The organism is Escherichia sp. MOD1-EC5990, from assembly GCF_002965285.1.
Taxonomy (GTDB): Bacteria; Pseudomonadota; Gammaproteobacteria; order Enterobacterales; family Enterobacteriaceae; genus Escherichia; species Escherichia coli_F.
The window spans coordinates 57,672-115,342 of record NZ_PTRV01000009.1 but is presented as its reverse complement, the minus strand read 5'-3'; the positions used below and the strand labels follow the sequence as shown (position 1 = coordinate 115,342).

General features: G+C 53.1%; 53 protein-coding genes (2 of these 53 cut by a window edge). 34 read left to right on the top strand and 19 right to left on the bottom strand.

The window, feature by feature from the left end; genetic code table 11:
* The 4 genes from adiC to pmrB all read left to right on the top strand — a co-directional run.
* On the top strand, positions 1–722 hold the 3' portion of the coding sequence (adiC, locus tag BEB42_RS12865) for an arginine/agmatine antiporter (protein WP_000093154.1). 616 nt of this gene lie to the left of the window's left edge; the window shows 722 of its 1,338 coding nt (coding positions 617–1,338); the start codon falls outside the window, past its left edge; its stop codon occupies positions 720–722.
* Positions 723–825: 103 nt separating this feature from the next.
* Positions 826–2,469 carry a phosphoethanolamine transferase EptA gene (gene eptA / locus BEB42_RS12860; protein ID WP_088541536.1) on the top strand — a complete coding sequence of 548 codons (1,644 nt, stop codon included), beginning with the start codon at positions 826–828 and terminating at the stop codon, positions 2,467–2,469.
* On the top strand, positions 2,466–3,134 hold the full coding sequence (gene basR / locus BEB42_RS12855; RefSeq protein ID WP_103253816.1) for a two-component system response regulator BasR: 669 nt from the start codon (positions 2,466–2,468) through the stop codon (positions 3,132–3,134). Before eptA ends, basR begins: the two co-directional genes overlap by 4 nt.
* A complete protein-coding gene (pmrB, locus tag BEB42_RS12850) occupies positions 3,135–4,235 on the top strand; it encodes a two-component system sensor histidine kinase PmrB (protein WP_001052127.1) in 1,101 nt (366 codons plus the stop codon).
* On the opposite strand, the gene pmrR is transcribed toward pmrB, so the two are convergent.
* The 4 genes from pmrR to crfC form a co-directional block, all read right to left on the bottom strand.
* Positions 4,211–4,300 carry an LpxT activity modulator PmrR gene (gene pmrR / locus BEB42_RS12845; protein WP_000797657.1) on the bottom strand — a complete coding sequence of 30 codons (90 nt, stop codon included), beginning with the start codon at positions 4,298–4,300 and terminating at the stop codon, positions 4,211–4,213. The two genes, pmrB and pmrR, sit on opposite strands and share 25 nt — an antisense overlap.
* Before the next feature lie 111 nt (positions 4,301–4,411).
* Entirely contained in the window at positions 4,412–5,914 is a 1,503-nt protein-coding gene (proP, locus tag BEB42_RS12840) for a glycine betaine/L-proline transporter ProP (RefSeq protein ID WP_001355090.1), read from the bottom strand.
* A 263-nt stretch (positions 5,915–6,177) separates the two neighbouring features.
* Positions 6,178–7,056, bottom strand: coding sequence for a diguanylate cyclase regulator RdcB family protein (locus BEB42_RS12835; RefSeq protein ID WP_105267413.1), 879 nt, complete (start codon positions 7,054–7,056; stop codon positions 6,178–6,180).
* Positions 7,053–9,281, bottom strand: a complete 2,229-nt coding sequence (crfC, locus tag BEB42_RS12830; RefSeq protein ID WP_105267412.1) for a clamp-binding protein CrfC — start codon at positions 9,279–9,281, stop codon at positions 7,053–7,055. Before crfC ends, BEB42_RS12835 begins: the two co-directional genes overlap by 4 nt.
* 401 nt (positions 9,282–9,682) lie before the next feature.
* Here crfC and BEB42_RS12820 point away from each other — a divergent pair, with 401 nt between their 5' ends.
* The 16 genes from BEB42_RS12820 (at position 9,683) to phnP (ending at position 21,734) form a co-directional block, all read left to right on the top strand.
* Positions 9,683–10,018 carry a zinc ribbon domain-containing protein YjdM gene (locus BEB42_RS12820; RefSeq protein ID WP_001300891.1) on the top strand — a complete coding sequence of 112 codons (336 nt, stop codon included), beginning with the start codon at positions 9,683–9,685 and terminating at the stop codon, positions 10,016–10,018.
* 239 nt (positions 10,019–10,257) lie between these two features.
* Complete coding sequence (yjdN, locus tag BEB42_RS12815; protein WP_001131334.1) at positions 10,258–10,701, top strand: VOC family metalloprotein YjdN; 444 nt, start codon at positions 10,258–10,260, stop codon at positions 10,699–10,701.
* Between the two features lie 132 nt (positions 10,702–10,833).
* On the top strand, positions 10,834–11,622 hold the full coding sequence (gene phnC, locus BEB42_RS12810; RefSeq protein WP_001193400.1) for a phosphonate ABC transporter ATP-binding protein: 789 nt from the start codon (positions 10,834–10,836) through the stop codon (positions 11,620–11,622).
* A 24-nt stretch (positions 11,623–11,646) separates the two neighbouring features.
* On the top strand, positions 11,647–12,663 hold the full coding sequence (gene phnD, locus BEB42_RS12805; RefSeq protein WP_000991995.1) for a phosphonate ABC transporter substrate-binding protein: 1,017 nt from the start codon (positions 11,647–11,649) through the stop codon (positions 12,661–12,663).
* Between the two features lie 125 nt (positions 12,664–12,788).
* The gene (gene phnE / locus BEB42_RS12800; RefSeq protein WP_001193492.1) at positions 12,789–13,568 is read left to right on the top strand and encodes a phosphonate ABC transporter, permease protein PhnE; all 780 of its coding nucleotides are present in this window, start codon (positions 12,789–12,791) and stop codon (positions 13,566–13,568) included.
* A gap of 20 nt (positions 13,569–13,588) precedes the next feature.
* Entirely contained in the window at positions 13,589–14,314 is a 726-nt protein-coding gene (gene phnF, locus BEB42_RS12795; protein ID WP_001353524.1) for a phosphonate metabolism transcriptional regulator PhnF, read from the top strand.
* Entirely contained in the window at positions 14,315–14,767 is a 453-nt protein-coding gene (gene phnG, locus BEB42_RS12790) for a phosphonate C-P lyase system protein PhnG (RefSeq protein WP_000542765.1), read from the top strand. It begins immediately after the preceding gene.
* Positions 14,764–15,348 carry a phosphonate C-P lyase system protein PhnH gene (gene phnH / locus BEB42_RS12785; RefSeq protein WP_000171621.1) on the top strand — a complete coding sequence of 195 codons (585 nt, stop codon included), beginning with the start codon at positions 14,764–14,766 and terminating at the stop codon, positions 15,346–15,348. Before phnG ends, phnH begins: the two co-directional genes overlap by 4 nt.
* Positions 15,348–16,412 (top strand): alpha-D-ribose 1-methylphosphonate 5-triphosphate synthase subunit PhnI, encoded by a 1,065-nt coding sequence (phnI, locus tag BEB42_RS12780; protein WP_001353525.1) that lies wholly within the window; start codon positions 15,348–15,350, stop codon positions 16,410–16,412. The genes phnH and phnI overlap by 1 nt, the downstream gene beginning before the upstream one ends.
* On the top strand, positions 16,405–17,250 hold the full coding sequence (gene phnJ / locus BEB42_RS12775; RefSeq protein ID WP_000002289.1) for an alpha-D-ribose 1-methylphosphonate 5-phosphate C-P-lyase PhnJ: 846 nt from the start codon (positions 16,405–16,407) through the stop codon (positions 17,248–17,250). Before phnI ends, phnJ begins: the two co-directional genes overlap by 8 nt.
* Positions 17,247–18,005 carry a phosphonate C-P lyase system protein PhnK gene (gene phnK, locus BEB42_RS12770; RefSeq protein ID WP_001075518.1) on the top strand — a complete coding sequence of 253 codons (759 nt, stop codon included), beginning with the start codon at positions 17,247–17,249 and terminating at the stop codon, positions 18,003–18,005. Before phnJ ends, phnK begins: the two co-directional genes overlap by 4 nt.
* 177 nt (positions 18,006–18,182) lie before the next feature.
* The gene (gene phnL, locus BEB42_RS12765; RefSeq protein WP_000611388.1) at positions 18,183–18,863 is read left to right on the top strand and encodes a phosphonate C-P lyase system protein PhnL; all 681 of its coding nucleotides are present in this window, start codon (positions 18,183–18,185) and stop codon (positions 18,861–18,863) included.
* Positions 18,860–19,996 carry an alpha-D-ribose 1-methylphosphonate 5-triphosphate diphosphatase gene (phnM, locus tag BEB42_RS12760; protein WP_000586288.1) on the top strand — a complete coding sequence of 379 codons (1,137 nt, stop codon included), beginning with the start codon at positions 18,860–18,862 and terminating at the stop codon, positions 19,994–19,996. The genes phnL and phnM overlap by 4 nt, the downstream gene beginning before the upstream one ends.
* Positions 19,996–20,553: a ribose 1,5-bisphosphokinase gene (phnN, locus tag BEB42_RS12755; RefSeq protein WP_000145985.1), complete on the top strand. Its 558-nt coding sequence runs from the start codon at positions 19,996–19,998 to the stop codon at positions 20,551–20,553. Before phnM ends, phnN begins: the two co-directional genes overlap by 1 nt.
* Positions 20,540–20,974 carry an aminoalkylphosphonate N-acetyltransferase gene (gene phnO, locus BEB42_RS12750; protein WP_001110490.1) on the top strand — a complete coding sequence of 145 codons (435 nt, stop codon included), beginning with the start codon at positions 20,540–20,542 and terminating at the stop codon, positions 20,972–20,974. The genes phnN and phnO overlap by 14 nt, the downstream gene beginning before the upstream one ends.
* Position 20,975: 1 nt before the next feature.
* Positions 20,976–21,734, top strand: a complete 759-nt coding sequence (gene phnP, locus BEB42_RS12745; protein WP_000059913.1) for a phosphonate metabolism protein PhnP — start codon at positions 20,976–20,978, stop codon at positions 21,732–21,734.
* 34 nt (positions 21,735–21,768) lie between these two features.
* Here the strand turns inward: phnP and yjdP are convergent, their stop codons facing one another.
* Positions 21,769–22,098, bottom strand: a complete 330-nt coding sequence (gene yjdP / locus BEB42_RS12740; protein ID WP_105267411.1) for a DDRRRQL repeat protein YjdP — start codon at positions 22,096–22,098, stop codon at positions 21,769–21,771.
* Between the two features lie 68 nt (positions 22,099–22,166).
* Positions 22,167–22,484, bottom strand: coding sequence for an RpiB/LacA/LacB family sugar-phosphate isomerase (locus BEB42_RS12735; protein WP_001183292.1), 318 nt, complete (start codon positions 22,482–22,484; stop codon positions 22,167–22,169).
* Between the two features lie 252 nt (positions 22,485–22,736).
* On the opposite strand from BEB42_RS12735, the gene yjcS reads away from it, so the two are divergent.
* The 7 genes from yjcS (at position 22,737) to yjcO (ending at position 32,898) form a co-directional block, all read left to right on the top strand.
* A complete protein-coding gene (yjcS, locus tag BEB42_RS12730) occupies positions 22,737–24,722 on the top strand; it encodes an alkyl sulfatase YjcS (protein ID WP_074500774.1) in 1,986 nt (661 codons plus the stop codon).
* Between the two features lie 208 nt (positions 24,723–24,930).
* Positions 24,931–25,206, top strand: coding sequence for a YtcA family lipoprotein (locus BEB42_RS12725; protein ID WP_001353528.1), 276 nt, complete (start codon positions 24,931–24,933; stop codon positions 25,204–25,206).
* Positions 25,207–25,224: 18 nt separating this feature from the next.
* On the top strand, positions 25,225–26,256 hold the full coding sequence (gene mdtN, locus BEB42_RS12720; protein ID WP_000446358.1) for a multidrug efflux transporter periplasmic adaptor subunit MdtN: 1,032 nt from the start codon (positions 25,225–25,227) through the stop codon (positions 26,254–26,256).
* Complete coding sequence (gene mdtO / locus BEB42_RS12715) at positions 26,256–28,307, top strand: multidrug efflux transporter permease subunit MdtO (RefSeq protein WP_001275161.1); 2,052 nt, start codon at positions 26,256–26,258, stop codon at positions 28,305–28,307. Before mdtN ends, mdtO begins: the two co-directional genes overlap by 1 nt.
* Positions 28,304–29,770, top strand: coding sequence for a multidrug efflux transporter outer membrane subunit MdtP (mdtP, locus tag BEB42_RS12710; RefSeq protein WP_000610587.1), 1,467 nt, complete (start codon positions 28,304–28,306; stop codon positions 29,768–29,770). The genes mdtO and mdtP overlap by 4 nt, the downstream gene beginning before the upstream one ends.
* Positions 29,771–29,967: 197 nt before the next feature.
* Positions 29,968–32,115, top strand: coding sequence for a formate dehydrogenase subunit alpha (fdhF, locus tag BEB42_RS12705; RefSeq protein ID WP_001300547.1), 2,148 nt, complete (start codon positions 29,968–29,970; stop codon positions 32,113–32,115).
* Between the two features lie 93 nt (positions 32,116–32,208).
* Positions 32,209–32,898 (top strand): Sel1 family TPR-like repeat protein YjcO, encoded by a 690-nt coding sequence (gene yjcO, locus BEB42_RS12700; RefSeq protein ID WP_000719893.1) that lies wholly within the window; start codon positions 32,209–32,211, stop codon positions 32,896–32,898.
* 78 nt (positions 32,899–32,976) lie between these two features.
* On the opposite strand, the gene gltP is transcribed toward yjcO, so the two are convergent.
* The 8 genes from gltP to nrfA form a co-directional block, all read right to left on the bottom strand.
* Positions 32,977–34,290: a glutamate/aspartate:proton symporter GltP gene (gene gltP / locus BEB42_RS12695; protein WP_000789589.1), complete on the bottom strand. Its 1,314-nt coding sequence runs from the start codon at positions 34,288–34,290 to the stop codon at positions 32,977–32,979.
* A gap of 340 nt (positions 34,291–34,630) precedes the next feature.
* Entirely contained in the window at positions 34,631–35,227 is a 597-nt protein-coding gene (gene nrfG / locus BEB42_RS12685; RefSeq protein ID WP_000812995.1) for a heme lyase NrfEFG subunit NrfG, read from the bottom strand.
* The gene (gene nrfF, locus BEB42_RS12680) at positions 35,224–35,607 is read right to left on the bottom strand and encodes a heme lyase NrfEFG subunit NrfF (RefSeq protein ID WP_001032528.1); all 384 of its coding nucleotides are present in this window, start codon (positions 35,605–35,607) and stop codon (positions 35,224–35,226) included. Before nrfF ends, nrfG begins: the two co-directional genes overlap by 4 nt.
* Positions 35,600–37,318 carry a heme lyase CcmF/NrfE family subunit gene (locus BEB42_RS12675; RefSeq protein WP_071986698.1) on the bottom strand — a complete coding sequence of 573 codons (1,719 nt, stop codon included), beginning with the start codon at positions 37,316–37,318 and terminating at the stop codon, positions 35,600–35,602. The genes nrfF and BEB42_RS12675 overlap by 8 nt, the downstream gene beginning before the upstream one ends.
* Before the next feature lie 19 nt (positions 37,319–37,337).
* The gene (gene nrfD / locus BEB42_RS12670) at positions 37,338–38,294 is read right to left on the bottom strand and encodes a cytochrome c nitrite reductase subunit NrfD (RefSeq protein WP_000195167.1); all 957 of its coding nucleotides are present in this window, start codon (positions 38,292–38,294) and stop codon (positions 37,338–37,340) included.
* Complete coding sequence (gene nrfC / locus BEB42_RS12665; protein ID WP_000220281.1) at positions 38,291–38,962, bottom strand: cytochrome c nitrite reductase Fe-S protein; 672 nt, start codon at positions 38,960–38,962, stop codon at positions 38,291–38,293. Before nrfC ends, nrfD begins: the two co-directional genes overlap by 4 nt.
* Complete coding sequence (gene nrfB, locus BEB42_RS12660; RefSeq protein ID WP_001353532.1) at positions 38,959–39,525, bottom strand: cytochrome c nitrite reductase pentaheme subunit; 567 nt, start codon at positions 39,523–39,525, stop codon at positions 38,959–38,961. The genes nrfC and nrfB overlap by 4 nt, the downstream gene beginning before the upstream one ends.
* Before the next feature lie 44 nt (positions 39,526–39,569).
* Complete coding sequence (nrfA, locus tag BEB42_RS12655; RefSeq protein WP_001353533.1) at positions 39,570–41,006, bottom strand: ammonia-forming nitrite reductase cytochrome c552 subunit; 1,437 nt, start codon at positions 41,004–41,006, stop codon at positions 39,570–39,572.
* Between the two features lie 392 nt (positions 41,007–41,398).
* Here nrfA and acs point away from each other — a divergent pair, with 392 nt between their 5' ends.
* From acs to BEB42_RS12630, 4 genes are all read left to right on the top strand, one after another.
* Entirely contained in the window at positions 41,399–43,357 is a 1,959-nt protein-coding gene (gene acs / locus BEB42_RS12645) for an acetate--CoA ligase (RefSeq protein WP_000078214.1), read from the top strand.
* A gap of 212 nt (positions 43,358–43,569) precedes the next feature.
* Entirely contained in the window at positions 43,570–43,884 is a 315-nt protein-coding gene (locus tag BEB42_RS12640) for a DUF485 domain-containing protein (RefSeq protein WP_001014565.1), read from the top strand.
* Positions 43,881–45,530, top strand: coding sequence for a cation/acetate symporter ActP (gene actP / locus BEB42_RS12635; RefSeq protein WP_000832548.1), 1,650 nt, complete (start codon positions 43,881–43,883; stop codon positions 45,528–45,530). The genes BEB42_RS12640 and actP overlap by 4 nt, the downstream gene beginning before the upstream one ends.
* Positions 45,531–45,707: 177 nt before the next feature.
* Positions 45,708–47,000 carry a pentapeptide repeat-containing protein gene (locus BEB42_RS12630; protein ID WP_001270073.1) on the top strand — a complete coding sequence of 431 codons (1,293 nt, stop codon included), beginning with the start codon at positions 45,708–45,710 and terminating at the stop codon, positions 46,998–47,000.
* Positions 47,001–47,167: 167 nt separating this feature from the next.
* On the opposite strand, the gene BEB42_RS12625 is transcribed toward BEB42_RS12630, so the two are convergent.
* From BEB42_RS12625 to soxR, 3 genes are all read right to left on the bottom strand, one after another.
* The gene (locus BEB42_RS12625; protein ID WP_000402186.1) at positions 47,168–48,817 is read right to left on the bottom strand and encodes a Na+/H+ antiporter; all 1,650 of its coding nucleotides are present in this window, start codon (positions 48,815–48,817) and stop codon (positions 47,168–47,170) included.
* 151 nt (positions 48,818–48,968) lie between these two features.
* Positions 48,969–50,318, bottom strand: coding sequence for a guanine/hypoxanthine transporter GhxP (gene ghxP, locus BEB42_RS12620; RefSeq protein WP_000106871.1), 1,350 nt, complete (start codon positions 50,316–50,318; stop codon positions 48,969–48,971).
* Positions 50,319–50,863: 545 nt separating this feature from the next.
* Positions 50,864–51,328: a redox-sensitive transcriptional activator SoxR gene (soxR, locus tag BEB42_RS12600; RefSeq protein ID WP_000412424.1), complete on the bottom strand. Its 465-nt coding sequence runs from the start codon at positions 51,326–51,328 to the stop codon at positions 50,864–50,866.
* A gap of 85 nt (positions 51,329–51,413) precedes the next feature.
* On the opposite strand from soxR, the gene soxS reads away from it, so the two are divergent.
* On the top strand, positions 51,414–51,737 hold the full coding sequence (gene soxS, locus BEB42_RS12595) for a superoxide response transcriptional regulator SoxS (RefSeq protein WP_000019358.1): 324 nt from the start codon (positions 51,414–51,416) through the stop codon (positions 51,735–51,737).
* Positions 51,738–51,739: 2 nt separating this feature from the next.
* Here soxS and pdeC read toward each other — a convergent pair whose 3' ends face one another.
* Positions 51,740–53,326, bottom strand: a complete 1,587-nt coding sequence (gene pdeC, locus BEB42_RS12590; RefSeq protein WP_032304297.1) for a c-di-GMP phosphodiesterase PdeC — start codon at positions 53,324–53,326, stop codon at positions 51,740–51,742.
* A gap of 429 nt (positions 53,327–53,755) precedes the next feature.
* Here pdeC and BEB42_RS12580 point away from each other — a divergent pair, with 429 nt between their 5' ends.
* Positions 53,756–54,037: a YjcB family protein gene (locus BEB42_RS12580; RefSeq protein WP_001353535.1), complete on the top strand. Its 282-nt coding sequence runs from the start codon at positions 53,756–53,758 to the stop codon at positions 54,035–54,037.
* A gap of 99 nt (positions 54,038–54,136) precedes the next feature.
* Here the strand turns inward: BEB42_RS12580 and ssb1 are convergent, their stop codons facing one another.
* Entirely contained in the window at positions 54,137–54,673 is a 537-nt protein-coding gene (ssb1, locus tag BEB42_RS12575; protein ID WP_000168305.1) for a single-stranded DNA-binding protein SSB1, read from the bottom strand.
* 254 nt (positions 54,674–54,927) lie between these two features.
* On the opposite strand from ssb1, the gene uvrA reads away from it, so the two are divergent.
* Positions 54,928–57,671: the 5' portion of an excinuclease ABC subunit UvrA gene (uvrA, locus tag BEB42_RS12570; protein WP_000357740.1), read on the top strand. Its footprint extends 79 nt past the window's final position; 2,744 of the gene's 2,823 nt are visible here — the first part of the coding sequence; it begins with the start codon at positions 54,928–54,930; the stop codon falls past the right edge of the window.

Below are 57,671 nucleotides of genomic sequence, written 5' to 3'. Positions count from 1 at the left end.
GTGTGGAAAGTGCCTCCGTTGCCGCAGGTGTGGTGAAAAACCCGAAACGCAACGTCCCTATCGCCACCATTGGTGGGGTATTGATTGCCGCCGTTTGCTATGTACTTTCTACCACCGCGATTATGGGGATGATCCCTAATGCCGCACTGCGCGTTTCTGCTTCGCCATTCGGTGATGCCGCACGGATGGCGCTGGGTGACACCGCCGGGGCCATTGTTTCTTTCTGCGCAGCTGCGGGTTGCTTAGGTTCACTGGGCGGCTGGACATTGCTGGCGGGTCAAACGGCGAAAGCCGCTGCCGATGACGGGCTGTTCCCACCGATTTTTGCTCGTGTAAACAAAGCGGGTACGCCAGTGGCGGGGCTGATTATCGTCGGAATTTTGATGACCATCTTCCAGCTCAGCAGCATTTCGCCAAACGCGACCAAAGAATTCGGTCTGGTTTCTTCCGTGTCGGTCATCTTTACACTGGTGCCATATCTTTACACCTGTGCGGCGTTACTGCTGCTCGGCCACGGCCACTTTGGTAAAGCACGCCCGGCATATCTGGCTGTTACTACCATTGCCTTCCTCTACTGCATCTGGGCCGTAGTAGGGTCCGGCGCGAAAGAGGTTATGTGGTCATTTGTCACCCTGATGGTCATCACCGCCATGTATGCGCTGAATTACAACCGGCTGCATAAAAACCCGTATCCCTTAGATGCACCAATAAGCAAAGATTAATTCCCCTTAATCCAGCAAACATAAAAGCCAACCTTAAGAACTTAAGGTTGGCTTAATTTTGCTTTGCGAGCATATGCGCACTTTGTTCGATGGAAACACCGTGATGTTGAAGCGCCTACTAAAAAGACCCTCTTTGAATTTACTCGCCTGGCTATTGTTGGCCGCTTTTTATATCTCTATCTGCCTGAATATTGCCTTTTTTAAACAGGTGTTGCAGGCGCTGCCGCTGGACTCGCTGCATAACGTACTGGTTTTCTTGTCGATGCCGGTCGTCGCTTTCAGCGTGATTAATATTGTCCTGACACTAAGCTCTTTCTTATGGCTTAATCGACCGCTGGCCTGCCTGTTTATTCTGGTTGGCGCGGCTGCACAATATTTCATAATGACTTACGGCATCGTCATCGACCGCTCGATGATTGCCAATATTATTGATACCACCCCAGCAGAAAGTTATGCGCTGATGACACCGCAAATGTTATTAACGCTGGGACTCAGCGGCGTACTTGCTGCGCTAATTGCCTGCTGGATTAAAATCAAACCGGCCACCTCGCGCCTGCGCAGTGTTCTTTTCCGTGGAGCCAATATTCTGGTTTCTGTGCTCCTGATTCTGCTGGTCGCCGCACTGTTTTATAAAGACTACGCCTCGCTGTTTCGCAACAACAAAGAGCTGGTGAAGTCCTTAAGCCCCTCTAACAGCATTGTTGCCAGCTGGTCATGGTACTCCCATCAGCGACTGGCAAATCTGCCGCTGGTGCGAATTGGTGAAGACGCGCACCGCAACCCGTTAATGCAGAACGAGAAACGTAAAAATTTGACCATTTTGATTGTCGGCGAAACCTCGCGGGCGGAGAACTTCTCCCTCAACGGATACCCGCGTGAAACGAACCCGCGGCTGGCGAAAGATAACGTGGTCTATTTCCCCAATACTGCGTCTTGCGGCACGGCAACGGCAGTTTCAGTACCATGCATGTTCTCGGATATGCCGCGTGAGCATTACAAAGAAGAACTGGCACAACATCAGGAAGGCGTGCTGGATATCATTCAGCGGGCGGGCATAAACGTGCTGTGGAATGACAACGATGGTGGCTGCAAAGGTGCCTGCGATCGCGTGCCTCACCAGAACGTCACTGCGCTGAACCTGCCTGGTCAGTGTATCAACGGCGAATGTTATGACGAAGTGCTTTTCCACGGGCTGGAAGAGTACATCAATAACCTGCAAGGTGATGGCGTAATTGTCTTACACACCATCGGCAGTCACGGCCCGACCTATTACAATCGCTATCCGCCACAGTTCAGGAAATTTACCCCTACCTGCGACACCAACGAGATCCAGACCTGTACCCAAGAGCAACTGGTAAACACTTACGACAATACGCTGGTCTACGTCGACTATATTGTTGATAAAGCAATTAATCTACTGAAAGAACATCAGGATAAATTTACCACCAGCCTGGTTTATCTTTCTGACCACGGTGAATCGTTAGGTGAAAATGGCATCTATCTGCACGGTCTGCCTTATGCCATCGCCCCGGATAGCCAAAAACAGGTGCCGATGCTGCTGTGGCTGTCTGAGGATTATCAAAAACGGTATCAGGTTGACCAAAGTTGCCTACAGAAACAGGCGCAAACGCAACACTATTCACAAGACAATTTATTCTCCACGCTATTGGGATTAACTGGCGTTGAGACGAAGTATTACCAGGCTGCGGATGATATTCTGCAAACTTGCAGGAGAGTGAGTGAATGAAAATTCTGATTGTTGAAGACGATACGCTGTTATTGCAGGGATTGATTCTGGCGGCGCAAACCGAAGGCTACGCGTGCGATGGCGTGACAACCGCGCGGATGGCGGAACAAAGCCTTGAGACCGGTCATTACAGCCTGGTGGTACTGGATTTAGGGTTACCCGACGAAGATGGGCTGCATTTTCTCGCCCGAATCCGGCAGAAAAAATACACCCTGCCGGTGTTAATTCTCACCGCCCGCGATACCCTTACCGACAAAATCGCCGGGCTGGATGTCGGTGCCGATGACTACCTGGTAAAGCCTTTTGCGCTGGAAGAGTTACATGCCCGTATCCGCGCCCTGCTACGACGCCATAATAATCAGGGCGAAAGTGAGTTGATTGTTGGCAATCTGACGCTGAATATGGGGCGCCGTCAGGTATGGATGGGCAGTGAAGAGTTGATTCTGACGCCCAAAGAATATGCTCTGCTATCACGGTTAATGCTTAAAGCAGGCAGTCCGGTGCATCGGGAAATTCTCTACAACGACATCTATAACTGGGACAACGAACCCTCGACCAACACTCTTGAAGTGCATATCCACAATCTGCGCGACAAAGTGGGCAAAGCCCGTATCCGCACCGTGCGCGGCTTTGGCTATATGCTGGTCGCGAATGAGGAAAACTAATTGAATCTGATGCGTTTTCTGCGCCGACCAATATCGCTGCGCCAACGGCTGATATTGACCATTGGGGCCATTTTGTTGGTGTTTGAGTTGATCAGCGTCTTCTGGCTATGGCATGAAAGTACCGAGCAGATTCAGCTGTTTGAGCAGGCGTTACGCGACAATCGCAATAACGATCGCCACATCATGCGTGAGATCCGCGAGGCGGTCGCCAGCCTGATTGTCCCTGGCGTCTTTATGGTCAGCCTGACGCTATTTATCTGCTATCAGGCGGTACGCCGCATCACCCGCCCGCTGGCGGAGCTGCAAAAAGAGCTGGAAGCGCGCACCGCCGACAACTTAACGCCCATTGCCATTCACAGCGCCACCCTCGAAATCGAAGCGGTGGTTTCAGCGTTAAACGATCTGGTCAGTCGCCTGACCAACACGCTGGATAACGAAAGGTTGTTTACCGCTGACGTCGCGCACGAACTGCGAACGCCACTGGCGGGGGTGCGTTTGCATCTGGAACTGCTGGCGAAAACGCATCACATTGATGTAGCACCGTTAGTGGCACGACTTGATCAGATGATGGAGAGTGTCTCCCAGCTACTGCAACTGGCGCGTGCCGGACAGTCATTTTCTTCCGGTAATTATCAACATGTAAAACTGCTGGAAGATGTCATTCTCCCCTCGTATGACGAACTCAGTACCATGCTCGACCAGCGCCAGCAAACCCTGCTATTGCCAGAGAGCGCCGCCGACATCACCGTTCAGGGTGATGCAACCCTGCTGCGGATGTTATTGCGAAACCTGGTAGAAAACGCCCATCGTTACAGCCCGCAAGGCAGCAACATTATGATTAAGCTGCAAGAAGATGGCGGAGCGGTCATGGCCGTTGAAGATGAAGGACCGGGTATTGATGAGAGTAAATGCGGGGAGTTGAGTAAAGCGTTTGTACGTATGGACAGCCGTTATGGCGGGATTGGTCTGGGGTTAAGTATTGTCAGCCGCATTACACAGTTGCATCACGGGCAGTTTTTCCTGCAAAACCGGCAAGAGACTTCTGGCACACGGGCCTGGATACGGCTGAAAAAAGATCAGTACGTGGCAAACCAGATATAAAGAAAGCTGCTGACCACCAGCACGCTGAACACGGTAGTTAAACTTTCATAAACACGGTTTTTCATTGCACTCTCCTCCGTTAACCTGGAGGAGAGTATGCGCGTCAGAGATTAAGTGAACCTTAAGAGTTCAATTGGCCTGATAAGACAGCGTCACATCAGGCCATCCGTTTCAGCTTATTCATCAATTCGCGGATGTTGCTGCACCAGGCGGGTACGTTTCTCCTGCAAATCGGCAATCTCGTGGTCAATATCATCGATTTTCTGCTCGATATTATCGTAATGCTCGACGAGAATTTCCTTCGCTTCCTGTATATCTGACGCCGCCGGTGTCGCACCTTTCAACGGACGATTCGCCGTCTCTTTCATGGTTACGCCGGTGATTAAACCAACCACCGCCACTACCATCAGGTAATAGGCAGGCATCATCAGATTCTGCGAGCTTTCGACCAGCCAGGCCGCCAACGTTGGCGTCAGACCGGCAACCAGCACCGAAATATTAAATGCCGCCGCCAGCGCGCTGTAACGGATATGCGTCGGGAACATCGCTGGCAAGGTAGAAGCCATAACGCCCGTAAAGCAGTTAAGGATCACCGCCAGCATCAGTAACCCGGCAAAAATCAGGCCGATGACGTTACTGTTAATCAGAATAAACGCCGGGATCGCCAACACAAACAGTGCAACACTACCAAGTAGCACAAACGGACGACGGCCAAAACGGTCACTCAGCAAGCCCATCACCGGCTGGACAAACAGCATACCGATCATAATGGCGATAATAATCAGCACCCCGTGGTCTTCGGAGTAATGCAGGTTATGCGACAAATAACTCGGCATATAGGTCAGCAACATGTAGTAAGTCACGTTGGTGGCAATTACCAGACCAATACATGTCAACAGGCTGCGCCAGTATTTAGTGGCAATCTCTTTAAACGAGACTTTCGGGCCATCCTGCAAACCTTCGCGGTCGCCCTGTTCCAGTTTATCAACATGCTGCTGGAACGCCGGAGTTTCTTCCAGCGCATGGCGCAGGTAAAGCCCGATAATCCCTAACGGCAGAGCAATAAAGAACGGAATACGCCAGCCCCAGTCGAGGAAGTTCGCTTCGCCGACAATGGTCGAAATTAACACCACCACGCCCGCACCCAGCACAAACCCGGCAATAGAACCGAAGTCCAGCCAGCTGCCCATAAAGCCACGTTTACGGTCAGGGGAGTATTCCGCAACAAATATCGACGCCCCGGTATATTCACCGCCGACCGAGAAACCTTGTGCCATCTTACAGATCAACAGCAGAATCGGTGCCCAAATACCAATCGTGTCGTAGGACGGTATTAAGCCAATACAGAACGTACTGATCGACATAATCACAATAGTGATAGCGAGGATCTTCTGGCGACCATATTTATCGCCCAACATACCAAAGAAGAGTCCGCCAAGCGGTCGAATCAGAAAGGGAACGGAGAAAGTGGCAAGTGCAGCAACCATCTGCACGCTGGGGTCAGCCCCCGGGAAAAAAACTTTACCTAATGCGTAAGCAACAAAACCATAAACACCAAAATCGAACCATTCCATTGCATTACCCAGTGATGCTGCGGTAATGGCTTTACGCAGTTTACCGTCATCAATAATAGTGACATCACGAAGGGTAATCGGTTTTACTTTTTTCCTTTTCAGCATAGCTTTCCTCGCAGAGTTGGCCCATTTCCGCAAACGCCAGAAAAATCAGCGCGACGGCCGCAAAAGGGGAGCGGGAATTGCAGGATGCAATCTCTGTAACAAGCGTAGCGGGTTTGCTTACACCCTCCGGTTAAGGAATGTACAATCAAACCAGTTGACGCCTGAATTGGGCAGTTAATGACCTTTTTACCCTACCAGTGTTTAAATTTGTGATCAACTTCACACATGGATTTCGTTTAGGACTCATTGATGTAACTGATTATTTACGCCAAATTTACAGAGAAGATTTCCTCGCCCATTGCCCCCACCAAACGCTGCGCTGAACAGAGTCGTGGCATCCCCAGCGCGACAGTTTGCCAGCGTTGGGTCACTGACCAGCAAACGGGTTGTTTATCTGCCGTGGTCCACTTTCCCAGCCAACTTAAAAAATCAGCATGCTCCCCTCCCGTCGGAACGGTCGAAGAGGCAAACCACTGATGGTAATAGTGACGCGTGGTCGGTGCCGCATTGATACTCTCTGCCAGATGTTGTGTCGTTTTCTCGCGCAAATCACCCAGCAACAACGCCACCGCTTGCGGGCTTCCCAGACGGCAGGCATCGCCAAATGCTCCCCAGCGCAACTCCTCCAGAACGATAAAACAGCGCCCAGGCAACGACCAGGCGTTATACGCCCCAGCACGCCAGCGGGTAAAAATTTGCTCACTCTGATCACCGGCCTGTACCAGTAATCCTCGTTGCGTTAACGCCTTTTCCTTCCAGCGACAACGGGCTGAAAACAACTCATACAAGGCGGCAATTTGCTGCGGAAGCTCCGGGAAAGCAGAGTGCTGGCGGTGATCCATTTTTTGCAACAGCGCCAAATGTTGCTCGATCTGCGTCAGCGCCAGATGACCGGGATCCAGCATCGACGCCAGTTTTTCCACCAATGTCAGACGCAGGCTAAGCGGCGCATTTAATATGCCGCCGTTCGTCCATGACTGAAGCTGCACGCGCGCAAGAAGTTCCTGCATCAGTCGTTCACGAAACTGCTGCTGATGGGCTTGTGGATGGCGGGCATCATCGCCCTGCGCCAGATCCACTAAAAAGCGGGAATGAATCGACTCCAGCACGCGACCGGGGCCGTCCAGTAACGTCTTGGTCAATATCGTTCTGCCGTGAAAAGTGTTTGAATATCATCGCGTAACAGCTGAGCGTCGGTGTAAATCCAGCCATGAGTCATCACAATCTGCTGCAATTGCTGCTGCATCAGCCTGACCACCGATTCATTTTGTTGACGCAGAGCCAGACTTTCGCGTAAACGCGTCTGTAATTCCGTCAAACATGAAGCGAACTCAGCGAAAAAAGTATTCATGCCTGCCGTAACAGATTCATCGACCTGCTCTGCCAGAACTTTAGCCATTTGTTGGCAATAAAGATCGACTTCTGCGCTTAATGCTCGTTGCAACGCACTGTAATCAACCGTCTCTATCGGGGATTTCTCATTTCCCCGTCCCCAGTCGGGCTGATTCAACCAGCGCGAAAAAGTCTCACGCACAACGCCTAAACGCGTACTCTGCTCGTCCGTTGCTGCATGGCGGGAGATGACTTCACTGAACAACTGGCGAGTGTTGAAGTGGGGAACTGCGCCGTGAAAAACAGGAAAATGAAACCCAGGACGAAACCCAGACTCGCTCAATTCCATTTTGACTTGTTGCTCAATGGGCCGAATAGCATCGGTTAACACCCGGCAAAGAGTGGATTCAAGCTCGGCAAAACGCAGCGTAAAGTCGCGACTGATGGTGTTCTGCGCCGTCTGTAACAGTGTCTCACAGCAGGTACGAATCTCGCTTAATGACCCCGAATCATCCTGAAACAACGCGGCTAACTGGGCATTCACCGCATCTTGCTGTTGACGCAGAAAGAGGTTGGCGGAGGTCAGGGCCAGCTCGATTTCATGTTTAATCTCGCCGCTCACCTGAGCCTGATTGAGTTGAAATAGCTGCAAACTTTCTTCGATCTGGTGGATATTTTGCCGCAATTGTTCACAAGCGACGTTTAACCCGTGCGCACGAAAATCCAGGTATTCCCGCGCCTGCTGCGCGTAATTCAACAGTTTATGCGCGGCAGATCGCAGAGCATACAACGAGGCGTTAGCGTAAGCGGCATGAAGCAACGCCTGAATTGGCTGGGCGAACAGCGAATCTTCCCACAACTGATCGGCAGCATGACGAATATGTTCGAGGTCCGCCAGGTCGGCATGACGCCAGCGCCTGCCGAGCGCGGCATGGGCAAAATCCTCCACCCAGCGTTGTTGCTCTGGCGCGGGTAACTTACCGTTGTTGGCTAACTCATTACGCGCCCGATTCGCCAGGTAGCCCCACATCGACGACACTGGAAATATCTGCTGTGGCGTAATACAGCCTTTCATCAGCGTCCCGGAAATCAGTGCCCGCACCTGGTCGGCGTCGTCACTGTTACGATCCTGTTGATCGAACTTATTGACCAGCACATACAGCGGCACCGATTGCCCCACCGCCAAAATCGCCTCACGGACCTCTTCATCGGAGATCGATTTCAGTTGCGTATAATCCAGCACCGCCAGTACCGCCGAGGCGCGAGCCAGCTGCTGGTTAAGCATTTTTTGCAGATGCGGTTGCCCGGCTTCATTTGGCCCAGGGGTATCCAGTAACGTCAACTGACCGGGATAACTCTCCAGCCCCGCCAGATGGACAAACTCCACTTCAATCACGGGAATATGCTCAATGGCGGCGTAAGCAGAAAAAGGAAAATCGACGTCCAGCGCCTTCGCCAGTCGCACCAAATCATTCAAACTTTTCAGACAATGAAAAATAGGCTGGGCACCCAGATAATATTTTTCGAAAGCGACGCCATTTTCGATCCGCTGCATAAGCGCACGCATATCTTTATCTATTTCCAGCACATCGGTCAGATGCTTAATATCGCAGTCACGCAGGCGCTGTTGTAATTGTTGAATTAAACCATCGATTGGCGCGACATGTGAAAAATGCAGTACCGGTTCTTTTTGCCCGGGCGTATGACGAATAAGCGTCGGCAGCGCAGTCATTGGACGATTGCGATTAGGCAAAACCTCTGTACCAACAATGGCATTAATGGTGGTTGATTTCCCTGCTTTCATGGTGCCGACAATTGCCAGCACCATTTCCAGTCGAGAAATTTTACGCAACTCATTATTCAGCATCGCGTGACGCTCGATGATATTAGGCTGACTCCAGGGTAAAGTCAGCTGTGGCGCATCGTCTCCGGGTATAGAGAGAGGCATTTTTTCCAGTAACTGCAACTGTTGACGAGAAAGCTGTAACAGGCGTTCAGCCTCCTGACTTAACTCATACAGGGTCTGTGTGTACATAGAAAATTTTTCCTTAAAGCAAATTTTATTACTTTTATTTAGCCAGATTGTTTTTGAGTTCTGTTTTCGGCTTTTATAATTACTGCAAGAAATAATTTTATATTTAGAGTGTTGTTTTTTATTAGAATAAATAACGTCTTCCGATACGTTTAAAACGTCAGAAAGATAAAAATATCATTTGAATTAAAAAAAGAACAAGTAGAGCATTAACCTTATCTTAAATAATAAATGGAGGCAAAAAGATTATTTTCTTTTTGCGTTTCCTTTCAAATGAAAACGATCGTCGTCTAAAATCAGCAGTACCCCCGACAAACTCAGGGATTTTGTGTATAATTGCGGCCTTTTTCGGCAATCTGCCGTTTTTTGGCGCTTTTGCCCTGCTGACTTTTGAGGAAATCCACATGTCATTACCACACTGCCCAAAATGCAACTCCGAATACACCTACGAAGATAACGGCATGTACATCTGCCCGGAATGTGCCTACGAATGGAACGACGCAGAACCTGCACAGGAAAGCGATGAACTGATCGTTAAAGATGCTAACGGCAATCTGCTGGCTGACGGCGACAGCGTTACCATCATTAAAGATCTGAAGGTGAAAGGTAGCTCTTCGATGCTGAAGATCGGTACCAAAGTGAAAAACATTCGCCTGGTTGAAGGCGACCACAACATCGATTGCAAAATCGACGGTTTTGGTCCGATGAAACTGAAATCTGAGTTTGTGAAAAAGAACTGATTGTATTGCTCAATGTAATATTGGCCCATGATCGGTAGGCCGGATAAGGCGCTCGCGCCGCATCCGGCTACGGTGCCGACTGCCTGATGCGACGCTCGCGCGTCTTATCAGGCCTACAAATTCTCGCACCATCCGGCAACGGTGCCTAATGCGACGCTTACCGAGTCTTATCAGCCCCCGCTCATCTGTATAATTTTCGAACTACACTTAACTGGCTTCTCTTAACTGAGGTCACCATCATGCCGTTAAGTCCCTACCTCTCTTTTGCCGGTAACTGTTCCGACGCGATTGCCTATTATCAACGTACGTTGGGCGCGGAACTGCTCTATAAAATCAGCTTCGGCGAAATGCCGAAATCAGCGCAGGACAGCGCCGAGAACTGCCCTTCCGGTATGCAATTTCCCGATACCGCTATCGCCCATGCTAACGTGCGTATTGCCGGAAGCGATATCATGATGAGCGATGCCATACCGTCAGGAAAAGCCAGCTACTCCGGCTTTACGCTGGTGCTCGATTCGCAACAGGTCGAAGAAGGAAAACGCTGGTTTGACAACCTTGCCGCTAACGGAAAAATCGAAATGGCCTGGCAGGAAACTTTCTGGGCGCATGGCTTCGGCAAAGTCACCGATAAATTTGGCGTACCGTGGATGATTAATGTCGTCAAACAACAACCAACGCACTAACCCGCCGGGAGGCCCGCCCTCCCGCACTGTCATCGAATTCCCGTTAACTCTTCATCTGTTAGTCACTTTTAGTTAACAAAATCGTCACGATAATCCGCCACGATGGAGCCACTTTTTTAGGGAGGCTGCATCATGCAAACGATTATCCGTGTCGAGAAGCTCGCCAAAACCTTCAATCAGCATCAGGCGCTGCATGCGGTTGATCTGAACATTCATCACGGTGAAATGGTAGCTCTGCTTGGGCCGTCCGGTTCCGGCAAATCCACCCTTTTACGTCATTTAAGCGGTTTGATTACCGGCGATAAATCTGCCGGTAGCCATATCGAGCTGCTGGGCCGCACAGTCCAGCGCGAAGGCCGCCTGGCCCGCGATATCCGCAAAAGCCGCGCCAACACCGGCTACATCTTCCAACAATTCAACCTGGTGAATCGCCTGAGCGTACTGGAGAACGTGCTGATTGGCGCGCTCGGCAGCACGCCATTCTGGCGCACCTGTTTTAGCTACTTCACCCACGAGCAGAAACAGCGCGCGTTACAGGCGCTGACCCGCGTTGGCATGGTGCACTTTGCCCATCAGCGCGTTTCCACCCTCTCCGGCGGACAGCAGCAGCGTGTGGCGATTGCCCGTGCGCTGATGCAGCAGGCGAAGGTGATTCTGGCGGACGAACCGATCGCCTCGCTGGACCCGGAATCGGCCCGCATCGTGATGGATACCCTGCGCGACATCAACCAGAACGACGGCATCACCGTGGTGGTGACGCTGCATCAGGTGGATTACGCCCTGCGCTATTGCGAACGCATCGTCGCCCTGCGCCAGGGGCACGTCTTCTACGACGGCAGCAGCCAACAGTTTGACAACGAACGTTTTGACCATCTCTACCGCAGCATCAACCGCGTCGAAGAAAACGCGAAAGCTGCCTGACATCCCCATCATTGAGGAAAACGAATGAACGCTAAGATAATTGCCTCGCTGGCCTTCACCAGCATGTTCAGCCTCAGCACCCTGTTAAGCCCGGCGCACGCCGAAGAGCAGGAAAAGGCGCTGAATTTCGGCATTATTTCAACGGAATCACAGCAAAACCTGAAACCGCAATGGACGCCGTTCTTACAGGATATGGAGAAGAAGCTGGGCGTAAAGGTCAACGCCTTCTTTGCCCCGGACTACGCGGGCATTATCCAGGGGATGCGCTTCAATAAAGTGGATATCGCCTGGTACGGCAACCTGTCGGCAATGGAAGCAGTGGATCGCGCCAACGGTCAGGTCTTCGCCCAGACGGTCGCGGCGGATGGATCGCCGGGTTACTGGAGCGTGTTGATCGTCAACAAAGACAGTCCGATCAACAACCTGAACGATCTGCTGGCGAAGCGTAAAGATCTCACCTTTGGCAATGGCGATCCTAACTCCACCTCTGGCTTCCTCGTCCCCGGCTACTACGTCTTCGCCAAAAACAATATCTCCGCCAGCGACTTCAAGCGCACCGTCAACGCCGGGCATGAAACCAACGCGCTGGCCGTCGCCAACAAGCAGGTGGATGTGGCGACCAACAACACCGAGAACCTCGACAAGCTGAAAACCTCCGCACCGGAGAAGCTCAAAGAACTGAAGGTGATCTGGAAATCGCCGCTGATCCCAGGCGATCCGATCGTCTGGCGCAAAAATCTTTCCGAAACCACCAAAGACAAGATCTACGACTTCTTTATGAACTACGGCAAAACGCCGGAAGAGAAAGCGGTGCTGGAGCGCCTGGGCTGGGCCCCGTTCCGCGCCTCCAGCGACCTGCAACTGGTGCCGATTCGCCAGCTCGCGCTGTTTAAAGAGATGCAGGGCGTGAAAGGCAATAAAGGGCTGAATGAGCAGGACAAGCTGGCAAAAACCAGCGCCATTCAGGCGCAACTGGATGACCTGGACCGCCTGAACAACGCGTTAAGCGCGATGAGTTCGGTGAGTAAAGCGGTGCAGTAATGTGCTCGATCGGTCCCCTCTCCCTTGAGGGAGAGGGTTAGGGTGAGGGGGAAATGCGCACGCTGGTGCCCTCACCCCGGCCCTCTCCCACAGGGAGAGGGAGAAAACATTAAACGGAGCCAAACATGCAAACCATCACCATTGCCCCACCCAAGCGCAGCTGGTTCTCGATCTTCAGCTGGGCCGTTGTTCTCGCTGTACTGGTCGTCTCGTGGCAGGGCGCGGAAATGGCCCCGCTCACGCTGATCAAAGACGGCGGCAACATGGCAACATTCGCCGCCGACTTCTTCCCGCCCGATTTCAGCCAGTGGCAGGATTACCTCACCGAAATGGCCGTCACGCTGCAAATCGCCGTCTGGGGCACTGCGCTGGCAGTCGTTCTCTCCATCCCCTTCGGCCTGATGAGCGCCGAAAACCTGGTGCCGTGGTGGGTGTACCAGCCCGTGCGCCGTCTGATGGACGCCTGCCGCGCCATTAACGAAATGGTCTTCGCCATGCTGTTCGTGGTCGCCGTCGGTCTCGGGCCGTTCGCTGGCGTGCTGGCGCTGTTTATTCACACCACCGGCGTGCTTTCCAAACTGCTTTCCGAAGCGGTGGAAGCGATTGAACCCGGCCCGGTGGAAGGTATTCGCGCCACTGGTGCCAACAAGCTCGAAGAGATCCTCTACGGCGTGCTGCCGCAGGTGATGCCGCTGCTGATCTCCTACTCCCTCTATCGCTTCGAATCCAACGTCCGTTCGGCCACCGTTGTTGGCATGGTCGGCGCTGGCGGGATCGGCGTCACGCTGTGGGAAGCGATTCGCGGTTTCCAGTTCCAGCAAACCTGCGCCCTGATGGTGCTGATTATCGTCACGGTCAGCCTGCTGGATTTCCTCTCTCAACGGTTGCGTAAGCACTTTATCTGATAAGCGAGGCATTGATATCTATGCACTTGTCTACACATCCGACCAGCTACCCAACACGCTATCAGGAGATAGCCGCAAAACTTGAGCAGGAGCTTCGTCAACACTACCGCTGCGGCGACTATCTTCCCGCCGAGCAGCAACTGGCAGCGCGCTTTGAGGTGAATCGCCACACCCTGCGCCGTGCCATCGACCAACTGGTGGAAAAAGGCTGGGTACAGCGCCGTCAGGGCATCGGCGTACTGGTGCTGATGCGCCCGTTCGATTACCCGCTCAACGCCCAGGCGCGTTTTAGCCAGAACCTGCTGGACCAGGGCAGCCATCCCACCAGCGAAAAACTGCTGTCGGTGCTGCGCCCCGCGTCCGGCCACGTCGCTGACGCGCTGGGGATCGCCGAGGGCGAGAACGTTATCCACCTGCGCACCCTGCGCCGGGTCAACGGCGTCGCGCTCTGTTTAATCGACCACTACTTTGCGGACCTCACCCTCTGGCCGACGCTGCAACGTTTCGACAGCGGCTCGCTGCACGATTTTCTGCGTGAGCAAACGGGGATTGCGCTGCGCCGCAGCCAGACGCGGATCAGCGCCCGCCGCGCCCAGGCCAAAGAGTGCCAGCGTCTTGAAATTCCGAATATGTCGCCGCTGCTGTGCGTGCGCACCCTTAACCACCGTGACGGTGAAAGCAGCCCGGCGGAGTACTCCGTCAGCCTGACGCGCGCCGACATGATTGAATTCACCATGGAGCACTGAATGCACGCAGATACCGCGACCCGCCAGCACTGGATGTCCGTGCTGGCGCACAGCCAACCGGCTGAACTGGCAGCCCGCCTGAAGGCGCTGAACATCACCGCCGACTATGAGGTGATCCGCGCCGCTGAAACCGGCCTGGTACAGATTCAGGCGCGAATGGGTGGCACCGGCGAACGCTTTTTTGCCGGCGATGCCACGCTCACCCGCGCCGCCGTACGCCTGACTGACGGCACGCTCGGCTACAGCTGGGTGCTGGGGCGCGACAAACAGCACGCCGAACGCTGCGCGCTGATTGACGCGCTGATGCAGCAATCTCGCCACTTTCAAAACTTATCAGAAACCCTTATTGCCCCGCTGGACGCTGACCGTATGGCACGCATTGCCGCACGCCAGGCCGAAGTGAACGCCAGTCGGGTCGACTTCTTTACGATGGTTCGCGGAGACAACGCATGACCCTGGAAACCGCTTTTATGCTTCCCGTGCAGGATGCCCAGCACAGTTTTCGTCGCCTGTTAAAGGCCATGAGCGAGCCGGGCGTGATTGTCGCCCTGCATCAGCTCAAACGCGGCTGGCAGCCGCTGAATATCGCCACCACCAGCGTGCTGCTCACGCTGGCCGATAACGACACGCCGGTGTGGCTTTCCGCGCCATTAAGTAACGATATCGTCAGCCAGAGCCTGCGTTTTCATACCAACGCCCCGCTGGTCAATCAGCCGGAACAGGCGACCTTCGCAGTGACGGATGAGGCGATTACCAGCGAGCAGCTCAACGCCCTTTCCACCGGCACCGCCGTTGCGCCGGAAGCCGGTGCGACGTTGATTTTACAGGTCACCAGCCTGAGCGGCGGACGCATGCTGCGCCTCACCGGCGCGGGTATTGCCGAAGAACGGATGATCGCCCCGCAACTGCCGGAGTGCATTCTGCACGAACTCACCGAGCGCCCGCACCCGTTCCCGCTCGGCATCGACCTGATCCTGACCTGCGGCGAGCGCCTGCTGGCTATTCCGCGAACCACTCTTGTGGAGGTGTGCTGATGTACGTTGCCGTGAAAGGGGGCGAGAAGGCGATCGACGCCGCCCACGCCCTGCAAGAGAGCCGACGCCGGGGCGATACCGATTTGCCTGAACTGAGCGTCGCCCAGATTGAACAGCAGCTTAATCTCGCGGTGGATCGCGTGATGACCGAAGGCGGCATTGCCGACCGCGAACTGGCCGCACTGGCGCTGAAACAGGCCAGTGGCGATAACGTTGAAGCAATTTTCCTGCTGCGCGCCTACCGCACGACGCTGGCAAAACTGGCGGTAAGCGAGCCGCTCGACACCACCGAGATGCGTCTCGAACGCCGTATCTCCGCCGTTTATAAAGACATTCCTGGCGGCCAGTTGCTTGGCCCGACCTACGACTACACCCATCGCCTGCTGGATTTCACCCTGCTGGCGAATGGCGAAGCGCCGACGCTGACCACCGCCGACAGCGAGCAAGCCCCATCGCCGCACGTTTTCAGCCTGCTGGCGCGTCAGGGGCTGGCGAAGTTTGAAGAGGATAGCGGCACACAGCCGGATGACATCACCCGCACGCCGCCGGTTTACCCCTGCTCACGCTCCTCCCGCCTGCAGCAGCTCATGCGCGGAGACGAAGGCTATTTGCTGGCGCTGGCCTACTCCACCCAGCGTGGTTACGGACGCAATCACCCGTTCGCAGGCGAAATCCGCAGTGGCTATATCGACGTCTCTATTGTGCCGGAAGAGCTGGGATTTGCGGTGAACATCGGCGAACTGCTGATGACCGAGTGTGAAATGGTCAACGGTTTTATCGACCCGCCGGATGAGCCGCCGCACTTCACGCGCGGCTACGGGCTGGTGTTCGGCATGAGCGAGCGCAAAGCGATGGCAATGGCGCTGGTTGACCGCGCTCTACAAGCCCCGGAGTACGGCGAGCACGCGACAGGCCCGGCGCAGGATGAAGAGTTCGTGCTGGCGCATGCCGACAACGTCGAAGCCGCAGGCTTTGTCTCGCACCTCAAACTCCCGCACTACGTCGATTTCCAGGCCGAGCTGGAGCTACTCAAACGTCTGCAACAGGAGCAGAACCATGGCTAATCTGAGCGGCTACAACTTTGCCTACCTCGACGAGCAGACCAAACGCATGATCCGCCGCGCCATCTTAAAAGCGGTGGCGATCCCCGGCTATCAGGTGCCGTTTGGCGGGCGCGAGATGCCGATGCCGTACGGCTGGGGAACCGGCGGCATACAGCTTACTGCCAGCGTGATTGGTGAAAGCGACGTGTTGAAGGTGATTGACCAGGGCGCGGATGACACCACCAACGCGGTGTCGATTCGCAACTTCTTTAAGCGCGTGACCGGGGTAAACACCACTGAACGTACGGATGATGCGACGCTTATCCAGACGCGCCACCGCATCCCCGAAACGCCACTGACCGAAGATCAGATCATTATCTTCCAGGTGCCGATCCCGGAACCGCTGCGCTTTATCGAGCCGCGCGAAACGGAGACCCGCACCATGCACGCGCTGGAGGAGTACGGCGTGATGCAGGTGAAGCTGTATGAAGATATCGCCCGCTTCGGTCATATCGCCACCACCTACGCCTATCCGGTGAAGGTGAACGGGCGCTACGTCATGGACCCATCGCCGATCCCGAAATTCGATAACCCGAAAATGGACATGATGCCCGCCCTGCAGCTGTTCGGCGCAGGGCGCGAGAAGCGCATCTATGCGGTGCCGCCGTTTACCCGCGTGGAAAGTCTCGATTTCGACGATCACCCGTTCACCGTTCAGCAGTGGAATGAGCCATGCGCCATCTGCGGATCGACCCACAGCTATCTCGACGAAGTGGTGCTGGATGACGCCGGAAACCGCATGTTTGTCTGCTCCGATACCGATTATTGCCGCCAACAGAGCGAGGCGAAAAGCCAATGAATCAACCGTTACTTTCGGTCAATAACCTGACCCACCTCTACGCACCGGGCAAAGGCTTCAGCGACGTTTCTTTTGATTTATGGCCGGGGGAAGTGCTGGGCATCGTCGGGGAATCCGGCTCCGGGAAGACCACGCTGCTGAAATCAATCTCCGCGCGCCTGACGCCGCAGCAGGGGGAGATTCACTATGAAAACCGTTCCCTCTATGGCATGAGCGAGGCCGACCGCCGTCGCCTGCTGCGCACCGAATGGGGCGTGGTGCATCAGCATCCGCTCGACGGCCTGCGCCGTCAGGTGTCAGCAGGCGGCAATATCGGCGAACGGCTGATGGCGACCGGGGCGCGTCATTACGGCGATATTCGCGCCACCGCGCAGAAGTGGCTGGAAGAGGTGGAGATTCCCGCCAACCGTATCGACGATCTGCCGACCACTTTTTCCGGCGGCATGCAGCAGCGTTTGCAGATTGCCCGCAACCTGGTGACGCATCCGAAGCTGGTGTTTATGGACGAGCCAACCGGCGGGCTGGATGTGTCAGTGCAGGCACGCCTGCTCGACCTGCTGCGCGGTCTGGTGGTGGAGCTGAACCTGGCGGTGGTGATTGTCACCCATGATTTGGGCGTCGCCCGCCTGCTGGCGGACCGTTTGCTGGTGATGAAACAGGGTCAGGTGGTGGAGAGTGGGTTAACCGACCGCGTACTCGACGACCCACATCATCCGTATACCCAGTTGCTGGTGTCATCGGTTTTGCAGAATTGAGTTGCAACACTTTGCGCACTGATCCCCTCACCCCGGCCCTCTCCCGGAGGGAGAGGGAGAAAACCGGCGCAATATTCAACACCGTGCACAAGCGGTCCCCTCGCCCCTTTGGGGAGAGGGTTAGGGTGAGGGGCAATGTGCGCACCGCTCCCAAACATGCGAACCACGAGGCGAAAAATGATTAACGTACAAAACATCAGTAAAACCTTCATCCTGCACCAACAAAACGGCGTGCGTCTGCCTGTATTACAACGCGCCTCGCTCACCGTCAACGCAGGCGAATGCGTGGTGCTCCACGGTCACTCCGGCAGCGGCAAATCAACTCTGCTACGCTCGCTGTACGCCAACTATCTGCCCGACGAAGGGCAAATCCAGATCAAACACGGTGACGAATGGGTAGACCTGGTCACCGCGCCAACGCGCAAAGTGGTGGAAATCCGCAAAACCACTGTCGGCTGGGTAAGCCAGTTTCTGCGCGTCATCCCGCGTATTTCGGCACTGGAAGTGGTGATGCAGCCGCTGCTCGATACCGGCGTTCCGCGTGAAGCCTGCGCCGCTAAAGCCGCCCGATTACTGACGCGCCTGAACGTGCCTGAACGCCTGTGGCACCTGGCACCATCGACCTTCTCCGGCGGCGAACAGCAGCGCGTCAACATCGCCCGTGGCTTTATCGTCGACTATCCGATTCTGCTGCTGGATGAACCCACCGCCTCGCTGGACGCTAAAAACAGCGCCGCCGTAGTGGAACTGATCCGCGAAGCCAAAGCCCGTGGCGCAGCCATCGTCGGCATCTTCCATGACGAAGCCGTACGCAATGACGTCGCCGACCGCCTGCACCCAATGGGAGCCTCTGCATGATTATCAATAACGTCAAACTGGTGCTGGAAAACGAAGTGGTGCACGGTTCACTGGAAGTACAGGACGGTGAAATCCGCGCCTTTGCCGAAAGCCAGAGCCGCCTGCCAGAGGCGATGGACGGCGAAGGCGGCTGGCTGCTGCCGGGGCTGATTGAGCTGCATACCGACAACCTCGATAAATTCTTCACTCCGCGCCCAAAAGTGGACTGGCCTGCCCACTCGGCGATGAGCAGCCACGACGCGCTGATGGTGGCGAGCGGCATCACCACCGTGCTGGATGCCGTGGCGATTGGCGACGTGCGCGACGGCGGCGATCGGCTGGAGAATCTGGAGAAGATGATCAACGCCATCGAAGAGACGCAGAAACGCGGGGTCAACCGCGCCGAGCACCGTCTGCACCTGCGTTGCGAACTGCCGCATCACACCACGCTGCCGCTGTTTGAAAAACTGGTGCAGCGCGAACCGGTGACGCTGGTATCGCTGATGGACCACTCGCCGGGCCAGCGCCAGTTCGCCAATCGCGAGAAGTATCGCGAATATTACCAGGGCAAATACTCGCTCACCGATGCGCAGATGCAGCAGTACGAAGAGGAACAGCTGGCGCTTGCCGCACGCTGGTCGCAGCCGAATCGCGAAACCATCGCCGCAATATGCCGCGCGCGACAAATTGCCCTCGCCAGCCACGATGACGCCACGCGCGCGCACGTTGCCGAATCCCACCAGCTTGGCAGCGTAATCGCCGAATTTCCCACCACGTTCGAAGCGGCGGAAGCTTCGCGCAAGCATGGCATGAATGTATTGATGGGCGCGCCGAATATTGTGCGCGGCGGTTCGCACTCCGGCAACGTGGCGGCCAGTGAACTGGCACAGCTTGGTCTGCTGGATATCCTCTCTTCCGACTACTACCCCGCCAGCCTGCTCGATGCGGCATTTCGCGTCGCCGATGACGAGAGCAACCGCTTTACTCTGTCGCAGGCGGTGAAGCTGGTGACCAAAAATCCGGCGCAGGCGCTTAATCTTCAGGATCGCGGGGTGATTGGCGAGGGCAAACGCGCCGACCTGGTGCTGGCGCATCGCAAGGGCAACCACATTCATATCGATCACGTCTGGCGTCAGGGTAAAAGGGTGTTCTGATGACGGGAAAACTGATTTGGTTAATGGGGGCCTCTGGCTCCGGAAAAGACAGTCTGTTGACGGAACTCCGCCAGCGGGAACAAACTCAGCTACTGGTAGCGCATCGCTACATCACGCGCGCCGCCAGCGCCGGAAGTGAAAACCATATCGCCCTGAGCGAGCAGGAGTTTTTTACCCGCGCGGGGCAGAACCTTCTGGCCTTAAGCTGGCACGCCAACGGCCTGTATTATGGCATCGGCGTCGAGATTGACCTCTGGCTGCACGCTGGATTTGACGTGGTGGTCAACGGCTCACGCGCCCATCTACCGCAGGCGCGGGCGCGCTATCAATCGGCGCTGCTGCCCGTTTGTTTACAGGTTTCGCCAGAGATCCTGCGCCAGCGCCTGGAAAACCGTGGCCGTGAAAACGCCAGTGAAATTAACGCCCGCCTGGCGCGTGCGGCCCGCTATACTCCACAGGATTGCCATACGCTCAACAATGACGGCAGCCTGCGCCAGTCGGTCGACACGCTGCTGACGCTGATTCATCAGAAGGAGAAACACCATGCCTGCTTGTGAGCTTCGTCCGGCCACGCAGTACGACACCGACGCGGTTTACGCGCTGATTTGTGAGCTAAAACAGGCGGAGTTTGACCACCACGCGTTTCGCGTGGGGTTTAACGCCAATCTGCGCGACCCGAACATGCGCTACCATCTGGCGCTGCTGGATGGCGAAGTTGTCGGCATGATCGGCCTGCATTTGCAGTTTCATCTGCATCATGTCAACTGGATCGGCGAAATTCAGGAACTGGTGGTGATGCCGCAGGCGCGCGGTCTGAACGTCGGCAGTAAATTACTGGCATGGGCCGAAGAAGAAGCCCGCCAGGCCGGGGCCGAAATGACCGAGCTTTCCACCAACGTCAAGCGCCACGACGCGCACCGTTTCTATCTGCGCGAAGGCTACGAGCAGAGCCACTTCCGCTTCACCAAGGCGCTGTAACATGAGCCTGACCCTCACACTTACTGGCACTGGCGGCGCACAGGGTGTTCCCGCATGGGGCTGTGAGTGCGCGGCCTGCGCCAGAGCGCGGCGCTCACCGCAGTATCGCCGCCAGCCATGCAGCGGCGTCGTGAAGTTTAACGACGCGATCACCCTGATCGACGCCGGGCTGCACGATCTCGCCGATCGCTGGTCGCCCGGATCGTTCCAGCAGTTTTTGCTGACGCACTACCATATGGATCACGTGCAGGGGCTGTTTCCGCTGCGCTGGGGCGTGGGCGATTCGATCCCGGTCTACGGCCCGCCGGATGAACAGGGCTGCGACGATCTGTTTAAACATCCGGGCCTGCTTGATTTCAGCCACACGGTGGAGCCATTTGTGATGTTTGATTTGCAGGGATTACAGGTCACGCCGCTGCCGCTCAACCATTCGAAACTCACTTTCGGCTATCTACTGGAAACGGCACATAGCCGGGTGGCGTGGCTGTCTGACACCGCAGGCCTGCCGGAAAAAACGGTGAAATTTTTACGCAATAATCAGCCACAGGTAATGGTGATTGATTGCAGCCACCCACCGCGCGCGAATTCGCCACGCAATCACTGTGATTTAAACACCGTGCTGGCGCTGAATGAAGTTATCCGCTCGCCGCGCGTGGTTCTGACACATATCAGCCATCAGCTTGATGTGTGGCTGATGGAGAACGTACTGCCGTCAGGGTTTGAGGCGGGGTTTGATGGGATGGAGATTGGGGTGGAGTGATGGGTGAGGGGCGATGCCTGCTCTAAACTCAACATCACCGCCCATACTCATCTTCCATTCTCCGCTCTTCATCTTCTAGCTGCCGACGCTCCTGATCCAGCTGGCGCTGGCGATCGTCCAGCTGCCTGCGGCGATCTTCAAACTGGCGGCAGCGATCGTCATATTGTCTGCGCCGATCGTCGTTCACTTCACGCTGCCAGCCGTCGTCGCGCGAATCTTCATAGTCTCGCCCACGGTCAGGGTTATAAGCATCGTTAATCGCCTGCTGAATATTGCCAATGGTGTCGTCGATAATATCGGCCTGGGCCGGAACGGTGGACAGCGTGAGCAGGGTGAATAAAAGAAATAGCGGAAAACGTTTCATTAGCCAACCTCAAAAAGAAACTCTATCCACATTAGTCATTACTCATCCATGCAAGTAGTGGATGAATCTCAATTTTTCCGCTGCTCTATTGCCGTAATCGCCTCCACGCGTTGTTGATGACGACCGCCTTCGTACTGCGCGCCCAGCCACACATCCACAATCATTTTTGCCAGTTCGAGGCCAACCACTCGTGAACCAAAAGCCAGTGCAACTTCACTGGCGTAATGCGGATAATCAGTGCGCTCTGACGACCTGGTTTCTTTATCAATCCCCTCACTCATTGACCATGAATAAAAGGCTGGCACAGCAACGCAGAATCCTGCGGTGCCAGCGACATGACCGCCCATTGCTCCGGTACGTTTTTTAATAAGAAACACCGGTTGCATTGATTAATTGTGCTCAGTATTTGCCGAAGTACAATATATATAATAAATATATAAAACACCTCATATTATTTACAGAAATAATAAATTCGCGTACTTTTCCCTCTTCAGCACAAATGCCTAATAAAATGGCTCGTTCCGCTCACACTTCCACTTATTAAAGTCGCAAATTCCCAATTATGATAACGCCAGCTTTAAATGACGTATTTTGCATGGATTACATATTTACGACATAAATGATAAATGGAGATTTATATGAATAACTCTCGGTTATTCCGTTTGAGCAGGATTGTTATTGCGTTAACTGCCGCCAGCGGCATGATGGTAAATACCGCTCACGCAACAGATGAAGCGAAAGCCGCGACTCAATATACCCAGCAGGTTAATCAGCATTACGCAAAATCATTACCGTTTAGCGATCGTCAGGACTTTGACGATGCCCAGCGCGGATTTATCGCCCCGCTGCTGGATGAAGGTATTCTGCGCGATGCGAATGGCAAAGTTTACTACCGCGCGGATGATTACAAATTTGATATTAATGCCGCTGCGCCGGAAACCGTAAACCCCAGCCTGTGGCGTCAGTCGCAGATCAACGGCATTTCTGGCCTGTTCAAAGTCACCGATAAAATGTATCAGGTACGCGGCCAGGATATCTCTAACATTACATTCGTTGAGGGCGAGAAAGGCATTATTGTTATCGACCCACTGGTAACGCCGCCTGCCGCAAAAGCCGCACTTGACCTTTACTTCCAGCATCGTCCGCAAAAACCGATTGTTGCTGTGATTTACACCCACAGCCACGCCGATCATTATGGCGGTGTGAAAGGCATTATCTCTGAAGCGGATGTTAAATCTGGCAAAGTGCAGGTGATCGCTCCGGCAGGCTTTATGGACGAAGCCATCAGCGAAAACGTGCTGGCGGGTAACATCATGAGCCGCCGTGCGCTCTACTCTTACGGTCTGTTACTGCCGCACAACGCGCAAGGCAACGTTGGCAACGGCCTGGGCGTGACGCTGGCAACGGGCGACCCGAGCATTATTGCGCCAACCAAAACGATTGTCAGAACTGGCGAGAAGATGGTTATCGACGGTCTGGAGTTTGACTTCCTGATGACTCCGGGTAGCGAAGCGCCAGCCGAAATGCACTTCTATATTCCGGCCCTGAAAGCCCTGTGTACCGCCGAAAACGCCACGCATACCCTGCACAACTTCTACACCCTGCGCGGCGCGAAAACCCGCGATACCAGCAAGTGGACAGAGTATCTGAACGAAACGCTGGATATGTGGGGTAACGACGCGGAAGTACTGTTTATGCCGCACACCTGGCCGGTCTGGGGCAATAAGCATATCAATGATTATATTGGTAAATATCGCGATACTATCAAATACATTCACGACCAGACCCTGCACCTGGCGAACCAGGGTTACACCATGAATGAAATCGGCGACATGATTAAGCTGCCACCTGCGCTTGCCAATAACTGGGCCAGCCGCGGCTATTACGGTTCTGTTAGCCACAACGCCCGTGCAGTATATAACTTCTATCTCGGCTATTATGACGGCAATCCAGCTAACCTACATCCGTACGGTCAGGTGGAGATGGGCAAACGTTACGTGAAAGCGCTGGGCGGTTCCGCCCGTGTCATCAACCTGGCGCAAGAAGCGAACAAGCAAGGGGATTACCGCTGGTCAGCAGAGTTGCTGAAACAGGTGATTGCCGCCAATCCGGGTGACCAGGTGGCGAAGAATCTGCAAGCAAATAACTTTGAACAGTTGGGTTATCAGGCCGAGTCCGCCACCTGGCGCGGTTTCTACCTGACCGGCGCAAAAGAGCTGCGCGAAGGGGTGCATAAGTTCAGCCACGGCACCACTGGTTCTCCGGACACCCTTCGCGGGATGTCGGTCGAAATGCTGTTCGACTTTATGGCCGTTCGTCTCGACAGCGAAAAAGCCGCGGGCAAAAACATCAGCCTGAACTTCAATATGAGTAACGGCGATAACCTCAACCTGACGCTGAACGATAGCGTGCTTAACTATCGTAAAACGCTACAACCTGAAGCCAACGCCTCTTTCTATATCAGCCGTGAAGATCTGCACGCCGTGCTGACCGGACAAGCCAAAATGGCGGATCTGGTAAAAGCGAAGAAAGCCAAAATTATTGGCAATGGCGCGAAACTGGAAGAAATTATCGCCTGTCTGGATAATTTCGATTTGTGGGTGAATATCGTAACCCCAAATTAATGCCACTCACTTTTGGGGGCGCTTAAGCCCCCAAAAGCATTTATTTTAAAAATACATACAACAAATTAATACATAAAATATATAAGTTATGAATGCGGTGGCTGAATAAAGCTATTTTTATTCATCGAGAAAATAGCCATACTGACGCCTTCAATGGATATTGATATTCACTACAGATATTGTTCGCAGCAGACAGGATGTATTTAATATGCCAACAGTTCTCTCTCGCATGGCGATGAAACTCAAAAAAACAGCCTGGATAATTCCCGTCTTCATGGTTTCGGGATGCTCATTATCTCCGGCAATCCCGGTGATCGGCGCTTATTATCCCAGCTGGTTTTTCTGCGCCATTGCCAGCCTTATTTTGACGCTCATCACGAGGCGAATTATTCAGCGGGCAAATATCAATCTGGCATTTGTCGGAATTATTTATACCGCCCTTTTTGCTCTCTACGCCATGCTGTTCTGGCTGGCATTTTTCTAATCTATTTGAGACGCGCTCATGGAAAGTACGCCGAAAAAAGCTCCTCGCAGTAAATTCCCTGCTCTGTTAGTGGTTGCGTTGGCGCTGGTTGCCCTTGTTTTCGTTATCTGGCGCGTAGACAGTGCGCCATCAACTAATGACGCCTACGCGTCAGCAGATACCATTGATGTGGTGCCGGAAGTCAGCGGTCGCATTGTAGAACTGGCGGTCACCGACAACCAGGCGGTGAAACAGGGCGATTTGCTGTTCCGCATCGACCCGCGCCCGTACGAAGCCAATCTGGCGAAAGCAGAAGCCTCCCTCGCGGCGCTGGATAAGCAAATTATGCTCACCCAGCGTAGCGTTGACGCACAACAGTTTGGTGCCGACTCGGTTAATGCCACGGTAGAAAAAGCCCGTGCCGCCGCGAAACAGGCCAGTGATACATTACGCCGCACCGAGCCATTACTGAAAGAAGGTTTCGTCTCAGCGGAAGACGTTGACCGTGCAAGAACGGCGCAGCGCGCCGCAGAAGCCGATCTTAACGCCGTATTGTTGCAGGCGCAGTCAGCCGCCAGCGCCGTCAGCGGCGTGGATGCGCTGGTGGCGCAACGTGCGGCAGTGGAAGCGGATATTGCGTTGACGAAACTGCATCTGGAAATGGCGACCGTTCGCGCGCCGTTTGATGGCCGGGTCATTTCCCTCAAAACCTCCGTCGGGCAATTTGCTTCTGCCATGCGCCCTATTTTCACCCTAATCGACACTCGTCACTGGTACGTGATCGCCAACTTCCGCGAAACTGATCTGAAAAATATTCGCTCAGGTACACCCGCAACCATTCGCCTGATGAGCGACAGCGGCAAAACCTTCGCAGGTAAAGTGGATTCGATTGGCTACGGCGTGCTACCGGATGACGGCGGCCTGGTGCTGGGCGGCCTGCCGAAAGTGTCTCGTTCTATTAACTGGGTCCGCGTTGCCCAGCGTTTTCCGGTCAAAATCATGGTTGAAAAACCTGACCCGGAAATGTTCCGCATCGGCGCTTCGGCAGTCGCTAATCTTGAGCCGCAATAATGAGCGCGCTCAACTCCCTGCCATTACCGGTGGTCAGGCTGCTGGCGTTCTTTCATGAAGAGTTAAGCGAGCGGCGACCAGGCCGCGTGCCGCAGACTATGCAACTCTGGGTAGGCTGCTTGCTGGTGATTCTGATCTCGATGACTTTTGAGATCCCTTTTGTGGCGTTATCACTGGCAGTGCTGTTTTACGGTATTCAGTCGAACGCGTTTTACACCAAATTTGTGGCGATCTTGTTTGTGGTCGCCACGATGCTGGAAATCGCCAGCCTGTTTTTGATCTACAAATGGTCATATGGCGAACCGTTGATCCGATTGATCATTGCCGGACCGATCCTGATGGGCTGTATGTTTTTGATGCGCACCCATCGGTTGGGGCTGGTTTTTTTCGCCGTCGCCATTGTCGCCATTTACGGGCAAACATTCCCCGCCATGCTCGACTATCCGGAAGTGGTCGTGCGCTTAACGCTGTGGTGTATCGTTGTCGGCCTCTACCCGACGTTATTGATGACGTTAATCGGCGTGCTGTGGTTTCCCAGCCGCGCTATCACGCAGATGCATCAGGTGCTTAATGATCGGCTTGATGATGCCATTAGCCACCTGACGGACAGCCTCGCACCGCTACCCGAAACGCGGATTGAAAGAGAGGCGCTGGCGCTGCAAAAACTCAATGTCTTTTGCCTCGCGGACGATGCCAACTGGCGAACTCAGAGCGCATGGTGGCAAAGCTGCGTGGCAACGGTAACCTACATTTACTCGACGCTGAATCGCTACGATCCCACCTCTTTTGCTGATTCTCAGGCAATTATTGAATTTCGGCAAAAATTAGCCTCAGAAATCAACAAACTGCAGCATGCCATTGCCGAAGGTCAGTGCTGGCAAAGCGACTGGCGGATCACTGAAAGTGAAGCGATGGCGGCACGGGAATGTAACCTGGAGAATATCTGCCAGACATTGTTGCAACTGGGTCAGATGGACCCGAATACGCCGCCAACGCCCGCCGCCAAACCGCCATCAATGGTCGCCGATGCTTTTACCAATCCAGACTATATGCGCTACGCGGTAAAAACGCTGCTCGCCTGTTTGATCTGTTACACCTTCTACAGCGGCGTGGACTGGGAAGGCATTCACACCTGTATGCTGACCTGCGTGATCGTCGCTAACCCCAATGTCGGTTCGTCGTATCAGAAAATGGCGCTGCGTTTTGGCGGTGCCTTCTGCGGTGCAATTCTGGCGCTGTTATTCACGTTACTGGTCATGCCCTGGCTGGACAATATTGTCGAATTGCTATTTGTGCTGGCACCGATTTTCCTGTTGGGCGCATGGATTGCCACCAGCTCTGAACGCTCTTCTTATATCGGCACACAGATGGTGGTCACCTTCGCGCTCGCCACGCTCGAAAACGTTTTTGGCCCGGTGTACGACCTGGTGGAAATTCGCGATCGCGCCCTGGGTATCATCATTGGTACCGTGGTGTCCGCGGTGATTTACACCTTTGTCTGGCCTGAAAGTGAAGCGCGCACACTGCCGCAAAAACTGGCTGGTGCGCTGGGTATGTTGAGTAAAGTAATGCGGATCCCACGCCAGCAGGAAGTCACGGCTCTGCGCACTTATCTGCAAATTCGTATAGGTCTGCATGCGGCGTTTAATGCCTGTGAAGAGATGTGCCAACGCGTGGCGCTGGAGCGTCAACTGGACAGCGAAGAACGCGCGTTACTGATTGAACGTTCGCAAACGGTTATTCGTCAGGGCCGCGATATTCTTCACGCCTGGGATGCAACCTGGAACTCGGCGCAGGCGCTGGATAACGCACTACAGCCGGACAGAGCAGGCCTGTTTGCCGACGCACTGGAGAAATACGCCGCCGGCCTGGCAAGCGCACTCAGCCGTTCTCCTCAAATTACACTTGAAGAGACACCCGCCTCGCAGGCCATCCTGCCGACCTTATTAAAACAGGAGCAATACGTCTGCCAGCTTTTTGCCCGCTTGCCAGACTGGACTGCCCCGGCATTAACGCCCGCCACGGAACAGGCACAAGGAGCCACGCAATGATCAATCGTCAACTTTCACGCCTGCTGTTGTGCAGCATTCTCGGCAGCACGACGCTGATTTCCGGCTGTGCCCTGGTACGTAAGGATTCTGCGCCTCATCAACAGCTCAAACCGGAACAAATCAAACTGGCCGATGATATTCATCTTGCCAGCTCCGGCTGGCCGCAGGCGCAGTGGTGGAAACAACTCAATGACCCGCAGTTGGATGCTTTGATCCAACGGACGCTAAGTGGTTCACACACCCTCGCCGAAGCGAAACTGCGGGAAGAAAAAGCGCAGTCGCAGGCCGATTTGTTAGATGCCGGTTCACAATTACAGGTCGCAGCGTTAGGGATGCTCAACCGCCAACGTGTCTCGGCGAACGGCTTTTTAAGCCCTTATGCTATGGATGCGCCAGCACTGGGTATGGACGGGCCGTACTATACGGAAGCCACAGTCGGTTTGTTTGCCGGACTGGATCTTGATTTGTGGGGTGTGCATCGCTCAGCGGTTGCCGCCGCCATTGGCGCGCATAATGCCGCGCTGGCAGAAACCGCAGCGGTGGAGTTATCGCTTACAACGGGCGTGGCGCAGCTTTATTACAGTATGCAGGCCAGCTATCAGATGCTCGATCTGTTGGAACAAACCCGCAGTGTGATTGATTACGCGGTGAGAGCGCACCAGAGTAAAGTGGCGCACGGTCTGGAAGCGCAAGTGCCTTTCCACGGCGCGCGGGCGCAGATTCTGGCGGTCGATAAACAAATTGCTGCCGTTAAAGGGCAAATCACCGAAACGCGAGAATCTCTGCGTGCATTGATTGGCGCAGGAGCCAGCGATATGCCGGAGATCAAAGCGGTGGCATTACCGCAAGTCCAGACCGGTATTCCGGCGACACTCTCTTATGAGTTGCTCGCCAGACGCCCGGATCTGCAAGCCATGCGCTGGTATGTTCAGGCGTCATTAGATCAGGTGGATTCCGCGCGGGCGCTGTTCTACCCGAGCTTTGATATCAAAGCATTTTTCGGCCTGGATTCTATCCACCTGGATACCTTATTCAAAAAAACCAGTCGCCAGTTCAACTTTATCCCAGGTCTGAAATTGCCGCTGTTTGACGGTGGACGGTTGAATGCCAATCTCGAAGGCACTCGCGCCGCCAGCAACATGATGATTGAACGTTACAACCAGTCAGTGCTGAATGCGGTGCGCGACGTTGCCGTCAACGGCACGCGTCTGCAAACACTCAACGACGAGCGAGAGATGCAGGCTGAACGCGTGGAAGCAACGCGCTTCACCCAGCGCGCTGCCGAGGCCGCCTATCAACGCGGCTTAACCAGCCGCTTACAGGCCACCGAAGCCCGGTTGCCAGTGCTTGCCGAGGAGATGTCATTACTGATGCTGGACAGCCGCCGGGTGATCCAAAGCATTCAGTTGATGAAATCGCTGGGTGGCGGGTATCAGGCGGCTCCCGTCGTCGAGAAAAAATAAAATGTCAGCCGCGTGATGGCTGTCACGCGGTATTTCGTTTCGTCACGTCAAAACTGACGACAGCCTGTTTTTCGTCAGAGTTTTGAACAAATAGTGCCCGTAATATCAGGGAATGACCCCAAATAAAATGTGGCATAAAAGATGCATACTGTAGTCGAGAGCGCGTATGCGTGATTTGATTAACTGGAGCGAGACCGATGAAAAAAGTCGTCACGGTTTGCCCCTATTGCGCATCAGGTTGCAAAATCAACCTGGTCGTCGATAACGGCAAAATCGTCCGGGCGGAGGCAGCGCAGGGGAAAACCAACCAGGGTACCCTGTGTCTGAAGGGGTATTATGGCTGGGACTTCATTAACGATACCCAGATCCTGACCCCGCGCCTGAAAACCCCCATGATCCGTCGCCAGCGTGGCGGCAAACTCGAACCTGTTTCCTGGGATGAGGCACTGAATTACGTTGCCGAGCGCCTGAGCGCCATCAAAGAGAAGTACGGTCCGGATGCCATCCAGACGACCGGCTCCTCGCGTGGTACGGGTAACGAAACCAACTATGTAATGCAAAAATTTGCGCGCGCCGTTATTGGTACCAATAACGTTGACTGCTGCGCTCGCGTCTGACACGGCCCATCGGTTGCAGGTCTGCACCAATCGGTCGGTAATGGCGCAATGAGCAATGCTATTAACGAAATTGATAATACCGATTTAGTGTTCGTTTTCGGGTACAACCCGGCGGATTCCCACCCTATCGTGGCGAATCACGTAATTAACGCTAAACGTAACGGGGCGAAAATTATCGTCTGCGATCCGCGCAAAATTGAAACTGCGCGCATTGCTGACATGCACATTGCACTGAAAAACGGCTCGAACATCGCGCTGTTGAATGCAATGGGCCATGTCATTATTGAAGAAAATCTGTACGACAAAGCGTTCGTCGCTTCCCGTACAGAAGGCTTTGAAGAGTATCGTAAAATCGTTGAAGGCTACACGCCGGAGTCGGTTGAAGATATCACCGGCGTCAGCGCCAGTGAGATTCGTCAGGCGGCGCGGATGTATGCCCAGGCGAAAAGCGCCGCCATCCTGTGGGGCATGGGTGTAACCCAGTTCTACCAGGGCGTGGAAACCGTGCGTTCTCTGACCAGCCTCGCGATGCTGACCGGTAACCTCGGTAAGCCGCATGCGGGTGTAAACCCGGTTCGTGGTCAGAACAACGTGCAGGGTGCCTGCGATATGGGCGCGCTGCCGGATACGTATCCGGGATACCAGTATGTGAAAGATCCGGCTAACCGCGAGAAATTCGCCAAAGCCTGGGGCGTGGAAAGCCTGCCTGCTCATACCGGTTATCGCATCAGCGAGCTGCCGCACCGCGCAGCGCATGGTGAAGTGCGTGCCGCGTACATTATGGGCGAAGATCCGCTACAAACTGACGCGGAGCTGTCGGCAGTACGTAAAGCCTTTGAAGATCTGGAACTGGTCATCGTCCAGGACATCTTTATGACTAAAACCGCATCAGCGGCGGACGTTATTTTACCGTCCACCTCGTGGGGCGAGCATGAAGGCGTGTTTACTGCGGCTGACCGTGGCTTCCAGCGTTTCTTCAAGGCGGTTGAACCGAAATGGGATCTGAAAACGGACTGGCAGATTATCAGTGAAATCGCCACCCGTATGGGTTATCCGATGCACTACAACAACACCCAGGAGATCTGGGACGAGTTGCGTCATCTGTGCCCGGATTTCTACGGTGCGACTTACGAGAAAATGGGCGAACTGGGCTTCATTCAGTGGCCTTGTCGCGATACTTCAGATGCCGATCAGGGGACTTCTTATCTGTTTAAAGAGAAGTTTGATACTCCGAACGGTCTGGCGCAGTTCTTCACCTGCGACTGGGTAGCGCCAATCGACAAACTCACCGACGAGTATCCGATGGTACTGTCAACGGTGCGTGAAGTCGGTCACTACTCTTGCCGTTCGATGACCGGTAACTGTGCGGCACTGGCGGCGCTGGCTGATGAACCTGGCTACGCACAAATCAATACCGAAGACGCCAAACGTCTGGGTATTGAAGATGAGGCATTGGTTTGGGTGCACTCGCGTAAAGGCAAAATTATCACCCGTGCGCAGGTCAGCGATCGTCCGAACAAAGGGGCGATTTACATGACCTACCAGTGGTGGATTGGTGCCTGTAACGAGCTGGTTACCGAAAACTTAAGCCCGATTACGAAAACGCCGGAATACAAATACTGCGCCGTGCGCGTCGAGCCGATCGCCGATCAGCGCGCCGCCGAGCAGTACGTGATTGACGAGTACAACAAGTTGAAAACTCGCCTGCGCGAAGCGGCATTGGCGTAATACAGTCCTTTCTACAGCCTCCTGTCGGAGGCTGTTTTTTTATCCATTCGAACTCTTTATACTGGTCACTCCCTACCCAATCGTATTATCAAAATGAAAAAAATTATCGCATTGATGTTGTTTTTGACATTCTTTGCCCATGCTAACGGCTCCGAGCCTGGCAGTCAGTATTTAAAGGCTGCAGAGGCTGGGGACCGACGCGCACAATATTTTCTTGCCGACAGCTGGTTTAGCTCCGGCGATTTGAGCAAAGCCGAATATTGGGCACAGAAAGCCGCCGACAGCGGTGATGCTGATGCCTGCGCGCTGTTGGCGCAGATCAAAATCACCAATCCGGTCAGTCTGGACTATCCACAAGCAAAAGTTCTTGCAGAGAAAGCGGCGCAAGCGGGCAGTAAAGAAGGTGAAGTAACGCTGGCGCATATTCTGGTAAATACGCAAGCGGGTAAACCGGATTATCCAAAGGCGATTTCGCTGTTAGAAAACGCCTCGGAAGATCTGGAGAACGACTCTGCCGTCGATGCCCAAATGCTGCTTGGTTTGATTTACGCCAACGGCGTGGGCATTAAGGCCGACGATGACAAGGCAACCTGGTATTTCAAACGCAGCTCTGCGATTTCCCGAACCGGTTATTCCGAGTACTGGGCGGGAATGATGTTCTTAAATGGTGAAGAAGGTTTTATCGAGAAGAACAAACAGAAGGCGCTGCACTGGCTGAACCTGAGCTGTATGGAAGGGTTTGATACCGGGTGTGAAGAGTTTGAAAAATTAACTAACGGTTAATGTAGGCCTGATAAGACGCGGCAAGCGTCGCATCAGGCATCCACACATTGCCGGGTGTATGTCCCCGGCAATCCTCAATTATTGATCCGCAGTTTTATCAAATTTGCCCAGCACTTCGCGCTCATAAGCCAGCGCTTTCTTACGGTCAAATTTGTGTTCCCACTTGGCAATCACCAGCACCGCCAGCGCATTACCCACCACGTTCAGCGCAGTACGCGCCATGTCGAGGATACGGTCAACACCGGCAATAAACGCCAGACCTTCCAGCGGGATCCCTACGCTGCCCAGCGTTGCCAGCAACACCACAAACGACACGCCCGGCACGCCAGCAATCCCTTTCGAGGTCACCATCAGCGTCAGCACCAGAATGATTTCCTGCCAGATGGACAGGTCAATGCCATACAACTGCGCGATGAAAATAGCGGCAATACTTTGATACAGCGTCGAACCATCAAGGTTAAAAGAGTAACCGGTCGGCACCACGAAACTGGTGATCGACGCCGGTGCACCGTAGGCTTCCATCTTCTCAATAATTCGCGGCAACACGCTTTCAGAGCTGGCAGTGGAGTACGCCAGAATCAGCTCATCTTTCAGAATACGAATCAGGATCCAGACGCTTAACCCGCACAGGCGCGCCACAATTCCCAGCACTACCAGCGCGAAGAACAGAATGGCGAAATGCACCAGCAGCACCAGTTTCGCCAGTGGCCACAGAGACGAGAAACCAAAGTTAGCCACCGTCACCGCAATCAGCGCAAACACACCCACCGGCGCATAACGCATCACCATATGAGTCACTTTAAACATGGTTTCAGAGATGGAGCGGAACACGGTCACCAGCGGTTCACGATGCGTCGCGGGCAGGGAGGAAAGCCCCAGACCAAACAGTACCGAGAAGAAGATGATCGGTAACATTTCGCCTTTCGCCATCGACGCCACAATATTCGTCGGCACCAGAGACAAAATCGTGCCCATAATACCGTGGGAACTGCTCTGTACCGCTTCTGTAGTGCTCTGATATTTCGAGATATCGACGGTTGCCAGCTGCGACATATCCACCCCAGCACCGGGCTGGAAGACGTTCGCCAGGGTGATCCCCAGAATGATGGCGACAGTGGTGATCACCTCGAAATAGATAATGGTTTTCGCGCCAATACGCCCGAGCTGTTTGGCATCACCAACACCCGCGATACCCACCACCAGCGTGGAGATCACAATCGGCACAACAATCATTTTGATCAGATGGATGAAGATATCACCCGCCGGAGAGAGCAAATTGACGACCAGCCAGTCGCGGCTGTCGCTATGGTAGTGCAGGTAGCTTCCCAGGAGAATGCCCAGCACCATAGCAAACAGAATCTGCCAGGCCAGGCTGAATTTTATATTTTTCATCAGAATAACTTCCTCAATGGAGCGCCGTTCCCGTTCAGAAACGCGAGAACGTGACATACTGCCAGGGCATGAATTGTGTTGCGTTGGTTTGTAGATTTTTTTAACGCTTATAATCAGTATCATTTGCGCGGTATGTTGCGCAACCCTTTAACAACAGAGCTTTTCGCTACATTAATGCATAATAACGCGAGTTTATGGCAGGATTAATGAATAACCATTTGTTATGGAAAGATTTTTATTTGTTTAACCTGCAATAATACTGATTAGTGATTATTTTGGGCATATGTTCATTCGATTATTTTTTATGCAGCTCAATAACATAATCTTCATCACCAGATGATTAATCTGATCTCCGCTGCAACAGTTTCGCCAAATTAATCGACTCGACCAGCTGTGTTCGGTTGACCCGGGGTGAGTTTAAATCCATCACTTTTTGCCATAATTCGATGGCTTGCGTGTAATTCGCCTGCATAAACGCATCGGAAGCCAACAGCATCAGAGCGGTGATTTCGTTAGAGTCCAGCGCGAGTGCTTTGTCGATCATTGCGCGAGTCTGGGCGGTCATATGCTGGCTGGCCTGGTAATACAGCACCGTCGCCAGCGCCGCATACAGTTCAGCGTTATCGCCACGTAGTTGCAACGCCTGACGGTACGCCAGCAGCGAATTGCTGTAATCGTTTTGCCACAGATAATACTCGCCCAGTAACGCCCACTGTTCGCTGTTTTGTGGATTAGCGCGAATTTTATCCTGTAATGCCTGAAGCTGCGCTTCCGGGGTTTGCTGGCTGGCAAACTGATATAGCGGATCGCGCTGACGCTGATACTCCGCACGCACCGCCTGCCATTTCTGGCTTAACAGATAACTGCCAACACAGAGAAATACCATCAAAATCGTGAGTGTTGTCAGCATCTTCACCGGTATTTGAGGCTGTTTCATCGCTTCGCCCTTACCCGCCAGAGGATCAAGGCCATCAGCAGTAACAACACCACTGGCAGCGCCCACAACACGAGCGTCTGACCGGTTAACGGTGGGTTATAGCGAACAAAATCTCCGTAACGTTCGGTCATCCAGCCAATGATTTCGACTTCACTTTTCCCCTCCGCCACCATGCTGTAAACCTGATGGCGCATACTGACTGCCACCGGCGCATTGGATTCCAGTAAGTTCTGATTCTGGCATTGCGGGCAGCGTAACTGGCTGGCAATAGTTAACGCCTGTTCCTGTTGTTGCGGGTTGGCGAATTGCCATGTGTCTACGACCTGAGCGCGCGCAAAACAGGTAAATAACAGCAGTAGCATGAGAAGACCTTTATTCATCGCGCTTCCTTACCCGCCATCCGCTTAACAATGCGCCCACGATCATCAACAATCCTCCCCCCCAGATCCAGCGCACACCGCTTTGTACATACAAACGAAAAGCGTAACGATCCGCTCCGGTTTTCTCGCCCATGACCGCATACCAGTCATGGATGCCGTTCCAGCGAATTGCCGGTTCCATCATTTGCTGACGACGTGCTTCGTAAAAACGCCGCTCCGGCGTCAGTTCACCAATGCGTTGCTGATGGTCAAACAGCGCCACTATCGCTTTTTCGCTGGTGTAATTACCTTTGGCTTGCAGATCGAGGCGCTCAAAACGGAAGGTATATCCTGCCAGAGTCACCTGCTGACCCGGCTGTAAATTCAGGCTGATCTCCTGACGGCTGACGCTGGAGACCACGATCCCCGCGGCAAATAACAGCACACCCGCATGCGCCAGCAGCGCCGGAAGCTGCACGCGTTTGCCAGAGACAAACGTCGCCAGCACAATCACTACCAACATCAACAGACCAAACGGTAACGTTGCGCGGTTAAAATATGGCGCACCAACGGAGAGGCGTCCCCAGCCCAGCAGGCCGTAAATCATCGGATAAAGCGTTCCCACCAGCACGATCAGTAGCACTGCGCAAAACAGCAACAGCGTAGCGAGGATTAACATTTCCCGCGATAACCCCGAAAAACGCACCGCCGGGCCACCGTCCCGCGCTCGCCAGCCATACAGAGCCAGAGACGCAAGGCTAATCAGTGCAAACAGGCTGAACAACGGCACGGCGCGGACGTTATCCAGCGCGAACGCATGAACCGAAACCAGAATGCCAGAACGGACAATTAAGGTGCCCAGCAGCGACAGCATCAGAGTAACTATCGCCAGTAACAGCGACCAGTGGCGGAAAATCCCCCGCTGGCGTGTCAGGGACAAACTGTGCAGCAATGCAGTGGCAGAAAGCCAGGGTAATAAAGAGGCGTTTTCCACCGGGTCCCAGAACCACCAACCGCCCCAGCCCAGTTCGCAATAGGCCCACCAGGAACCGAGGATGATCCCCGCCGTTAATGCGCTCCAGCCAGGTAGTGCCCAACGCCAGCAAATTCGGGCGCTGACACCATCAAACTCGCCGCGCAGTAGACTCGCCAGCGCCACGCTCGCCGCTACCATTAAACCGCCATAGCCAAGGTAAAGCAGCGGTGGATGAAAGATAAGACCGGGATGTTGCAGCATCGGATTGAGATCTCGGCCTTCGATTGCTGGTGGAAATATCCGCGCAAACGGATCGGACCACAGCACCACAAACAGCAACAGTGCGGCGAGCATGAGAGATAAAACGGCTAATGTCAGCGGAAATAGCGGATCGGTTTGCTGCCGATAATGCCAGGCAAACAGCGCGCTCCAGGCGGAAAGCAGCAGCACCCAAAGCAGCAGCGAACCTTCATGACCGCCCCACACTGCCGCCAGTTTGAGTTCCCACGACAGCAGGCTATAGCTATGTTGGGCGACATAAATGACCGAGAAATCGCTGATGAGAAAACAATACGTCAGTACGCCAAAGGCGAGCAGCAGGAGCGCGAACTGTGCCAGAGTGCCGATGCAAGTGAGTCGCATCATGGCAGGCCAGCGCAACCGCACTCCCGCGAAGGCCGTCAACGGGGTCAACACGTTGACCCCAAGACTTAACAACAACGCCAGAAAACCGACTTCAGGAAGGAATACGTCCAGAAACCACCTCTTTTCTGGCTTACGCCACCGTCAACTGCCCGGCGTAGAGAATGAAAAAGCGCAGCATCAACACCCCGACCAGACTGGCCCCACACGCTGCCAGCACGGCAGGAATCCCGGAACTGCGATTGACCCACGGTTTGAGCAACATTGGCACAATCAGCCCCAGCCCGGCGACACCAAGCCAGAACCACCACGTCCAGAAACCGCCGCCCAATGCCGCCACCAGCGCACGCACTTTACCGTCATCGCCCAGGGCCAGACCGACGAAAAACGCCACCAGCAGGAAGATTTCGCCCCATACCACAGGGATTTCCATCCGGTGAACAAAGTGCGCTTCCGTGGAATGCGGGTTACTGCGTTGGCGTATCGCCATAGCGATCAACGCCACCGCCGCACCGGACGAAATGCCGGAGAAGAGGAACAGCACCGGTAAAATCGGATTATTGAGGAACGGATACGATTTCAGCGCCGACAAGAGAAAGCCGGTATAAGCCCCCAGCAACACCGCCAGCACCAGCATCAGCGTTTCCAATCCGCGGTGAACGGGCGTCAGCAGGCTCAGAACCTTTTGCACAATTCCCAGCTTCGGCAACCAGCGTTGTTGCAGGGCAAGCAAATCGTGTTCAAAGATTTTCGCCAGCCACAACACCAGCACCACCATGTAGAGCTGAAACAGCATCACCCCCATCGACATCACCGAGGTAAAACTGTAATGGAACATCAGCTTCCAGAAGGTCCACGGTCTTGTCAGGTGGAAGACGAGAATCAACAGACCGAGGATCACCGCGCCAGGCCCGACAATCAGCGTTGTTCGCAGCAACGTACTGTCTGCACCACCCGCCTGCGGGTAGAAGCGACGTAACAGCACGGCCAGCGTCACCAGACCGGCAGAAATACCAATCAAAAACAGGTAGATGGCAATCGGCCAGTCCCACACCAGCGATTCAAAATGAAATGCGGAAGTCTGCGTCATTGGCTCACCTCCCCGTATTTAAACGGTACGCGGTACAGCTTCGGTTTGGTTCCCAGCGCCAGCTTGTAGCGGTAAGTGGGCTTCTGGCGTAGCAGTTGCGAAATCTCACTGTTGGGATCGTCCAGATTGCCAAACGTGAGCGCCTTCGTCGGGCAAGCCTCAACGCACGCGGGGAGCTTACCGGCCTGCAAATTGGTCTTACGGCAGAAATCGCATTTGTCCGCCGTCTTCGTGACCGGATGGATAAAGCGCACACGGTACGGACAGGCGGCGATGCAGTACTGACAACCGACGCAGAGATCTGGGTTAACATCGACAATCCCGCTGGCAGCATCGCGAAAAGACGCACCCGTTGGGCAGACATCAACGCACGGTGCATGGTCGCAGTGCTGGCAAGACTTACGAAAGAAGCGATATTTCACATCAGGAAATTCGCCCTGCGGCTCGCTACGAATAATTGTCAGGCGCGAGACGCCTTCCGGCACCTTGTTCACTTCCCGACAAGCATCCATACAGGCAGTACAGCCGATGCATAACGACTCGTCATGCACCATGCCGTAACGCACCCCATTGATATTCAACGTTTTCGCCACCACGCGTCCTGCGGTGCCGCTGACGGCTGCCAGCACGCCGACGCCGGTGAGAAACTGGCGACGAGACCAGGTCATGGCTGCTCCTTAAGCAACGGAACAGACGCCGGGTTAAAGTTCGGATTGGTGCGCTGATCGCTGTGGCAATCGACGCAAATCTTAATCCGTCCTTTGTCACTTAACGTCTGCATCGTATCTTGCTGTGGATGCAGGGAATGGCAGCTGGCGCACGCCACTTTGGTTACGTGGACATCGTGCGGCCAGAACGCTTTTTGCAACTGTTCCGGCAGATGGCAGGACATACAGACGCTGTTCTGCTCTCCAACCTTGTACATCGGCTCGTTAAAGCGCATCACATCTTTCACCCCTTCGCGGTGTTGCGGTGATGGCTGGCCGTGACAGTTGGTGCAGGTGACCGGCAGTTTGTTATTCGGGTTGATAACGGAAGCATGTTTGCCATGCATACCTTCGGTATCTGGTTTATGACAGTCCAGACAGGCGGCATCCGGGTTACGCTGCTGGGTAACTTCGTAGCGATCACCAGATGCCTGCGACGCAGGGGTAGCGGTAATTCCGTTCAGGCTCCACAACAGGCCCGACGCCAGCACCCCGGCAGTTAATAACGAACGTAATACGCTCATATTCACTCCATTGTGTTTTCCGCCCCTTGCGAGGCGGAACGGGGTTATTGGCTTAACAGACCGTTTTTACGTGCCTGCTCTTCCCACTGCGGGATCACCGTTTTGATAAAGTCCTGCTTCTCGGCCTTGATTTGTTCCATGTTCAGGCCAATTGCCTGCTGGGCTTTCTCTTTGGTTGAGATATCCGGGATCGGGATTTCATGGGTAATGCCTTTGGTTGCCAGTAAACGCGCCAGTTTGGTACGCGCATCCGCGGCTTTATCCATCGCCGTACCGAGCATCCTCAGACCTTCTTCCGGTGCGTGCATATGAATGCCGTGGGAAGCGATCGCCAGATCCCAACGCCACTGAGCATGACGGATATCGTCCTGAATCGGTTTCATTTCGGCTTCCGTCGCGCCTGCATCCAGCGCCGCTTTCGCTTCGAAGTGAGCGTGAACCAGTTGATCTTCAACCTTGATTTTCAGGTCGTTAATTGACTGCTTACGTTCCGCGACCACTTTTTGCAGGGCAGCTTTGTCCTGGGTATGGCAGTTCGCACAAGTCTGGGCGAAGTTATCAAACGGATTACCAATTTTATGGTCGGTGTAGAGTTTGCCTTCAGCGTTCTGCACTTTTGGCATATGGCAGTCGATACAGGTCACGTTGTTTTTGCCGTGAATGCCCACTGTCCAGGTTTCATATTCCGGGTGCTGCGCTTTCAGCATTGGCGTTTTCGACAGGGAGTTAGTCCAGTCAGAGAAGGCAATTTTGTCGTAATACTGCTCCATATTTTCGACTTTCATGCCGTCATCCCACGGGAATTTAACGGCTTTGTTTTTGCCATCGAAGTAATATTCCACATGGCACTGACCGCAAACCATCGATTGCTGGTCGAAGCGTCCGGCTTTCTCAAAAGGTTTACCAATGGCTTCCATCGCACGAGCCGCATACGGACGGGAAAGGGTTAATTCCGGTTTGCCTTTGGCGAACTCTGGTGAGGCGGTGTTATGGCAGTCGGCACAACCTAAGTTGTTGACGATTTCCGGGCCGCCACGCGCCCATTTACCATGGAAGTAGCCATCTTCGCCGTCTTTCTGGATCAGACGCGCCACATCCGGGCTTTTACAACTCCAGCATGCCATCGGTAGCGGACCATCCTCAGCATTTTTCGGCGCACCGGTACGCAGGGTTTCACGAACATCGGTTACCGCAAAGGCATGTCCGCGCGGCTTGTTGTAATCGCGCGAGAAGGGATACCCCGCCCACAGGATCACCAGCCGTGGATCTTCCGCCAGGGCGTCAACACGCTCTGACTGTTCCGAGGTGGCTTTCCAGGAGAGATATTGATCGGGATGCTGCGGAGCGAAGGTTTCATTCTTCGCTTCCACAGTTACAGGTTTTGCGGGAGCAGCCGTTTGTTCAGCGTGAACAGAAGTGAAAAAGAAAAAAGGAATCAATAAGCTGAAGATACGGCGTGCGTTTATTTTTATCCTTGTCATAGGGGCTTCATCCGAATTGCGCCATTGTTGCAATGGCGGTTTTTATTGTTTTTCACGACAGTAACCGCACCTACACTGTCATGACATTGCTCGCCCCTATGTGTAACAAATAACCACACTGTGAATGTTGTCTTTAATCAATTGTAAGTGCATGTAAAATACCACTTTAGAGTTAGTCAGTATCTTCCTCTTTTTCAACAGCATGCATAACTGCATGTTCCTCAAAGAATTAATCAACTTTTGTTGCTGACCTTCAAAAATTACCCTGCCGTTTATTTGCACAATTCTACTTTTGCGTGATCTGTCGCCCAAATACTAAACAAAACTGCCAATACCCCTACATTTAACGCTTATGCCACATATTATTAACATCCTACAAGGAGAACAAAAGCATGAGTCAAATTCACAAACACACCATTCCTGCCAACATCGCAGACCGTTGCCTGATAAACCCTCAGCAGTACGAGGCGATGTATCAACAATCTATCAACGCACCAGATACCTTCTGGGGCGAACAGGGAAAAATTCTCGACTGGATCAAACCGTACCAGAAGGTGAAAAACACCTCCTTTGCCCCCGGTAATGTGTCCATTAAATGGTACGAGGACGGCACGCTGAATCTGGCGGCAAACTGCCTTGACCGCCATCTGCAAGAAAACGGCGATCGTACCGCCATCATCTGGGAAGGCGACGACGCCAGCCAGAGCAAACATATCAGCTATAAAGAGCTGCACCGCGACGTCTGCCGCTTCGCCAATACCCTGCTCGGGCTGGGCATTAAAAAAGGTGACGTGGTGGCGATTTATATGCCGATGGTGCCGGAAGCTGCGGTCGCAATGCTGGCCTGCGCCCGCATTGGCGCGGTGCATTCGGTAATTTTCGGCGGCTTCTCGCCGGAAGCCGTTGCCGGACGCATTATCGATTCTAACTCACGACTGGTGATCACTTCCGACGAAGGCGTGCGTGCCGGGCGTAGTATTCCGCTGAAGAAAAACGTTGATGACGCGCTGAAAAACCCGAACGTCACCAGCATTGAACATGTGGTGGTACTGAAGCGTACTGGCGGAAAAATTGACTGGCAGGAAGGGCGCGACCTCTGGTGGCACGACCTGGTTGAGCAAGCCAGCGATCAGCACCAGGCGGAAGAGATGAACGCCGAAGATCCGCTGTTTATTCTCTATACCTCCGGTTCTACCGGTAAGCCGAAAGGCGTGCTGCACACTACCGGCGGTTATCTGGTGTACGCGGCGCTGACCTTTAAATATGTCTTTGATTATCATCCTGGCGATATCTACTGGTGCACCGCCGATGTGGGCTGGGTTACCGGACACAGTTATTTGCTGTATGGCCCGCTGGCCTGCGGCGCGACCACGTTGATGTTTGAAGGCGTACCGAACTGGCCGACGCCTGCCCGTATGGCCCAGGTGGTGGACAAGCATCAGGTCAATATTCTCTATACCGCGCCCACGGCGATCCGCGCGCTGATGGCAGAAGGCGATAAAGCGATCGAAGGCACTGACCGTTCGTCGCTGCGCATTCTCGGTTCCGTAGGCGAGCCAATCAACCCGGAAGCGTGGGAGTGGTACTGGAAGAAGATCGGCAACGAGAAATGTCCGGTAGTCGACACCTGGTGGCAGACCGAAACCGGCGGTTTCATGATCACACCACTGCCTGGTGCTACCGAGCTAAAAGCAGGTTCTGCAACGCGTCCGTTCTTCGGCGTGCAACCGGCGCTGGTCGATAACGAAGGTAACCCGTTGGAAGGGGCTACCGAAGGCAGCCTGGTGATCACCGACTCCTGGCCTGGTCAGGCGCGTACATTGTTTGGCGATCACGAACGCTTTGAACAGACCTACTTCTCCACCTTCAAAAATATGTATTTCAGCGGCGACGGCGCGCGTCGTGATGAAGATGGCTATTACTGGATCACCGGGCGTGTGGACGACGTGCTGAACGTCTCGGGTCACCGTCTGGGAACAGCGGAGATTGAGTCGGCGCTGGTGGCGCATCCGAAGATTGCCGAAGCCGCTGTCGTCGGTATTCCGCACAATATTAAAGGTCAGGCGATCTACGCCTACGTCACGCTTAATCACGGGGAGGAACCGTCACCAGAACTGTACGCAGAAGTCCGCAACTGGGTGCGTAAAGAGATTGGCCCGCTGGCGACGCCAGACGTGCTGCACTGGACCGACTCCCTGCCTAAAACCCGCTCCGGCAAAATTATGCGCCGTATTCTGCGCAAAATTGCGGCGGGCGATACCAGCAACCTGGGCGATACCTCGACGCTTGCCGATCCTGGCGTTGTCGAGAAGCTGCTTGAAGAGAAGCAGGCTATCGCGATGCCCTCGTAACTCTCAATTGCCGGATGCGATCCGGGCAACAAGTCGGAAACGATTTGTAGGCCTGATAAGACGCGACAGCGTCGCATCAGGCATTGATTGCCGGATGCGGCGTATAACGCCTTATCTGGCCTACATTCGGCGAGGGTTACCTGGGCGTTAACCCGCTCCCATAAGGGCGCGGGAATTAAAACAATCCCTACATTACCTCTGGAGAATCTGTGATGAATGGCACTATTTATCAGCGGATAGAAGACAATGCGCATTTCAGGGAGTTAGTCGAAAAACGGCAACGGTTTGCCACCATCCTGTCGATTATTATGCTGGCAGTTTATATCGGCTTTATTTTACTGATCGCCTTCGCGCCCGGCTGGCTGGGCACTCCGCTGAATCCGAACACCAGCGTCACACGCGGTATTCCGATTGGTGTTGGAGTGATTGTGATCTCCTTTGTTCTCACCGGTATCTACATCTGGCGGGCAAACGGCGAATTCGACCGTCTTAATAATGAAGTCCTGCATGAGGTACAAGCATCATGAAAAGAGTTCTGACGGCGCTTGCCGCCACACTCCCTTTCGCAGCTAACGCCGCGGATGCTATTAGCGGGGCCGTAGAGCGCCAGCCAACGAACTGGCAGGCAATTATTATGTTCCTGATTTTCGTCGTGTTTACGCTCGGTATTACCTACTGGGCGTCAAAACGCGTACGTTCGCGTAATGACTACTACACCGCAGGCGGCAATATCACCGGTTTTCAGAACGGGCTGGCGATTGCCGGGGACTATATGTCCGCTGCCTCATTCTTGGGTATCTCCGCGCTGGTGTTTACCTCCGGCTATGATGGCTTAATTTACTCGCTGGGCTTCCTGGTGGGCTGGCCGATCATTCTGTTCCTGATTGCCGAACGTCTGCGTAACCTCGGTCGCTACACCTTTGCCGATGTAGCCTCTTACCGCCTGAAACAGGGGCCAATCCGTATTCTTTCGGCCTGTGGTTCTCTGGTGGTGGTGGCGCTTTACCTTATCGCCCAGATGGTGGGGGCTGGTAAACTCATCGAGCTGCTGTTTGGCCTTAACTATCACATTGCGGTAGTGCTGGTCGGCGTGCTGATGATGATGTACGTCCTGTTCGGCGGCATGCTGGCGACCACCTGGGTACAGATTATCAAAGCTGTGCTGTTACTGTTTGGTGCCAGCTTTATGGCCTTTATGGTGATGAAACACGTCGGCTTTAGCTTCAACAATCTGTTCAGCGAAGCGATGGCGGTACACCCGAAAGGTGTCGATATCATGAAGCCGGGCGGACTGGTGAAAGATCCAATCTCTGCGCTGTCGCTGGGGCTAGGACTGATGTTTGGTACGGCTGGTTTGCCGCACATTCTGATGCGCTTCTTTACGGTCAGCGATGCCCGCGAAGCGCGTAAGAGCGTGTTCTACGCCACCGGATTTATGGGCTACTTCTATATCCTGACCTTTATTATCGGCTTTGGCGCGATCATGCTGGTCGGTGCGAATCCGGAATATAAAGACGCGGCGGGCCATCTGATTGGTGGTAACAACATGGCGGCAGTTCACCTGGCCAATGCGGTGGGCGGCAACCTGTTCCTCGGCTTTATTTCAGCGGTTGCTTTCGCCACCATTCTTGCGGTGGTTGCGGGACTGACGCTGGCAGGCGCTTCCGCGGTTTCGCATGACCTGTACGCTAACGTCTTCAAAAAAGGCGCGACTGAACGAGAAGAACTGCGAGTATCGAAAATCACCGTCCTGATTTTGGGCGTGATTGCGATTATCCTCGGCGTGCTGTTTGAGAATCAGAACATCGCATTTATGGTGGGCCTGGCGTTTGCCATCGCGGCGAGCTGTAACTTCCCGATCATTCTGCTTTCCATGTACTGGTCGAAACTGACCACCCGTGGCGCGATGCTGGGCGGCTGGCTGGGGCTGATTACCGCAGTGGTACTGATGATTCTCGGCCCTACCATTTGGGTACAGATCCTCGGTCACGAAAAAGCCATCTTCCCGTACGAATACCCGGCGCTGTTCTCTATCAGTGTGGCATTCCTCGGCATCTGGTTCTTCTCGGCAACGGATAATTCAGCGGAAGGTGCGCGTGAGCGTGAACTGTTCCGTGCACAGTTTATCCGCTCCCAGACCGGCTTTGGCGTTGAGCAAGGCCGCGCGCATTAATCTCTACCCTTCCCCGGTCGCTTGATCGGGGAATACTCTTCCTCTCCAATATGCATCATCTTTTCCCATAATATTAAACAAATAAACTCAATAAAAAATGAGCGATTTTTGACAGTCGTAGAAAATGATAATGCAGAGAATATGCCTTTTCTTTCTTGTTAATTATAAGGATATTTTATGCGCTATAATGGTTTAAATAATATATTTTTCCCTCTTTGCCTGATTAACGATAACCACTCTGTCACAAGTCCATCACATACAAAGAAAACAAAATCAGATAATTATAGCAAACATCATAAAGACACGTTAATTGACAATAAAGCCCTCTCTCTTTTCAAAATGGATGATCATGAAAAAGTGATAGGCTTGATTCAGAAAATGAAAAGAACTTATGATACTTTACCATCAGGAAAAATCACTAAAGAAACGGACAGGAAAATTCATAAATATTTTATAGATATAGCTTTATATGCAAGTAATAAATATGACGATAGAATTACGAGAAGAGTTTACCTTAATAAAGATAAGGAAGTGTCAATTAAGGTAGTGTATTTTATAAATAATGTCACTGTCCATAATAACACTATCGAAATCCCACAGACAGTAAATGGTGGTTACGATTTTTCACACCTTAGCCTGAAAGGTATCAGGATTAAAGATGAAGATTTATCCAATTCGGATTTTGCAGGTTGCAGACTACAAAATGCTATTTTCCAGGGCTGTAATATGTATCAAACGAATTTTAATTTTGCCATAATGGAAAAAATAATTTTTGATAATTGTATTCTCGATGACTCAAATTTCGCTCAGATAAAAATGACTGACGGAACTCTAAATGCATGCTCCGCTATGCATGTTGAATTCTTCAATGCAACAATGATTAGAGCTAAAATTAAAAATACCTTCCTTGACTATTCAAATTTTTATATGGCGTACATGGCTGAGGTGAATCTTTATAAAGTAATAGCGCCATATGTTAATTTATTTAGAGCCGACCTTAGTTTCTCTAAACTCGATTTAATTAACTTTGAACATGCTAATCTTTCTCGCGTCAACCTGAACAAAGCAACCCTCCAGAATATAAACTTAATTAATAGCAAACTCTTTTTTACGCGGCTGACAAATACGTTCCTCGAAATGGTTATATGTACCGATTCTAATATGGCTAATGCTAATTTTAATAATGCCAATTTAAGCAATTGCCATTTCAACTGTTCTATTTTAACAAAAGCCTGGATGTTTAATACCCGTTTCTATCGGGTTAATTTCGATGAGGCTATCGTCCAGGGAATGGGCATATCCATTCTCCGTGGGGAGGATAATATTCCCATTAATAGTGATATCCTGATAACACTACAGAAACTCTTTGAAGAGGATTGTGCCACTCATACTGGCATGTCACAAACTGAGCATAATATTCAGGAAGTGTCTATGAATACCACTGAAGATACTATGCAATACGCAGATTGAGATTAAGCCGAAGAATAGCCAATGAATTGACTTTAAAAGAGAGATACTCACGGACTTCTGACTTATTTATTTTAGAATCATGAATGTTAGCCCGAGGTAATCTGAAAAAGGTGCAAAAGATTGCACCTTTTTCAGATTACCTCGGGCCTGGTTACGTCGCTTTCGGCTTACTGATTTTCCTCAATCAACAACGCTTCAAGCAAATCGAGATCGTGCAATAATTTTTGCAGCGTTTCGTTACTGATCTCCCGCGTGGCGCGCAGGTGGTACAGTTCAGCACGTTCAGAACGCAATGCCGCCAGACGGAAGCGACGCTCAAGGTTCTCTTCCTGCACGGAACTTTCAACGTCGTTACGTCCATCGGCGCGACGACGCAGGTTACCAATGACGCGAGAACTGACCTCCGTGAGCAGCTGGTTATCGATATTCTCTTCGGTATCCGCCGCCAGACGCTCCTCCATTTTCTGGATTGCCACAATCGCCACTTCTGCCGTTGCCGCTCGCGCAATACGTTCCTCTTTCAATTGTTGAGAATGGTCCGCGACTTCAATGTGTTGTAGCAGAATGGGCAACATCACCACGCCGACAAACAGCGAAAAGAGAATGACGCCAGCCGCCAGGAACACCAACTCATAGCGCGCCGGGAAGACGTTGCCATCCGGCAAGAGCAGCGGGATAGAGAGCACACCGGCTAGTGTGATCGCCCCACGCACCCCGGCAAAAGACGCAATCAGGATTTCTCGTGTGGTCCACGAACCAAACTCCATCGGCTTCTTCTTCAGGAAGCGGTTGCTGAACTTTTTCATCGTCCACAGCCAGCCGAAACGGACCAGCATCAGCGCCGCATAAATCAGAATGATATCGGTAAACAGCATCCAGATTTCGACGTTAGGGTCGATTTCTGCCGCCATCAGCGACGTCTCCAGAATACCCGGCAGCTGCAGACCTAACAGCAGGAATACCATGCCGTTGAAGACAAATTCCAGCATCGCCCAGGTGCTGTTTGCGCGCAGGCGCATCGCCAGCGGCGCACGGCGCATTACACCGGAGCGGGTGATGGTCATCCCGGCGGCAACCGCAGCAAGAATACCGGAAACGCCAATATGTTCGGCAATCAGATAAGAAGCGAATGGCAGCAGGAACAGCAGTACAATCTGCGTCGCGGGTTCATCACCGCCCCAGCGGCTGAGGAATCGCAGCGAACGACCATACAGCCAGCTCACCACAAAACCGGCGAGAATACCGCCTATTGCCACTTTCATAAATTCCACCGTTGCACCGCCGACGGTGAAGATCATCGTCCCCATCGCCACTGCCACAGCAAACTTTAATGACACCAGGCCGGAGGCGTCATTCATCAACGCTTCGCCCTGCAAAATACCCATGATTTTTTTCGGGATGCGCCCTTCGCCAACAATACCGGAAAGCGCCACAGCATCGGTCGGAGAAAGCACCGCCGCCAGCGCAAAGGCGGGAATCAGCGGAATGCCCGGCACCACCCAGTAAATAAGGAAGCCAATGCCAACCACGGTGACCACCACCAGCGCCAGCGCGAGGCCGAAAATCTCCCGACCATGTTCGAGAAATTCACGGGTCGGCGTTTTCCAGCCATCTGCGAACAGCAACGGCGGGATAAACAAGACTAAAAAGAGTTCAGGATCAAACTCCACATGCAAACCAAACGTCGGCCACGCCAGTAGCGCACCGATGGCGATTTGCATAAGCGGAAGCGGGATCTGAAAGGGCATGACACGAGTGGCCACCCCGGACAGCGAGACCACGAGGGTCATTATCAGTATGGTGAAGAAGATTTCCATGCGTTCCCTGTTTGCGATGTTTTTTTATGATCTGAGAAAGGCGTTATGCCTGAATTCTCATTTTTTCAGAATATCGCAAAAGCTCACACAATGTGCGGAGAAAATAAAAACGGGCAGCCATTGCCACCCGTTTTCAGAATCTTATTAAAGCTTAGATAGCCCAGCCGCCCGCATAGAAGGTCACCAGCGCCACGGCAATGACGACCGTACCGATGTTCAACTTGCGCCATTCTCCGGAAACCAGACGACCAATCACCAGAGTCGCGAAGCCGATCATGATGCCTGTTACGATGTTACAGGTCAGCACGATGAATACTGCTGTTACCAGACCCGCCATCGCATCAACAAAATCAGCAAAGTCAATTTTCGCCACATTACTCAGCATCAGCAGGCCAACGTACATCAGCGCCGGAGCCGTTGCGTAACCCGGAACGAGGTAAGAGAGTGGAGAGAGGAACAGAATCAGCAGGAACAACACGCCAACGGTGATAGCCGTCAGACCGGTTTTTCCGCCCGCCGCTGTACCCGCCGCAGACTCGATGTATACCGCTGCCGGTGCTGCCCCCACCAGACCAGAGAAAACACTGCTCATGGAGTCGGTGGTCAGTGCTTTCCCGCCGTCGATAATTTGCCCGTCTTTATCCAGCAGGTTTGCCTGGCCCGCGACGGCCCGGATGGTTCCGGTGGCATCGAAAACAGCAGTCATCACCAGTGCCAGCACGCTCGGCAGAACCACAGGATTCAGCGCGCCCATAATGTCCAGGCTGCCAATCAGTGAATTGCCGTTTTCATCGCTCAATGAAGGCATAGCGAAAACGCCGGAGAAATGGACGTTAGGATCGAAGATCAAACCGACAATTGAGATACCGATAATGGTCAGCAGAATGCCACCAGGGACTTTCAGTTTTTCCAGGCCGATGATCACCGCCAGACCTACCAGTGACATAATCACCGGGAAGGTCGCGAAATCACCCAGCGCAACGGGCAGACCATCAAGCGGGTTTTTAATCACCAGACCGACACCATTAGCGGCAATGAGCAGCAGGAAAAGACCGATACCGATCCCCGTGCCGTGCGCCACACCGTGCGGCAAGTTGCGCAAAATCCAGCTACGGATACCCGTGGCAGAAATTATCGTAAACAGCACACCCATCAGGAACACGGCACCCAGCGCGACAGGTACGCTAATATGTTGCCCCAGCACCAGACTGAATGCGGTAAACGCCGTCAGGGAGATGGCGCAACCAATCGCCAGCGGCAGATTAGCCCACAGACCCATCACGATAGAACCGAGTCCGGCAACCAGACAGGTCGCAACGAAAACTGCCGCAGGCGGGAAGCCTGCTTTACCCAACATGCCTGGAACGACGATAACCGAGTAGACCATCGCCAGAAATGTTGTTAACCCGGCAACCACTTCCTGACGGACAGTGCTTCCACGTTGTGAAATTTTAAACCAGGCGTCGAGTGAACCGCCGGTACGCGCTGATGGCGTAGACATAAGAAAACATCCCCTGAGAGTTTAATTTTCGTCAAGATGCGTGGCGGACAATCCCCTGCCAGCGAAACGTTATCTTCCTGCTCCAGGTTTGCGACAAATTGGTGCGTCGCAAAAAAGCAAACGTTTAGCTCCGCGCATACAAAACGGGTGGTAAAAAAAGCAAACGATTATCCGGCGATCATAGCGGCTTTTTCAACCGAAGTTTGCTGCTTTTTTCTCTTTTATTGTCTTGACGATGAAAAACCAGGCAATTGATGCGCAAACGTTATCGTCGATGCGCAAGATTGCAGCGTTATCGAGCCGCATACCGTTCAGGATTGCGATAAAAAATCGTCTGAGATGACAAAAATATTGCGGCTAAAAAGTATACTTTTACACTGGCGAAGAAACGCCGGTGACATACAATTAAAGCATCAACACCAACCGGAACCTCCACCACGTGCTCGAATGAGGTGTGTTGACGTCGGGGGAAACCCTCCTGTGTACCAGCGGGATAGAGAGAAAGACAAAGACCGGAAAACAAACTAAAGCGCCCTTGTGGCGCTTTAGTTTTGTTCATCTTCCAGCAAGCGTGCGCCTGTGCCTTCTTCTCCTAAGCGGTCGCCCGGGTTACGCAATGGGCAATCACTGCGCGAAAGGCAGCCACAACCAATACATCCGTCCAGTTCGTCACGCAGCGCCACTAAGGTATGAATGCGCCGATCCAACTCTTCTCGCCATTGGGACGAAAGCTGTTTCCACTCTTTCGCACTTAATGTATGCCCTTCGGGCAACACGCCAAACGCTTCACGAATGGTCGCCAGCGGAATGCCAATACGCTGAGCAATTTTGATGATTGCGACATATCGCAACACATCACGTTTATATCGCCGCTGATTGCCACTATTACGAATACTGCTAATCAACCCTTTGCTTTCATAGAAATGCAGCGCCGATACCGCCACACCGCTGCGTTTTGCCACTTCGCCGGGGGTTAGCAGCGCTTTAATGCGGGGTAATTTCTTTTCCATAAATCGCTTTACCTCAAGTTAACTTGAGGAATTATACTCCCCAACAGATGAATTAACGAACTGAACACTGAAAAGAGGCAGATTTATGTCCCATCAGAAAATTATTCAGGATCTTATCGCATGGATTGACGAGCATATTGACCAGCCGCTTAACATTGATGTCGTCGCAAAAAAATCAGGCTATTCAAAGTGGTACTTACAGCGGATGTTCCGCACGGTGACGCATCAGACACTTGGTGATTATATTCGCCAACGCCGCCTGTTACTGGCCGCCGTTGAGTTGCGCACCACCGAGCGTCCGATTTTTGATATCGCAATGGACCTGGGTTATGTCTCGCAGCAGACCTTCTCCCGCGTTTTCCGTCGGCAGTTTGATCGCACTCCCAGCGATTATCGCCACCGCCTGTAGTTTTATTGCCCGCGCGTTAACCCCCGCGCGGGTAATTGCTCCATCCATTGCATAAACACCTGCGGCGGCATCGCCTTCGCAAAGAACCATCCCTGGCAATAACGCACGCCGCGTTTGCGCAGCCAGTTAACCTGATCCTCAGTTTCTACCCCTTCTGCAATCGTTTTCAGCCCCAGGCTGTGCGCCAGCTCGATGATGTGTTCCGCAATCAAATGACTGGTTTTATGGGTGGTCAGCGTCTCAACAAACGATTTATCGATTTTCAAAATATCAACATTCAATGATTTAAGGTTATGCAAGTTAGAGTAGCCAATACCAAAATCATCAATTGCCACTTCGTAACCGGCCTGGCGGAAAGCCAGAATAATTGGTGTCATTTTGTCGACATCAAGAAATGCATGTTCAGTCACTTCAAATTTAATTTGCTGTGGACGCACCGCGTATTGCTCTGTTTTCTGATTGGTTCGCGCTATCAACCGTGACGTATGAAAATCGGAGGCCGACAGGTTAATAGAAACATAGCGATCGGCATGTGTTGCCAGGTACGCGCCCAGATCGCGGAAGACATTATCAATAACATAATCAGTTACCTGTCCGATCATTCCCTCCTTTTCTGCCAGCGGAATAAACTCTGCCGGATTCATTACTTGCCCCTGCTCACCAGGCCAACGTAACAATGCTTCAGCGCCGATACATTTTTCTGTTTTGATATCGATTATTGGCTGGTAATAAAGGCAAAGTTGATGTTTTTCGAGGGCGCGTTGCAATTTGCGTTTGGGAGACAAATAGTTTTGTCGAATACGTAGCCAGAGTAATAACAGAACAAGACTCCCCAAAATGCCGGCGGGTAACGCAAAAATAAGATGATTATAAAAATGCGCTATAAGACGTTGATATGAAGTCGCAACAATGGCTGCAATTGGGCGTTTTGTCGAATAAACTGTCGCATATAAATAGCCATTTCTTTGTACGGTTAAATCATTCAAATGAATCAGCGGAGAAAACGTTGCTGCCGAGGCCTCGTTGCTTAACGAGAAAAAGGTTTTCGTTACCGTATCATACACACCCCATTGCAATGTCGGATCATCAGACATCACTTCACTCCAGAATAGAGGGTTGATGACCGCCACATAATTTCCCCGCTGCATATAGGTCATTTTATAGCCAGAGAAAAAAGGCGTATCGCGGTAATAATAGATAGAAACGTTAGGTTCACGCTTATAATCGGCCGGTGCAATCGTATAACCGTTTACAGGCGCTATCAGCGATGAGCATAAAAAATGGTTATCACGGGCATAGATCAATTCATTAATATAAAGATAGCCACGAATAATATTCAACATTCGCTTTTGATGGGCCGGAGTGCAAACTTGCCCCTGATAGCGTTCTGCTGCATCGCTCACTAAATCTGCCTGGCGAATGACCAGCTCGGATTTATCCAGCGCCAGCTGAGCAAAAGTTTGGAGCTGACTATTCACTTCTGATTTTGCCCAAAGGAAGGCAATCCATAGCGACAGAATGATGGGAAAGAGAACTAAAAAGATAATGCCCGGCAACGCCAGTAATTGGTGTCGTGCATGATGACTCATTGCTATCAATTTCCTGCCTGTTTATACCCGGTCATTGCAAGGCGAGAACCCTGGTTATCGACGTCTTTAGATAAATCTTACGGTATAAATAGCACTTTTGCCTGATTTGAAATTGATACCTTTTTAATCGTCACCTGAATAAAAATAATTCATTGATATTCAAAATTAATTTCCTACAGGAATGCAGAGGCGGCGGGAAGATATGCCCTTAATGCCGCTGAAAAAACACATAATCTGTACGGCAATAAAAGTCACGGCCTAATCTGGCTAACAAACAATCAATTGTGATATAGTTCACAAAATTAATGAAACAAACAGAGTGTTTCTTTTTTGTGTTCTGCAAGCCCCGCGATAGCCAGATTGTATCACGCCTCCCGTGAACAACGCCGCGCTGTCCAGGGCATCGGCTCTTTTCAGAGGAATTGTTTGATGGCTACCCTCACCACTGGCGTGGTTCTTCTTCGCTGGCAACTTCTTAGTGCCGTAATGATGTTTCTGGCCAGCACGCTTAACATCCGTTTTCGTCGGTCTGATTATATCGGACTTGCAGTGATCAGCAGCGGTCTCGGCGTGGTTTCCGCCTGCTGGTTCGCTATGGGATTGCTTGGCATCACAATGGCGGATATCACCGCCATCTGGCACAACATCGAGTCGGTGATGATGGAGCAGATGAATCAGACACCACCACAGTGGCCAATGATTTTGACTTGATATGTAGAAGCCTCCATAACGGAGGCTTCTTTTTTTATGGCTGGCAGATGCTTTAATCATCCACCTTAAAACAATATAACCTATTGTTTTAATGACAAATCAGAACGGAATATCGTCATCAAAGTCCATCGGCGGCTCATTAGACGGTGCTGCCGGAGCAGACTGCTGCGGGCGAGACTGCGCGCCGCCGCTGAACTGATTGCCGCCCTGCGGCTGCTGAGGCTGACCCCAACCGCCCTGCGGCTGACCACCACCGATATTGCCACCTGCAGGTGCGCCACCGCCCTGACGGCCGCCCAGCATCTGCATGGTGCCGCCAACGTTTACCACAACTTCAGTGGTGTAGCGATCTTGACCGGATTGATCGGTCCATTTGCGGGTACGCAGCTGACCTTCGATATAAACCTGAGAACCTTTACGCAGATATTCGCTGGCTACTTCTGCCAGTTTGCCGAACAGCACAACGCGGTGCCATTCAGTCTGCTCTTTCATCTCGCCGGTCGCTTTATCACGCCAGGATTCGGAAGTAGCCAGCGTAATGTTGGCAACTGCGCCACCATTTGGCATGTAGCGTACTTCCGGGTCCTGACCCAGATTACCAACGAGAATAACCTTGTTTACGCCTCTGCTGGCCATGTTCGTGTCTCCTGAAAAAAAATCGTTCTGAATAAGTGTAAACGCGCGATTGTACCATTACCAATAGCGCTTTTACTATGTTGTGGCCTCGGTTCAGGGAAACAAACCTGGCCAGGCATTGTTACACAACACTCCGGGTAATGCATTCCAATACTGTATATTCATTCAGGTCAATTTGTGTCATAATTAACCGTTTGTGATCGCCGGTAGCACCATGCCACCGGGCAAAAAAGCGTTTAATCCGGGAAAGGTGAATGGATAAGATCGAAGTTCGGGGCGCCCGCACCCATAATCTCAAAAACATCAACCTCGTTATCCCCCGCGACAAGCTCATTGTCGTGACCGGGCTTTCGGGTTCTGGCAAATCCTCGCTCGCTTTCGACACCTTATATGCCGAAGGGCAGCGCCGTTACGTTGAATCCCTTTCCGCCTACGCGCGGCAGTTTCTGTCACTGATGGAAAAGCCGGACGTCGATCATATTGAGGGGCTTTCTCCTGCCATCTCGATTGAGCAGAAATCGACGTCTCATAACCCGCGTTCTACGGTGGGGACAATCACCGAAATCCACGACTATTTGCGTTTGTTGTTCGCCCGCGTCGGTGAGCCGCGCTGCCCGGACCACGATGTACCGCTGGCGGCGCAAACCGTCAGCCAGATGGTGGATAACGTGCTGTCGCAGCCGGAAGGTAAACGCCTGATGCTGCTCGCGCCAATCATTAAAGAGCGCAAAGGCGAACACACCAAAACGCTGGAAAATCTGGCAAGCCAGGGTTACATCCGTGCTCGTATTGATGGCGAAGTCTGCGATCTTTCCGATCCGCCGAAACTGGAACTGCAAAAGAAACACACCATTGAAGTGGTGGTTGATCGCTTCAAGGTGCGTGACGATCTTACCCAACGTCTTGCCGAGTCGTTTGAAACCGCGCTAGAGCTTTCCGGTGGTACAGCGGTGGTTGCTGATATGGACGATCCAAAAGCGGAAGAGCTGCTTTTCTCAGCGAACTTCGCTTGTCCAATTTGCGGCTACAGTATGCGTGAACTGGAGCCGCGACTGTTTTCGTTTAACAACCCGGCGGGGGCCTGCCCGACCTGTGACGGCCTTGGCGTACAGCAATATTTCGATCCTGATCGCGTGATCCAAAACCCGGAACTGTCGCTGGCTGGCGGTGCGATCCGAGGCTGGGATCGCCGCAACTTCTATTACTTCCAGATGCTGAAATCGCTGGCAGATCACTATAAGTTCGACGTCGAAGCGCCGTGGGGCAGCCTGAGCGCGAATGTGCATAAAGTGGTGTTGTACGGTTCTGGCAAAGAAAACATTGAATTCAAATACATGAACGATCGTGGCGATACCTCCATTCGTCGTCATCCGTTCGAAGGCGTGCTGCACAATATGGAGCGCCGTTATAAAGAGACGGAATCCAGTGCGGTACGCGAAGAATTAGCCAAGTTTATCAGCAATCGCCCGTGCGCCAGCTGCGAAGGAACGCGTCTGCGTCGGGAAGCGCGCCATGTGTATGTCGAGAATACGCCGCTGCCTGCTATCTCCGACATGAGCATCGGTCATGCGATGGAATTCTTCAACAATCTCAAACTCGCAGGTCAACGAGCGAAGATTGCGGAAAAAATTCTTAAGGAGATTGGCGATCGCCTGAAATTCCTCGTTAACGTCGGCCTGAATTACCTGACACTTTCCCGCTCGGCAGAAACGCTTTCTGGCGGTGAAGCCCAGCGTATCCGTCTGGCGAGCCAGATTGGTGCGGGCCTGGTTGGCGTTATGTACGTGCTCGATGAGCCGTCTATCGGCCTGCACCAGCGCGATAACGAGCGCCTGCTGGGTACGCTTATCCATCTGCGCGATCTCGGTAATACCGTGATTGTGGTGGAGCACGACGAAGACGCGATTCGCGCCGCTGACCATGTGATCGACATTGGCCCGGGCGCAGGTGTACACGGCGGTGAAGTAGTCGCGGAAGGTCCCCTGGAAGCGATTATGGCGGTGCCTGAGTCGTTAACCGGGCAGTACATGAGCGGCAAACGCAAGATTGAAGTGCCGAAGAAACGCGTTCCGGCGAATCCGGAAAAAGTGCTGAAGCTGACAGGCGCACGTGGTAATAACCTGAAAGACGTGACGCTGACGCTGCCAGTCGGTCTGTTTACCTGCATCACAGGGGTTTCAGGTTCCGGTAAATCGACGCTGATTAACGACACACTGTTCCCGATTGCCCAACGCCAGTTGAATGGTGCGACCATCGCCGAACCGGCACCTTATCGCGATATTCAGGGGCTGGAGCATTTCGATAAAGTGATCGATATCGACCAAAGCCCAATTGGTCGTACTCCGCGTTCTAACCCGGCGACCTATACCGGCGTGTTTACGCCTGTGCGCGAACTGTTTGCGGGCGTACCGGAATCCCGTGCGCGCGGTTATACGCCAGGACGTTTCAGCTTTAACGTCCGTGGCGGACGCTGCGAAGCCTGTCAGGGCGACGGCGTGATCAAAGTGGAGATGCACTTCCTGCCGGACATTTACGTACCGTGCGACCAGTGCAAAGGTAAACGCTATAACCGTGAAACGCTGGAGATTAAGTACAAAGGCAAAACCATCCACGAAGTGCTGGATATGACCATCGAAGAGGCGCGTGAGTTCTTTGATGCGGTGCCAGCTCTGGCGCGTAAGCTGCAAACGTTGATGGACGTTGGCCTGACGTACATTCGCCTCGGGCAGTCCGCAACCACGCTTTCTGGTGGTGAAGCCCAGCGCGTGAAGCTGGCGCGTGAGCTGTCAAAACGCGGCACCGGGCAGACACTGTATATTCTCGACGAGCCGACCACCGGTCTGCACTTCGCCGATATTCAGCAACTGCTCGACGTACTGCATAAACTGCGCGATCAGGGCAATACCATCGTGGTGATTGAGCACAATCTCGACGTGATCAAAACCGCTGACTGGATTGTCGACCTGGGGCCGGAAGGCGGCAGTGGCGGCGGCGAGAT

Coding starts and splice junctions, on each gene's coding strand:
- phnM (WP_000586288.1), top strand. CDS start 18,860: ATGATTATCAATAACGTCAAACTGGTGCTGGAAAACGAAGTGGTGCAC.
- soxR (WP_000412424.1), bottom strand. CDS start 51,328: ATGGAAAAGAAATTACCCCGCATTAAAGCGCTGCTAACCCCCGGCGAA.
- pmrR (WP_000797657.1), bottom strand. CDS start 4,300: ATGAAAAACCGTGTTTATGAAAGTTTAACTACCGTGTTCAGCGTGCTG.
- actP (WP_000832548.1), top strand. CDS start 43,881: ATGAAAAGAGTTCTGACGGCGCTTGCCGCCACACTCCCTTTCGCAGCT.
- yjcS (WP_074500774.1), top strand. CDS start 22,737: ATGAATAACTCTCGGTTATTCCGTTTGAGCAGGATTGTTATTGCGTTA.
- yjcO (WP_000719893.1), top strand. CDS start 32,209: ATGAAAAAAATTATCGCATTGATGTTGTTTTTGACATTCTTTGCCCAT.
- phnF (WP_001353524.1), top strand. CDS start 13,589: ATGCACTTGTCTACACATCCGACCAGCTACCCAACACGCTATCAGGAG.
- gltP (WP_000789589.1), bottom strand. CDS start 34,290: ATGAAAAATATAAAATTCAGCCTGGCCTGGCAGATTCTGTTTGCTATG.
- phnC (WP_001193400.1), top strand. CDS start 10,834: ATGCAAACGATTATCCGTGTCGAGAAGCTCGCCAAAACCTTCAATCAG.
- phnP (WP_000059913.1), top strand. CDS start 20,976: ATGAGCCTGACCCTCACACTTACTGGCACTGGCGGCGCACAGGGTGTT.
- mdtO (WP_001275161.1), top strand. CDS start 26,256: ATGAGCGCGCTCAACTCCCTGCCATTACCGGTGGTCAGGCTGCTGGCG.
- basR (WP_103253816.1), top strand. CDS start 2,466: ATGAAAATTCTGATTGTTGAAGACGATACGCTGTTATTGCAGGGATTG.
- BEB42_RS12630 (WP_001270073.1), top strand. CDS start 45,708: ATGCGCTATAATGGTTTAAATAATATATTTTTCCCTCTTTGCCTGATT.
- proP (WP_001355090.1), bottom strand. CDS start 5,914: ATGCTGAAAAGGAAAAAAGTAAAACCGATTACCCTTCGTGATGTCACT.
- phnG (WP_000542765.1), top strand. CDS start 14,315: ATGCACGCAGATACCGCGACCCGCCAGCACTGGATGTCCGTGCTGGCG.
- ssb1 (WP_000168305.1), bottom strand. CDS start 54,673: ATGGCCAGCAGAGGCGTAAACAAGGTTATTCTCGTTGGTAATCTGGGT.
- nrfB (WP_001353532.1), bottom strand. CDS start 39,525: ATGAGCGTATTACGTTCGTTATTAACTGCCGGGGTGCTGGCGTCGGGC.
- yjdP (WP_105267411.1), bottom strand. CDS start 22,098: ATGAAACGTTTTCCGCTATTTCTTTTATTCACCCTGCTCACGCTGTCC.
- phnO (WP_001110490.1), top strand. CDS start 20,540: ATGCCTGCTTGTGAGCTTCGTCCGGCCACGCAGTACGACACCGACGCG.
- phnI (WP_001353525.1), top strand. CDS start 15,348: ATGTACGTTGCCGTGAAAGGGGGCGAGAAGGCGATCGACGCCGCCCAC.
- mdtN (WP_000446358.1), top strand. CDS start 25,225: ATGGAAAGTACGCCGAAAAAAGCTCCTCGCAGTAAATTCCCTGCTCTG.
- nrfG (WP_000812995.1), bottom strand. CDS start 35,227: ATGAAACAGCCTCAAATACCGGTGAAGATGCTGACAACACTCACGATT.
- nrfF (WP_001032528.1), bottom strand. CDS start 35,607: ATGAATAAAGGTCTTCTCATGCTACTGCTGTTATTTACCTGTTTTGCG.
- nrfD (WP_000195167.1), bottom strand. CDS start 38,294: ATGACGCAGACTTCCGCATTTCATTTTGAATCGCTGGTGTGGGACTGG.
- phnE (WP_001193492.1), top strand. CDS start 12,789: ATGCAAACCATCACCATTGCCCCACCCAAGCGCAGCTGGTTCTCGATC.
- BEB42_RS12820 (WP_001300891.1), top strand. CDS start 9,683: ATGTCATTACCACACTGCCCAAAATGCAACTCCGAATACACCTACGAA.
- phnN (WP_000145985.1), top strand. CDS start 19,996: ATGACGGGAAAACTGATTTGGTTAATGGGGGCCTCTGGCTCCGGAAAA.
- crfC (WP_105267412.1), bottom strand. CDS start 9,281: ATGTACACACAGACCCTGTATGAGTTAAGTCAGGAGGCTGAACGCCTG.
- BEB42_RS12640 (WP_001014565.1), top strand. CDS start 43,570: ATGAATGGCACTATTTATCAGCGGATAGAAGACAATGCGCATTTCAGG.
- nrfC (WP_000220281.1), bottom strand. CDS start 38,962: ATGACCTGGTCTCGTCGCCAGTTTCTCACCGGCGTCGGCGTGCTGGCA.
- pdeC (WP_032304297.1), bottom strand. CDS start 53,326: ATGAGTCATCATGCACGACACCAATTACTGGCGTTGCCGGGCATTATC.
- nrfA (WP_001353533.1), bottom strand. CDS start 41,006: ATGACAAGGATAAAAATAAACGCACGCCGTATCTTCAGCTTATTGATT.
- acs (WP_000078214.1), top strand. CDS start 41,399: ATGAGTCAAATTCACAAACACACCATTCCTGCCAACATCGCAGACCGT.
- BEB42_RS12725 (WP_001353528.1), top strand. CDS start 24,931: ATGCCAACAGTTCTCTCTCGCATGGCGATGAAACTCAAAAAAACAGCC.
- BEB42_RS12625 (WP_000402186.1), bottom strand. CDS start 48,817: ATGGAAATCTTCTTCACCATACTGATAATGACCCTCGTGGTCTCGCTG.
- BEB42_RS12580 (WP_001353535.1), top strand. CDS start 53,756: ATGGCTACCCTCACCACTGGCGTGGTTCTTCTTCGCTGGCAACTTCTT.
- yjdN (WP_001131334.1), top strand. CDS start 10,258: ATGCCGTTAAGTCCCTACCTCTCTTTTGCCGGTAACTGTTCCGACGCG.
- BEB42_RS12735 (WP_001183292.1), bottom strand. CDS start 22,484: ATGCAACCGGTGTTTCTTATTAAAAAACGTACCGGAGCAATGGGCGGT.
- eptA (WP_088541536.1), top strand. CDS start 826: ATGTTGAAGCGCCTACTAAAAAGACCCTCTTTGAATTTACTCGCCTGG.
- soxS (WP_000019358.1), top strand. CDS start 51,414: ATGTCCCATCAGAAAATTATTCAGGATCTTATCGCATGGATTGACGAG.
- phnD (WP_000991995.1), top strand. CDS start 11,647: ATGAACGCTAAGATAATTGCCTCGCTGGCCTTCACCAGCATGTTCAGC.
- phnK (WP_001075518.1), top strand. CDS start 17,247: ATGAATCAACCGTTACTTTCGGTCAATAACCTGACCCACCTCTACGCA.
- phnL (WP_000611388.1), top strand. CDS start 18,183: ATGATTAACGTACAAAACATCAGTAAAACCTTCATCCTGCACCAACAA.
- mdtP (WP_000610587.1), top strand. CDS start 28,304: ATGATCAATCGTCAACTTTCACGCCTGCTGTTGTGCAGCATTCTCGGC.
- ghxP (WP_000106871.1), bottom strand. CDS start 50,318: ATGTCTACGCCATCAGCGCGTACCGGCGGTTCACTCGACGCCTGGTTT.
- phnH (WP_000171621.1), top strand. CDS start 14,764: ATGACCCTGGAAACCGCTTTTATGCTTCCCGTGCAGGATGCCCAGCAC.
- phnJ (WP_000002289.1), top strand. CDS start 16,405: ATGGCTAATCTGAGCGGCTACAACTTTGCCTACCTCGACGAGCAGACC.